A 56,789-nucleotide genomic window follows, 5' to 3' on the forward strand; every position below is an offset into this window, starting at 1 on the left:
GCATGTCGACGCTGGCTGAGCCAATCGACGACATGGCCGCGTTGTTCAACCCTAACGTGGTCAAAGTCGTGTCCGACATCAATGGCTTGGCGCTGACCTTCAGCCGCGCGCCGTTGCCGTGGGCCCGTGATGCCTTGGCCAAAGACCGCGATCATTTGCCCGAAGGCGTGCCCTATCGTCGCCACATTGGCATTTATGCCTATCGTGCCGGTTTCCTTCACGACTTCGTCAGTTGGGGGCCTTGCTGGTTGGAGAACACCGAAAGCCTGGAGCAACTGCGAGCCCTTTGGCATGGCGTGCGCATTCACGTTGCCGATGCTCTGGAAGCGCCGCCAGCCGGTGTCGACACTGCCGAGGATCTGGAACGCGTTCGGCGTTTGCTGGAGGTTTGATGCCTATCAGTCCCATCGTTCGGTCTTTCTCGGGGCGGGTCTACTCATGACCTTGTACGTGCAACCTGACGTCTCCCTCAAGCCGTTCAATACCTTTGGCGTCGATGTTCGGGCTCGCTTGTTTGCCCAAGCGCGCAGTGATGATGACGTGCGCCAAGCTCTGGCCTACTCGCAAGCGCATGGCCTGCCTTTGTTGATTGTTGGCGGTGGCAGCAACCTGCTATTGACTGGCGATATCGATGCGTTGGTGTTGCGCATGTCGAGTCGCGGCATTCGCATCGTTCACGAGGACTGCGGTCATGCGGTGGTCGAGGCCGAAGCGGGAGAACCCTGGCATCCATTCGTACAGGACATGCTGGCTCGCGGCTTGGCCGGGCTGGAAAATCTCAGTCTTATCCCGGGGACCGTCGGTGCGGCGCCGATGCAGAACATCGGTGCATACGGCGTCGAGATCAAGGATGTGTTCCACAGCCTGACTGCGATGGACCGCCAGACGGGTCAATTACGTGAGTTCTCGCTGCAGGACTGCGCGTTCGGTTACCGCGACAGCGTGTTCAAGCATGATGCCGGGCGCTGGCTGATTCTGCGTGTGAAGTTTCGCCTGAGCTACAGCGCGGACTTGCATTTGGACTACGGTCCAGTGCGCCAGCGTCTGGACGCGTTGGGCATTAAGCAACCGACGCCGATAGATGTCAGCCGTGCGATCTGTGCCATTCGCAGCGAGAAACTCCCGGACCCTACAATACTTGGCAATGCCGGTAGTTTTTTCAAAAACCCATTGGTGTCTGCCGAGTTGGCGGGCCTCATCAAGCAGACGCATCCCGGACTGGTCAGTTACCCACAACCTGAAGGTCGCGTGAAACTCGCCGCTGGCTGGCTGATCGAGCAAGCTGGCTGGAAGGGCTTTCGTGACGGTGATGCGGGTGTGCATCAATTGCAGTCGTTGGTGCTGGTCAATTACGGTGCTGCGAGTGGCGCTGAACTGCTGGGGCTGGCACGCCGGATTCAGGCCGATATTGCCGAGCGATTTGGTGTTGAGCTGGAAATGGAGCCTAACGTTTACTGAGGGAAAGGCGGTCCTCCTGGCTTGGCCTTTGCATTTCAGATGTCACACCTCGGTCAGTGGAGAGGATTGAGCATGCATGAAACCTTGTGTGCCATCGTGCTTGCCGCAGGAAAAGGTAGCCGCTATCGACACGTCGCTGGCGCTCACCGCAACAAGCTGCTGGCGCAATGTATGGGACGCGACGGCATCGAGCGGTCTGTCCTTGAGCATGTGCTGATCAATATTTGCGCTTCGGTGGACAAGTGCGTGGTCTTGACCCGTCCTGATTTTCCCGGAGTCGCCGAGTTGGGTTTGCGGCACGGCTGCGAGGTGGTAATTCTGGATTCGCCGGGCATGGGCGACAGTATTGCCGCAGCGGTTGCCGCTGAGCCCCATCACCGTGGCTGGTTGATCCTGTTGGGTGACATGCCTTTCATTCACCCTGATACCCTTGACTGCGTGATCCGGTCGCTAGAAGACGATGCGATCAGCGTGCCGGTGCATCAGGGTAAATACGGACATCCGGTTGGATTTGGCCGAGATCTTGGGCCGGCATTGATGACGCTGTCTGGGGAGATGGGCGCCAGGCGCTTGTTTCCGGGAGCGAGGATCAAGGAAGTCAGTGTCGACGATCCGGGGGTGTTATGGGACGTCGATGTGCCGTCGGCTCTGGAATTCAAACCCACATAAATCTAAAACTCAGGCGTGAAAAAGCCCGATCTGCCTACACAGATCGGGCTTTTTCATTCAGCGAGAATCAAGCGAGCGGTTTAGGCTCTTTGCTTTCTTCCAGTTCTGCAGCGTGGTGATGCACGACTTCTTCAGCGGATTGCACGTTCTCGTCGATTGACTGAGTCGGCGCGGCTTCTGCTGAGGGAGTCACGTGGGTTTCGACGGCCGGTGCTGGCTCGACGACTTCGGCAGCCTGAGGCGCGCTGACGGTTGCGGCGCGGGCTTCAACTTCCTTCTGCAGACGCTCGGCTTCCAGGCGACGACGGCGAACTTCACGTGGATCGTTCGGTGCGCGACCGCTGGCGCTTACTGGTAGCGCAGGCTTCTCTTCGGTGGCCACAGGCTGGGCCACTGTCGCTTCAGCGGTGGTCGGTGTTGCAACAGTTTCCGGAGCGGCCAGTGTGGCGGGCGCTTCGAATACTGCTGGTTGGCTGATGGCTGGTTCAGGCGCTACAGGTGCAGCGGTTGGCTCGGCAACTGTTGGTTCAGCCGCCACCGGCGTTGGAGCAGGCAGCTCCGCAGATTCGGTCACAGGCGTTTGGGCCTGCTTCGATTCCTCGGCAACCACTGGCGCCTCGACGATAGCCGGCGTTTCGAACAACTCGGCCTGAGCAGCCGCTTTAACCTGGCGTTCGAACGGTGCGAGAGTCGAGTCGAAAGGTGCGACCTCAACTTCCGGCGTAGGTATAGGCTTGGCGGAGGTTGGCGCGACAGGTGCTTCAACTGACGGTACTTCTACCGCAGAGGCTTCGGCAACTGGCTCTTGTACAGGCACTTCGACTGCTGCCGTAGCGTGTTCTGCCTGAAGATTTGCCTCGGCTTCGGCTGATGCACTGATCACGCTGCTGGCGACGGCTTCGGTGACAACCAGGCCGGCGGCGATTTCAGCAGTATCTGCTTCCGGGTTCTCTTCAGTGCCTTCGCTGCCTTCGATCACATTGCCGTTGGCATCACGCTGACGTTCACGACGGTTGCTGCGACGACGCTGGCCACGGGAGCGGCGACGAGGACGATCGCCTTCGGCGTGTTCCTGGTTGTCGTCCTGCTGCTCGTCGGTCAACAGCACTTCTTCTTCGCTCTCGGCAGCAACGGCCTGCTCGGCACGAGGCTGACGCTCCTCACGCGGCGGACGCGGTTGACGTTCCTCACGAGGCGCGCGCTCTGGGCGTTCTTCGCGTGGCACGTTGACCGCAGGGGCTGCGTCCAGCGGCTCACGCAATTCACGGACCGGACGATCTTCGCGGGACTTGCGGTCTTCGCGGGGGGCACGCGGTGCGCGCTCTTCACGGGGAGCGCGAGCCGGACGTTCTTCGCGGGGTGCAGTGGTTTCGTCACGGGCTTCACGTGGTTCACGTACAGGACGCTCTTCACGTGGGGCTCGTTCCTCACGCGGCGCACGCTCTTCGCGTGGTGCGCGTTCTTCACGGGCTTCACGAGGGGCGCGTTCTTCGCGCGGCTTGCGTTCTTCATCGCGACGGCCATTACGGATACGGCTCTGCTGACGACCATTGCGACGTTCTTCGTTACGTGCGGGACGTTCAGTTGCAGGCTTTTCGACGACAACCGGGGCTGCTGGCTCTTCTTTGGTGGCGAACAGGCTCACCAGGGATTTCACCAGGCCTTTGAACAGGCTGGGCTCATGCACAACGGGTGCGATGGCAACCGGAGCGGCTACTTCGGCCGGCACCGGTGCATTGGCGCGTGGCGGAGCAGTCTTGACCGCTGCTTCCTGACGAACCAGGGTGCGGGTGGCGGCAGCTGGCGGCGCGACCTCTTCCACTTCGGCAGCGGCAGCGGCGATTTCGTAGCTCGATTGCAGGGTGTGGGCTTCCGGGCTGTCATCACGCAGACGCTGCACTTCGAAGTGCGGGGTTTCGAGATGATCGTTCGGCAGAATCACGATGCGGGCATGGGTGCGCAGTTCGATCTTGGTGATCGAGTTGCGTTTTTCGTTAAGCAAGAACGCAGCAACCGGGATTGGCACTTGAGCGCGGACTTCGGCAGTGCGGTCTTTCAGGGCTTCTTCTTCGATCAGGCGCAGGATCGCCAGGGACAGCGATTCGACATCACGAATGATGCCGGTGCCGTTACAGCGCGGGCAAACGATGCCGCTGCTTTCGCCCAGGGATGGACGCAGACGCTGACGGGACATTTCCAGCAGGCCGAAGCGCGAGATACGGCCAACCTGAACGCGGGCGCGGTCGGCTTCCAGGCTTTCACGGACTTTTTCTTCCACGGCGCGCTGGTTCTTGGCCGGCGTCATGTCGATGAAGTCAATGACGATCAGGCCGCCGATGTCACGCAGACGCAATTGACGGGCGATTTCTTCAGCCGCTTCAAGGTTGGTCTGCAGTGCGGTTTCTTCGATGTCGCTGCCTTTGGTGGCACGCGCCGAGTTGATGTCGATGGACACCAGGGCTTCGGTGGGGTCGATGACGATGGAGCCGCCGGAAGGCAGTTCGACGACGCGCTGGAAGGCGGTCTCGATCTGGCTTTCGATCTGGAAACGGTTGAACAGAGGAACGCTGTCTTCGTACAGCTTGATTTTGCTCGCATACTGCGGCATCACCTGGCGGATGAAGGTCAGTGCTTCTTCCTGAGCTTCGACGCTGTCGATCAGCACTTCGCCGATGTCCTGGCGCAAGTAGTCACGGATGGCGCGGATGATGACGTTGCTTTCCTGGTAGATCAGGAAGGGCGCGGTGCGGTCCAGTGATGCTTCTTTGATGGCGGTCCAGAGTTGCAGCAGGTAGTCGAGGTCCCACTGCATTTCTTCACTGCTGCGACCCAGGCCGGCAGTGCGCACGATCAGGCCCATGTCGGCGGGAGCGATCAGGCCGTTAAGTGCTTCACGCAGTTCGTTGCGCTCTTCGCCTTCGATGCGGCGGGAAATACCACCGGCACGCGGGTTGTTCGGCATCAATACCAGATAGCGACCGGCCAGGCTGATGAAGGTGGTCAGGGCAGCGCCCTTGTTGCCACGTTCTTCTTTTTCGACCTGAACGATGACTTCCTGGCCTTCGCTCAGGACGTCCTTGATGTTGACGCGGCCTTCGGGGGCTTTCTTGAAGTATTCGCGGGAGATTTCTTTCAGCGGCAGGAAGCCATGGCGCTCAGAGCCGAAATCGACAAAAGCAGCCTCAAGGCTTGGTTCGATACGAGTGATCCGGCCCTTGTAGATGTTGGCCTTTTTCTGCTCGCGGGCCCCGGATTCGATGTCCAGGTCGTATAGGCGCTGGCCGTCTACCAGCGCAACACGCAACTCTTCGGGTTGAGTTGCGTTAATCAGCATTCTTTTCATGTAGTACCGTCGGTTTCCGGGCTGCCGGAAACGGCGTTCGGCACACACGACTTCTCACGGTCGGTGTCAGGGCGCGTCAAGAGTGGTTGGACACTCCAGTGTCTAGCGAGATTCGGCCAAAGGGGCCTGGCTCGCGACGACGTTTCCTGCTTGCTGTGGTGACAAATGACACCCTGTCAGCAAAAGCTTTGTCAGGAGGAGGAATCAACCATCGGCAGCGGACGATATGAAGCGTCTTGGATAAAGCCTTGCTACACAGTCCGACGGTTGTGCGTCTCCACCCCACACGTATCCCTGATAATTCGGGTGCTGCCGCGCGCTGAATCCGCAGCGGGTTTGCATTTACCGCGATCCTTCGATGGGAAGTTCGCGCGTCATGGCTCATATAAGGCATGGTTTCCGAAGCATTCGCTCGGAGGTGTCTGAAAGCGACTGCACTTTGTGAACTGGCCTTGAACATGGGCCACGATGGCGAGTGATTCACTCTGCGATCGGGCTTGTTTCAGGCCTCATGTCACCTGCGCTTGTTACGCTTGCAGACTTCCGTTGTCACCGAAAGCCCCGTAGGACGGCCTCGCGCCCTCGTGAATTGCGTTGGTCACGGCCGGTTGTCATGCCGTTGGTCCGCTGTCCAGGCCGCTTTTGGCGGCGTTCGCGACTATAGCAGCAATCATTAAGTGCTTCAAATCCATAAAAAATTGTTATGATTTGCGCCATGACGAATATCACCCCTCCAACCCCCAGCGTCCAGCTGGTTGAGGTTGCGCCGGAACTTGCCGGTCAACGCATCGATAATTTTCTGATCACGTACCTCAAGGGCGTTCCCAAAACCTTGATTTACCGCATATTGCGCAAGGGCGAAGTGCGAGTGAACAAGGGGCGGATCAAGCCCGAGTACAAGCTTCAGGCGGGCGACATCGTGCGCGTTCCGCCTGTTCGCGTGCCTGAGCGCGACGAGCCGGTGCCGGTAGCGCAGGGGTTGTTGCAGCGTCTGGAAGCGGCCATCGTTTACGAAGACAAGGCCCTGATCGTGCTCAACAAGCCTGCGGGCATCGCCGTTCACGGTGGCAGCGGTTTGAGTTTCGGTGTGATTGAAGCCTTTCGTCAGTTGCGCCCCGACGCCAAGGAACTGGAGTTGGTGCATCGGCTCGATCGGGACACTTCCGGCCTGCTGATGATTGCCAAGAAGCGCAGCATGTTGCGCCATTTGCACGAGCAATTGCGCGGTGACGGCGTCGACAAACGCTACATGGCGCTGGTCCGTGGCAACTGGGCGAGCGCAGTGAAGCAAGTCCGTGCGCCGTTGATGAAGAGCAACCTGCGTTCCGGAGAGCGGATGGTTGAGGTCAATGAAGAGGGCAAGGAGGCACTGACCCTGTTCAAGGTGTTGCGCCGTTTCGGCGATTTCGCAACTTTGGTCGAGGCGCGGCCGATTACCGGCCGTACGCATCAGATTCGTGTCCACGCGTTGCATGCTGGCCATGAAATCGCTGGCGACACCAAGTATGGCGACGAAGGCTTCAGCAAGGAGATTCGAGACTTGGGCGGTAAACGGCTGTTTTTGCACGCCTACGCATTGACCGTGCCAATGCAGGACGGTACTGCGTTGAAGGTTGAAGCGCCCGTCGATGAAATGTGGGCCAAGACCGTGGAGCGATTGAGTGCGGCCTGATTACGAGCTACTGATTTTCGACTGGGACGGCACGCTGGCCGACTCCATTGGTCGCATCGTCGATGCCATGCGCGACGCCGCTGTGTTGTCGAATCGACCGGTGCGCGACGACCTGGCCATCAAAGGCATTATTGGTCTGGGCTTGCCTGAGGCCATCCGTACCTTATACCCCGACATTTCCAGCAATGATCTGATCGATTTTCGTCAGCGCTATGCCGACAGATACATGGCGTTGGATGCTGAACCGTCGCAGCTTTTCGACGATGTTCATGCTTCTCTGGAGCATTTTCGCGCTCAGGGTTATCGGATGGCGGTGGCAACGGGTAAGGCGCGTCGAGGGTTGGATAGGGTGCTGAAAGCGCACGGCTGGCTGGATTATTTCGATATCACTCGCGCCGCTGACGAAACCGCCAGTAAGCCCGACCCGCTGATGCTGCACGAAATTCTCACGCATTGCGGCGTGAAGCCTGAGAAGGCTTTGATGATTGGTGACTCCTCGTTTGATTTGTTAATGGCGCGTAACGCTGGCATGGACTCGGTCGCAGTGGGTTACGGCGCGCAGGAGCTGGATTCGTTGCGAGCATTCGAGCCGCGCCTGGCTATCGAGCATTTTTCTGAATTGCGTACCTGGCTGGGTACGCGCAGTGCTGAATCTTCGTTGTTGGAGTGATTATTTATGTCGGACGAATGGAAAGCAGCGACGTCGCAGGACAAAGACGACGTTGTTGAAGGCAAGGCAGAGGCAAAAAGCTGGAAGCTGCTGGAAAAGACATTACTGGCCAGTGTTCAGGAGCAGCGCCGTTCACGTCGCTGGGGGATCTTCTTCAAGTCGCTGACCTTCGTTTATCTGTTCGCCGCGCTTTTGATATTTTCGCCGCTGATGGACTTCGAAAAGGGTACTTCACGCAAGTCGAGCCACACCGCGCTAATCGATATACAGGGCATGATCGCCGATAAGGAAGCCGCCAGCGCCGACAATATCGTCACGGCCTTACGTGCAGCCTTTGAAGACGAGAAGACCAAGGGCGTGATCTTGCGTATCAACAGTCCGGGCGGCAGTCCGGTGCAGTCTGGCTACATCTATGACGAGATTCGTCGTCTGCGCGGGCAAAAGCCTGACATCAAGGTATATGCAGTGATCAGCGATCTGGGCGCTTCGGGGGCTTATTACATTGCCAGCGCCGCAGATCAGATCTACGCCGACAAGGCCAGTCTGGTCGGTTCCATCGGTGTGACAGCCGCAGGCTTTGGCTTCGTGGGCACGATGGAAAAGCTGGGCGTCGATCGTCGGACCTACACCTCGGGCGAGCATAAGGCGTTTCTCGACCCCTTCCAGCCGCCAAAAGCTGATGAAACCGCATTTTGGCAAGGTGTGCTCGACACCACGCACAAGCAGTTTATTGCCAGCGTCAAAGCGGGACGGGGTGATCGCTTGAAGGATAAAGAGCATCCCGAGCTGTTTTCCGGTCTGGTCTGGACTGGCGAACAAGCCGTGGCATTGGGTCTGGTCGATGGGCTGGGCAGCTCCAGCTATGTCGCGCGTGACGTGATTGGCGAGAAAGACATTGTGGATTACACCGTCCAGGAGTCGCCGTTCGACCGTTTCTCCAAGAAGCTGGGTGCAAGTATGGCCGAGCAGATCGCAATGTGGGCTGGCTTCAATGGGCCAAGTTTGCGTTGATCGCCGATTAAGATCGAACAGGCCTAATTCCCAGGCAGCAAAAAAAATCCGGAATCTGATGAGGATTCCGGATTTTTTATGAGTGCTCCACACCAATGAGGCGTGTGGTGGTGAAGATGTCAAAGGCCAGGTTTTCAGTGAGCTGCATGGTGCTAAAGGCTGGGTTCACTGTACCGCTTGCAGGTGATATTGAATCAGCTGCCCTTGACCGTTTTGCCATTGACGTTACCGTCCTGCAGCATGATGTTGTATTCCTTACCGTCGGTTTCGACCTGCTGTAGACGAACCAGCAAGTAATCCCAGTCCTTGGCGAACCACATCACCGTGATGCGTTTGTTCTGTGTCGGATCGCGGACTCGCTCGACTTTAATGGCGTCTACCGAGCCAACCTTGGTTGAGACTTTCTCGGCACCCAGTACGCGGAAGTCATAGGTGTCGATTTCGTCACCGTCAACCACTTGGTACGTCATGCTTTTCTTGCCGGCTGCAACGTCATGTTGCAACACCAACTGATAGGTTGACTTGTCGAGAACGCCAGCGTTCAACGGCAGTTTGACTGCATCGTTGCGGTCGGTGCCGGTGATGAACTTGGTGGGCCAGTCAAACACCAGGTCCACGGTCTTGCTCTTGCCCAGGCCACCACGTTCGAAGTGGTAGGTTTGGGGCAGCAATGCGTCCTTGTCGACTTTGATCGTGCTGACTTCGGTCAGGCTGGCGATCATCATCGATGCCTTGAAGCTCAAGGTCCAAGTGCCGTTGGCGCTCTTCTCAAGGCTGCGTTCAGCAGTGCCGCCGCTCATGGGCAGCTGTTTCCAGTCGGCGGTGTAGCTGGCGGAGAAAGGTTGAAGGTCTGCCGCATTGACCGCAGGAAGTGCGAGCAGAGCGAAAGCGAAGAGCAAAGCGCGACGCATAATATCTCCCGTTTTTAAATTAAATAGCCGGAATCAAGTGGCCGTTTGGCCCCAATAGCTGACCGTCCAATAATGCACCTTGTTTGCCAAGACTCAATCGGCCTTCGGCGAACCAGCGTATGGCCAGTGGATAAATCTGGTGTTCCTGGGTATGAACCCGTTGCGCCAGGGTGGTGGGTGAGTCGCCCAACTCTACCGAAACAGTAGCTTGTACGACCAGAGGCCCCCCATCGAGTTCCTCGGTGACGAAGTGGACGCTGCAGCCGTGCTCGGCATCGCCAGCTTCCAGTACTCGCTGATGGGTGTGCAAGCCTTTATAGCGTGGAAGAAGGGAAGGGTGAATATTCAGCAGGCGACCGTGGTAGTGGCGAACGAAGCTCGCGCTCAGGATGCGCATGAACCCGGCGAGCACCACCAGTTTCGGTTTGAACGCATCGATGTGCTCGATCAGCGCGGCGTCGAAGGCCTCGCGACCTTCATAGGCGGTGTGATCGAGGGCGCGCGTTTCGATCCCCGCATTGCGCGCACGTTGCAGGCCAAAGGCATCGGCGCGGTTGGAGATCACCGCGCGGATACGTACCGGGCCAGGGTCAACCTGAAAGCTGTCGATCATGGCTTGCAGGTTACCGCCGGTGCCTGACAGCAGCACCACGACATCACATTTGTCGTGCATCGACTCCGGCATCAATGTGCCTTGAGGTTTTTCAGCTCGACTTGCGCCGCGCCTGCAACAGCAGTGTCAATCTGGCCGATGACCCAGGGTTGTTCGCCAGCATCACGTAGTGCCTTGAGGGAGGCTTCTACGTGCTCCTGCGCCACGCAGATGACCATGCCGACGCCGCAGTTCAATACACGGTGCATCTCATGCTCATCGACATTGCCCTTTTCTTGCAGCCAGTCGAACACGGCAGGACGCTTCCAGCTGGCGACGTCGACCACGGCTTGTGCGCCTTCAGGCAATACGCGAGGGATGTTGTCCAGCAGGCCGCCGCCGGTGATGTGGGCCATGGCCTTGACTGCGCCAGTGTCCTTGATCAGTTTCAGCAGTTGCTTGACGTAAATGCGGGTCGGCGCCATCAGCAGGTCGGTCAGTGGTTTGCCGTCCAGTTGAATGGTTTCAATGTCGGCGCCAGCGACTTCGATGATCTTGCGGATCAGCGAGTAGCCGTTAGAGTGTGGTCCGGAAGACGGCAGGGCGATCAGTGCGTCGCCGGCCGTGACTTTGGAGCCGTCGATGATCTCGGCTTTTTCAACGACGCCGACGCAGAAACCCGCCAGGTCGTAGTCTTCGCCTTCGTACATGCCGGGCATTTCAGCGGTTTCGCCGCCAACCAGCGAGCAGCCTGCCAGTTCGCAGCCAGCGCCAATACCGGTGACGACCTGGGCGGCGGTATCGACGTTCAGTTTGCCGGTGGCGTAGTAATCGAGGAAGAACAGCGGCTCGGCGCCGCATACAACCAGGTCATTAACGCACATGGCCACCAGATCGATGCCGATGGTGTCGTGTTTGTTCAGGTTAAGCGCCAGACGCAACTTGGTGCCGACGCCGTCAGTGCCAGAGACCAGCACGGGTTGTTTATAGCCGGCCGGAATTTCGCAGAGAGCGCCGAAGCCCCCTAAGCCGCCCATGACTTCCGGGCGCTTGGTGCGCTTGGCAACGCTCTTGATGCGTTCGACCAATGCTTCACCGGCGTCGATGTCTACACCGGCGTCTTTGTAGCTCAGGGAGGGTTGCTTGCTCATGATCCAGGCCTTTAGGGGGATTCGGGGTAACGACCGAGGTGGGTACGGCTCGTGGCCATTGTCACAGCCAGTCTGCGAAGGCGCGCGATTTTATCAGGCTTGGGCCGCAGCGGCCATCCTTGGGCCGACAGGTAGAAGCATCATGAAGAAAAATAACGACCTTTAACCAGGCTGGCCCGTTCGTCGACAGCTATATAAGCTGTAACGTCGTCGCCACGGGAGTGATTCGCACGTTAGTGCTGTCTTAACCACGCCAACCATTTTCATGCAGCTATATATACTGCTGCTTTTTGCTCTTCGGGAATTTTTCATGCGTCTATCCCCAGCCATGCGTCTGACCAGTTGCCTGTTTGCAGGCTGTCTGTCGTTCATCAGTCTGCCGACCTTCGCCGAGACAGTGAACAATCTGTATCAGGTCCGCGAACCTGTCAGCGGGCAAACCCCCGACGAAAAAACTCGCGCTACCCAGGCCGCGCTGGAAACGCTGGTAATTCGCCTGACGGGCGACGTCAAGGCCGCGCAAGGTTCGGCGCTGGCCGCTGTACGCAGCGATCCGCAACAAATCATCAGCCAATACGGCTATGAAGCTGGCCCGCCTGAATCGCTGCTGGTCGACTTCGATCCAGTGAGCACTGATCGTACGTTGCGCAGTGCCGGTTTATCGCTGTGGGGCAGTAACCGTCCGGTGATCCTCGCCTGGTGGCTGAACGACGCCACCGAGGGTTCCAATCTGGTAGGTGACGGGCAGTCTTCTGCTGAACCGCTGCGTCGCGCTGCGCAACACCGAGGCTTGCCGCTGCGTTTGCCACTGGCGGACCTTGGCGAACAAAGCATGGGCAACGCCAAGACGCTGGAAAGCAACGATGTGGGTCCACTGAAAGAGGCGTCCGAGCGTTATGGCTCTGACGCGATTCTGGCCGTACATGCCCAGGAAAACGGCGGTCAATGGCAAGGTAAATGGCACCTGTGGCTGGGCGATCAGCGTGAGCAGGGCTCCGCGACGGGCGTCAGTTCCGATGCCTTGGCCGATGCGGTATTGCTGGCGGTGAGTCAGCGTCTGGCTCCGAGGTTTGTGGTCAAGCCGGGCGCATCGTCCAGTTTGGCGCTGGAGGTTCAGGGCATGACCCTTGAGCGTTATGCGCAACTGACACGCTTGCTGGAACCCTTCGGCGGGCGTCTGAAGTCGGTGGACGGCGATCACGTGGTATTCGACGTTTCCGGCAGCCCGGACCAACTGCGCTCGCAACTGTCACTGGCCAAATTGCAGGAAGTACCAGCCGGTGAAGTGCCGCCAACGCCTGTCAATGCGGGCGAAGCGCCGGTTGCAGGCGCTGCGCCTACGATTCAACCTGTATCCGGGCCGCAACTGCACTTTCGTTGGTAGTGGCGTTCATAACAATGCGCTGGGGTCTGTTGCCGTTTGGTTGCGGTCACAACTAAGCGGTAATAGACCCTAGGCGACATTCATTTTTAGGCCACGGTATAAGTGGCGGTAGGGGCGGTAATGACAGATACGCGTCGTTGGTTCTGGGCTGGTGGGATTGTCTTGCTGTGCCTGTTTATTTTTTTGCTGCATTCGATTCTGACGCCGTTTCTGGTGGCGCTGCTGCTGGCCTACATGGGCGATCCGGTGGCTGATCGTCTTGAAAAGCTCGGGTTGTCGCGTACCCTCAGCGTGGTGGCTGTGTTCGTGGTCTTCACCCTGATTATGATGGGCTTGCTGTTGGTGTTGGTGCCGATGCTCGCCAAGCAACTGTATCGCTTGTACGAGCTGGCACCGCAAATACTTGACTGGCTGCAGCACACCGCGTTGCCGTGGACGCAGGCCAAGCTGGGGCTGGCTGACGGGTTCTGGAAGTTCGATAAGGTCAAGGCCGCGATTTCTGAACACATGGGGCAGACCGGCGATATCGTGGGCATCATTCTGGCCCAGGCTACGACCTCGACACTGGCGCTAATCGGCTGGTTGACCAATCTGGTGCTGATCCCGGTGGTCTGCTTCTATTTATTGCGCGACTGGGACGTGATGATGGGCAAGGTGCGCAGTTTGCTACCGCGTCACCGTGAGGAGAAAATCGTTGCGCTGGCCGGCGAGTGTCATGAGGTGCTTGGCGCATTCATTCGCGGGCAGTTGTTGGTGATGGTGGCGCTGGGCGTGATCTACGCGGCGGGCCTGATGCTGGTGGGTCTGGAGTTAGGGCTGTTGATCGGTGTGATCGCAGGTCTGGCCGCAATCGTGCCTTATATGGGCTTTGTGATCGGTATAGGGGCTGCGATCATCGCTGGCTTCTTCCAGTTCGGTGGCGATCTTTATCCGATGCTGGGGATTGTCGCGGTGTTCATGGTCGGTCAGGCGCTGGAGGGTATGGTGCTGACGCCGCTGTTGGTGGGTGATCGCATAGGTCTGCATCCGGTGGCGGTGATCTTCGCGATTCTGGCGGGGGGGGAGTTGTTCGGTTTCACTGGGATCTTACTGGCGCTTCCGGTGGCGGCGGTGATCATGGTCCTCGTGCGTCATGTGCGTGATCTCTATAAAGACTCGGATATCTATGGCGGCATGGAAGATCCGGATTTGTAAGCAATCGCGCTATAAAGGGCGTCTGGCGTTATTTGCGACAGACGCCTTTTTCATTGCACCTTTTCTTCCTCAAACCGAGGTCTGTCGGGCTGCCCGCGCAAGTCTTTGATTTTGCTAGCGGTCTGCCGCATTGTGCGGTCAGTCTCACGGGTATAAACTTTGCACACTTTAGACAGAGGCCCCTTGACGGTTTTTTATTAGCCGTTCAGCCAGCATGAAACCAATTCAGCTGCCCCTGAGTGTGCGTCTGCGTGACGACGCCACCTTCGTCAATTACTATCCAGGCGCCAATGCCGCAGCACTCGGCTATGTCGAGCGGCTGTGCGAAGCCGATGCCGGATGGACTGAAAGCCTGATCTATCTATGGGGCAAGCATGGGGTGGGGCGCACTCATCTGTTGCAGGCCGCTTGCCTGCGTTTCGAGCAGTTAGGTGAGGCTGCTGTCTATCTGCCGTTGGCTGAAGTGATTGACGAAGGTGTCGAATTGTTCGATCACCTTGAGCAATACGAGCTGGTATGTCTTGACGACATTCAGGTCATCGTCGGCAAGCCGGAATGGGAAGAAGCACTGTTTCACCTGTTCAATCGGCTGCGTGACAGTGGTCGTCGACTGTTGATTGCTGCTTCATGTTCGCCGCGCGAACTGCCGGTAAAGCTGGCCGATTTGAAATCCCGACTGACCATGGCGCTGGTGTTTCAGATGCGCCTGCTGTCGGACGAAGAAAAACTCCGCGCTCTGCAGTTGCGCGCTTCACGTCGCGGCCTGCACCTGACCGATGAAGTCGGGCATTTCATTCTGACCCGTGGCACCCGCAGCATGAGCGCGCTGTTCGATCTGCTCGAACAGCTCGATCAGGCGTCGCTGCAGGCTCAGCGCAAACTGACCATTCCCTTTCTTAAAGAGACCCTTGGCTGGTGACGCCCCATGGCGTGGACCCGGCGTTGGTGCTGCAGACGGCGGCAGCGTTGCGTCACGCCGATCGGATTTTGATCATTACCGGGGCCGGGTTGTCGGCTGATTCGGGATTGCCCACTTATCGTGGTGTGGGTGGCCTTTATAACGGACGCACCGACGATGGGTTGCCCATTGAAGTGGCGTTGTCCGGTCCGATGTTGCGTCGCGATCCGGCCTTGTGCTGGAAATACATTGCCCAATTAGGCAGCGCCTGCCTCAGTGGACAGCCCAATGAGGCGCATTATGCCATCGCGCAATTACAGCGGCGTAAGCCCAATTGCTGGGTGCTGACGCAGAATGTCGATGGTTATCATCGCGCGGCGGGTAGCCCGCCAGAGCGGCTTATCGAAATTCATGGGCAGCTGGCACCGCTCTACTGTCAGTCCTGCGGCACGCAGGACCCGAAGTTGAGCGAGCATCTTCAGCGCCCGTTGCCGCCTTTGTGCGCACAGTGTCACGGCGTCCTGCGACCGCCGGTGGTGCTGTTCGAGGAGATGTTGCCAGAGCTGGCACTGAAAATGCTGTATGAGGAGATGGCAAAAGGCTTCGATGCTGTTTTAAGCATTGGCACCACCGCCAGCTTTCCGTATATTCACGAGCCGATGCTGCGCACGAGGGTATCCGGAGGCTTTACTGCCGAGATAAATCCCTCGCCGACCGATCACTCAGCGCAGATCGATGCGTTCCTGATGTGTAGGGCCTTAGATGTTATGGCGGACCTTGTAAGTCACATTTGATTCGATTGAATTTGCAAATGAGGACGATAGAGGGCATAGTCTCGGCTTCTTTACACATTTGCCACGGTCGTGCTCATGCTAAATCGCTTCGCACCCCTCGTGCCTCTCGCACTTGTTTCGCTGTTGTTTGGCTGCGCGGCACAAATGCCAGCGTCGCAACAGCAGGTTCAGAACTCGCTCACGCAGCGTTCTGTGACCGCACAATCCGCTGCACACCGAGCTGATTATGCCTCCGTGCTGCAGGAAGAAATCGCCACTGAAGATGAACTCGCTGAGTTCGCCGACAATAAGCCTTACCAGTTGCCAGCCTTGGCTGACAGCATCCTGGAGCGCGGCAAGTCCCTGATTGGCACTCGCTACCGTTTCGGCGGCACCTCGACTTCCTCGGGTTTTGATTGCAGCGGCTTTATCGGTTATCTGTTTCGTGAAGAGGCGGGCATGAGCTTGCCGCGTTCTACACGCGAAATGATCAACGTCGATGCCCCTCTTGTTAAACGTCACGATCTCAAGCCGGGCGATTTGCTGTTCTTCAGCACCGCAGGCCGCGGTCGTGTTAGCCACGCCGGTATCTACCTGGGTGATGATCAGTTCATTCATTCCAGTAGCCGTCGCAGTGGTGGCGTTCGGGTAGACAGCCTGGACGATGCTTATTGGGCAAAGACTTTCATCGAAGCCAAGCGCGCGCTGGCGATGGCACCTTCCCAGGTACCTGAGACCACCACTGCGATGACTTCGACTACAATCAATCGCCAACACCGTTAATTACCGGGCGCACACCGGGGCAACCCTGATTGTGCGCAGTTCCGGCTCCCGGCGCTTCGCACGGGCCTAGGCCGCATCCCGTCAAAGGTTGTTGTTTATGTCGTTTACGGTTCGCTTGGTTGTTGTGTCATTGGCTGCATTGCTGACAGCGTGTGCCAGCAGTCCACCGCCTTCTCCTACACGGGTCGCCAGACCTGTGGTTTCTGTTCCTTCCAATTTTTCCTCACCGCTCGCCGATGATGTGCTGGTCCGTGCAATCGGGCTGGTGGGCACGCCTTATCGCTGGGGCGGTAATACGCCCGATTCTGGTTTCGATTGCAGCGGCTTGATCGGCTATGTGTACCATGACGCCGTGGGCATCAAGCTGCCGCGCTCTACTCGGGAAATGATCACCTTGCGCGGGCCGAACATTGCCCGCAACCAATTGCAGACGGGCGATCTGGTGTTCTTCGCCACGAGCGGTGGCTCGAACGTCAGTCATGCGGGGATCTACGTCGGGGAAGGGCGTTTCGTGCATGCGCCCGCCACGGGCGGCACTGTCAAGCTGGACAGCCTGGACAAACCTTATTGGCAGAAAGCCTGGCTCAATGCCAAGCGCGTGATACAGCCGTCGAATCTGGCGAGCCAGTAAACGCTGCACTGAACCCGGTTGCAGTTGGAGCGAGGCTTTACCCGCGAACAGAGTAGTCCCGCTGGCAAACGCCCCAATTGACCTACCGTCTATATCGCGAGCAAGCCTCGCTCCAACAGGTTTTGCATTACCTGTTGATCATCAAGGTTGTTCTGATGATTACGGCTTGGCCGAAGCTTGAACAGGTTTCGCCGCTGTCACCCGCCAAATCTTGTTCCCCACGTCGTCGGCGACCAGCAATCCGCCGTTGTTGTCATTGATTACACCTACCGGCCGGCCTTGAGCTTTCTCATCGGAATTCAAGAAGCCTGTCAGCAGATCGACCGGTGTGCCGCTTGGCTTACCATCCTTGAACGGGACGAACAGCACCTTGTAACCACTGTGCGGTTTGCGATTCCAGGAACCATGCTGGCCGACGAACAAACCCTCGGTAAATGGTGCTGGCAACGATTTGCCGTCAGCAAACGTCAAGCCCAGCGATGCAGTGTGCGGACCGACCGCGAAGTCAGGTGGAATCGCCTTGGCCACAAGGTCCGGATTGGGCGGTGAAACGCGCACATCCACGTGCTGTCCGTAATAACTAAACGGCCAGCCATAGAAAGCCCCGTCCTTCACTGAGGTCACGTAGTCCGGCACCAGATCGCTGCCGATTTCGTCACGCTCATTAACCGCTGTCCACAACGCGCCGGTATGCGGTTCCCAGTCCATGCCGTTAGGGTTGCGCAGGCCCGACGCGAAGATCCTGTGCGTACCCGTTGCACGGTCCACTTCCCAAATGGCGGCGCGACCTTCTTCCTTGTCCAGGCCATTCTCGCCAGCGTTGCTGTTGGAGCCCACGGTCACGTACAGCTTGGTGCCGTCCTTGCTGGCGATGACGTTCTTGGTCCAGTGGTGATTAAGCGTGCCGCCCGGTAGATCGACCACTTTGGTTGGCTGGCCGCTGATCGACGTTTGACCAGGCTGGTAATTGAAGCTGATCAGGCGATCAGTGTCAGCGACATAGAATGTGTTGCCCACCAATGCCATGCCGAACGGTGAGTTCAGGTTTTCCAGGAATACCGTGCGGGTCTCGGCGACGCCGTCGTGGTCCTTGTCGCGCAGCAGGGTGATGCGGTTTGCGCTGGGTACGCCTGCGCCTGCGCGGCCCATGACTTTCGTCATGACCCAGCCGCGAATGCCTTTGCTGTCATCAGGCTTGGGTGGCGAGTTGGTTTCGGCTACCAATACATCGCCGTTGGGCAACACATACAGCCAGCGCGGGTGATCGAGGTTTTCGGCAAAGGCTGCGACCTGAGTGCCAGGCGCTGCGGTCGGTTTGGCACCTTCTGCCCAACCTATAGCGGGCGCGATGTTCACAGTGGGGATCAGGGTCTTGTTCGGCTCCGGCAGTGTGGGAGAGGGGCCGGTGCCGTCGCTGACTTGCAGCCGGGAAGACTCACCGCAGGCTGCGAGGCCTCCAGCGACCAAAAGCAACACGGCAAACTGAGGTCTGAGCTTGAACATCGTCGATCTCCATTTCTTAGGCAGTAATCATTCTTATGTCAGTAGATAGAGGCGTGTGATCCTTCTTAGGTTCAACTGGCGGTCCAGACGCTTGCGTCGATTGACGCTCAAACCTCAACCCTCTACCCTTCGCCACTTGTTTCAGGTGCCCTTTGGATCAGTCTCCACAGGGTGAAACAGGGAAGCCGGTGGGAACGCCTCGCGCGTTCGATCCCGGGACTGCCTCCGCAACGGTAAATGAGTTAAGGCCACGCACGATGCCACTGTGTTCATTGAGCATGGGAAGGCGCGTGGCTGGAATGTTCGCTCATGAGTCCGGAGACCGGCCTGATCCAATTCAACAGCATCACGGAGGGCGATGCTCTGCGCAGCGGCCCCGCGTTCCTACGTGGGCGTCCTGCCGGTGCCTGCTCGTGCCCTCTGTCTGCGTTTACCAGGCCCCTCAAGCGGAGAGCTGAGATGAGCGAATCCACCGAACGTGACGAACGCCACTTGGCGCGCATGCTGCGCAAAAAAGCGGTGATCGATGAGCGCATTGCCAGTGCGCCCAATGAATGCGGCTTGCTGCTGGTGCTGACAGGTAACGGCAAGGGCAAGAGCAGTTCGGCATTTGGCATGCTGGCCCGAGCCATGGGCCACGGCATGCAGTGCGGTGTGGTGCAGTTCATCAAGGGCCGCAACAGCACCGGCGAAGAGCTGTTTTTCCGCCGCTTTCCCGAACAGGTGCGTTATCACGTCATGGGCGAAGGTTTCACCTGGGAAACCCAGGACCGTCAGCGTGACATCGCCGCCGCCGAGGCCGCCTGGCTTGTGACGCAAGAGATGCTCCGAGATCCGAGCATCGGCCTGGTGATTCTCGACGAGCTGAACATCGCTCTCAAGCACGGCTATCTCGATCTGGAGCAAGTGCTTAGCGACTTGCAGGCACGTCCGCCCATGCAGCACGTGGTGGTCACGGGGCGTGGCGCCAGGCAGGAATTGGTCGATCTGTCCGATACCGTCTCCGACATCGCCGTGATCAAGCACGCGTTCCAGGCCGGGATTCGAGCGCAGAAAGGCATCGAGTTGTGAGTGATCGTTCATGAGCCAGTCCCGGCAATGCCCCGCTGTATTAATTGCCGCTCCAGCATCCGGCCAAGGCAAGACCACGGTGACTGCGGCGCTGGCCCGCTTGCATCGTAATCAGGGGCGCAAGGTTCGCGTATTCAAGTGTGGGCCGGACTTTCTCGACCCGATGATCCTTGAACGCGCCAGCGGCAATCCGGTTTACCAGTTGGATATGTGGATGGTGGGTGAGGACGACAGTCGACGCCTGTTGTGGGAGGCCGCAGCCGATGCTGACCTGATACTCATCGAAGGCGTCATGGGCTTGTTCGATGGCACACCCTCCAGCGCCGATTTGGCACGACGTTTTGGTGTGCCGGTATTGGCCGTAATCGACGGCACGGCCATGGCCCAGACGTTCGGCGCGCTGGCGCTGGGGCTTGCCCGCTATCAGCCGGATTTGCCATTTGCCGGTGTGTTGGCCAACCGTGTTGGCACCGTGCGCCATGCGCAACTGCTAGAAGGCAGCCTGACCGAAGGCCTGCGCTGGTATGGCGCCTTGTCGCGCGAAACCGGTATCGAACTGCCGAGCCGTCACTTGGGCCTGGTGCAAGCCAGTGAACTGAACGATCTCGATGTACGGCTTGATGCCGCTGCCAACGCATTAGCCAGTACCTGTGAAGTCGCTTTGCCGCCCGCCGTAACTTTCGATGCACCGGATTTCACTCCCGCAGAGCGGTTGCTCGACGGTGTACGCATTGCCGTCGCCCATGACGAAGCCTTTGCCTTCACCTATGGCGCCAGCCTGGATCTGCTGCGTGACATGGGCGCCGAGTTGTCTTTCTTCTCGCCTATCCGCGACCGGCAAATCCCTGAGGCTGACAGTCTGTACCTGCCGGGTGGCTACCCTGAGTTGCACCATGTTGCGTTGGGTGAGAACACGCCGATGCTCGACGCTATCCGCCAGCACCACGCTGAAGGCAAACCGCTGTTGGCTGAATGCGGCGGCATGCTCTATCTGCTCGATGCCCTGACAGATGTCGAGGGCCGGCGCGCCGAGTTGGTGGGTTTGCTCAGCGGCGAAGGGGTGATGCAAAAGCGTTTGGCTGCGCTGGCCTTGCAGGCGGTCGAGCTGCCCGAAGGCACGTTGCGCGGTCACACTTATCATCATTCGCTGACCAGTACCCAGCGGCAGCCGATTGCCCGAGGCATCAGCCCCAATGGCGGGCGCGGCGCGGAAGCGGTATACCGCGATGGCCGCATGACCGCGTCCTACGTGCATTTTTACTTCCCATCCAACCCTCAAGCGGTGGCGGCGCTGTTTCGACCATGAATGTCATTCCAGCCAGTTCCCATTTATCGACGATGCTGCAGCCAAGTCCTATTCCCGTAGGTGCTGGCGAAGGCTGCGATTGGCCTCATGGCATGTTGAGTTTTCCGGATTTATCGCAGCCTTCGGCAGCTCCTACAGTGAGACATCGGTATGACTGACCAGGCCTTCAGCGACGACGAGCGTGCGGCGGTTTACCGGGCGATAACCGAGCGTCGTGACATGCGCCACTTCAGCGGCGGTACGGTCGCGCCCGAACTATTGGCGCGTTTGCTGGAAGCGGCGCATCACGCGCCCAGTGTGGGTTTGATGCAGCCGTGGCGGTTCATCCGCATCAGTGATCGTCAGTTGCGCGGGGGTATCCAGGCGCAGGTCGAAGAAGAGCGGATTCGCACCGCCCAGGCATTGGGTGAACGTTCTGACGACTTCATGAGGCTCAAGGTCGAAGGCATCAACGATTGCGCGGAAGTACTGGTCGCCGCGTTAATGGATGACCGCGAAAAACACATTTTCGGCCGCCGTACGTTGCCGGAAATGGACCTGGCTTCGCTGTCCTGCGCAATCCAGAACCTGTGGCTCGCCGCCCGTGCCGAAGGGCTGGGCATGGGCTGGGTGTCGTTGTTCGATCCTCCAGCGCTGGCCGAATTGCTGGGCATGCCGCCGGGCGCCAAGCCATTGGCCATCCTCTGTCTGGGGCCGGTCGCCGAATTTTATCCGCAGCCCATGCTGGTGATGGAAGGCTGGGCGCAAGCGCGTCCACTAAATGAACTGGTTTACGAGAACCGCTGGGGAGTGCATCCATGAGCGTGGCCTTGTTGAGTGTTGCGGGTGTGGCGCTGGATGCACTGCTCGGCGAGCCTAAACGAAACCATCCGCTGGTGGCGTTCGGCCGTTTCGCCGAGCGGATCGAACAGCGTTTCAATCCAGGCGGACGCGGTTGGCGCAGCCACGGTGTCACGGCCTGGTTCATTGCCGTCATCCCGCTCACCTTATTGGCAACGTTTTTGAGTTGGCTGCCTTATATAGGCTGGCTGGTGGAGATCGCAGCTTTGTATTGTGCGTTGGGCCTACGCAGCCTGGGTGAGCATGTCGAACCGGTGGCGCAGGCATTGCGCTCCGATGACCTGGACGAAGCGAGACGCCGGGTGGGCTTTTTGGTCAGTCGTCAAACCTCTGAGCTGGACAGCACTGAAGTTGCCCGGGCGGCCACTGAGTCAGTGCTGGAGAACGGCAGTGACGCGGTGTTCGCGGCGATCTTCTGGTTCGTGTTGTTCGGTGCGCCCGGCGTAGTGTTGTACCGGTTGAGCAATACCCTGGACGCGATGTGGGGGTATCGCAATGCGCGCTTCGAACGTTTCGGCTGGGCATCGGCAAAAATCGATGATCTGCTGAACTACATTCCTGCGCGGCTGGTGGCATTGACCTACGCGCTACTGGGCAAGACCCGACTTGCCTTACGCTGCTGGCGGACTCAGGCGCGGCAGTGGGACAGCCCCAATGCCGGCCCGGTCATGGCCTCTGGCGCGGGCGCCTTGGGCGTGGAGTTGGGGGGCGCGGCGATCTACCACGGCGAACTGCATCAGCGAGCACAATTGGGCGAGGGTGTCCCCGCGGATGCCAGTTCCATTGATCGCGGCTGGCAATTGGTGCAGCGTGGCGTCTGGCTATGGTTGCTGATCTTGTGCGTCGGGGCTGAATTCTATGCTTGAACATGGCGGTCGATTGCGCGGCGCGGTTGCGAAATACGGCATTGCCGAAGCCGATTGGCTCGACCTGTCCAGCGGCATTTCGCCGTGGCCTTGGCCAATCCCGCAGATTCCGCTGTCCGCCTGGGCGCGCCTGCCCGAGACCGACGATGGGCTTGAGTTGGCCGCCCGTCATTATTATGGCGCAGCACACGCCTTATCGGTGCCGGGTTCGCAAGCGGCCATCCAGGCGTTGCCGCGCATGCGTCAGGCGGGCAAGGTCGGCGTGCTCTCGCCATGTTACGCCGAGCACGCTGAAGCGTGGCGCAGCAACGGTTTTCTGGTGCGCGAGGTGCTCGAACACGAAGTCGACCGTTTCATCGACTCACTCGAAGTGTTGGTGGTGGTCAATCCAAACAACCCCACCGGTTTGACGCTGACGCCGCAGCGCCTACTGAGTTGGCACACTCGGCTCGCCGGGCGCGGGGGCTGGCTGGTGGTGGACGAAGCGTTCATGGACAACACCCCCGCGTTGAGCCTTGCCGCAAAATCCGATCGCGTTGGGCTGATCGTGCTGCGTTCGTTCGGCAAGTTCTTCGGGCTGGCGGGGGCACGCCTTGGTTTTGTGCTGGCCGAACGGCGTTTTCTCGCCTTGCTGGCCAAGCAGATCGGACCTTGGGCGGTGAATGGTCCGACGCGACTGTTAGGGCGGGTATGCCTGAACGATGTCGAAGGCCATCGCTTGCAGCGCCAGCGCACCGACCAGGCCAGTGAGCGCCTTGTAGCGCTGTTGACCGAGTACGGTTTGGCGCCGCAGGGCGGTTGCGCATTGTTTCAATGGCTGATTACGCCTCACGCCCAAGCGTTGTATGAGTTCTGTGCCCAGCGCGCCATTCTGCTGCGGCTGTTTCTCAATAATGGTCCGCATAACAGCGGCCTGCGTTTTGGCCTGCCGCGCGAAGAAGCCGACTGGACACGCCTCGAAACAGCCCTTCAAGCGTTTTTCAGGGCAGCGAAATGAGCACGACCAGCAAAACGTTAATGGTTCAGGGCACCACGTCCGACGCTGGCAAGAGCACCGTGGTGACGGCATTGTGCCGCTGGCTGACCCGTCAAGGCGTGCGTACGGTGCCGTTCAAGCCGCAGAACATGGCGCTCAACAGCGCCGTAACGGCAGACGGCGGCGAGATCGGTCGTGCCCAGGCCGTGCAGGCCCAAGCCTGTGGCCTGGAGCCGCACACCGACATGAACCCGGTGTTGCTCAAACCCAATAGCGACACTGGCTCGCAAGTCATCATTCACGGGCGTGCCGTGACCACCATGAACGCCGTGGCGTATCACGACTACAAAATCATCGCCATGCAGGCGGTGCTTGAGTCTCATCGAAGATTGAGCGATGCCTATCCTGTGGTGATCGTCGAAGGCGCGGGTTCGCCTGCCGAGATCAATCTGCGCGCTGGCGACATCGCCAACATGGGGTTTGCCGAGGCCGTAGACTGCCCGGTATTGCTGGTGGCCGATATCAACCGCGGTGGCGTGTTTGCGCACTTGGTCGGTACGCTGGAATTGCTGTCCCCCAGCGAACAGGCGCGGATCAAGGGTTTCATCATCAACCGTTTTCGCGGCGACATCGCCTTGTTGCAACCGGGCCTGGACTGGCTCGAACAACGTACTGGCAAACCGGTGGTGGGCGTATTGCCGTATGTGATGGATCTGCATCTGGAGGCTGAAGACGGTCTCGATCAGCGCCAGACCGATAAGGTCGAACGTGTGCTCAACGTCATCGTTCCAGTGCTGCCGCGCATCAGCAATCACACTGATTTCGATCCGCTGCGGTTACACCCGCAGGTCAACTTGCAGTTTATTGGCCCGGGTCAGGCGATTCCCGCAGCGGACTTGATCATTCTGCCCGGCTCAAAAAGCGTGCGCAGCGACCTGGCGTATCTGCGTAAAAACGGCTGGGACAGCGCGATCAATCGACACCTGCGCTACGGCGGCAAGCTGCTGGGGATTTGTGGCGGCTTGCAGATGCTCGGCACGCACCTGCACGACCCGCTTGGGCTGGAGGGCAGTGCTGGTTCCAGCCCAGGTTTGGAGTTGCTCGACATAAGCACCGTGCTGGAAGAAGAGAAACAACTGCGCAACGTGCGCGGACGCCTGACGCTGGAAGAAGCCGACGTCAGCGGTTATGAAATTCATGCGGGTGTGACCACAGGCGTCGCCCTTGAACTGCCTGCTGTGCAGTTCAGCGATGGCCGTTGCGATGGCGCGCACAGTGCTGACGGGCAGATTCTCGGCACCTATCTACACGGCCTGTTCGAAACACCGGCAGCGTGCAGCGCCTTGCTGCGTTGGGCGGGCCTTGCCAATGTGCAGTCGGTGGATTACCACGCGTTGCGTGAACGTGACATCGAGCGGCTGGCCGACTTGGTGGAAAACCATCTGGACTGCACGTTGTTGCGTGAGCTCTGCGGCCTGGAGGCGAACTGATGTTGCAATTGATTCTGGGTGGCGCGCGTTCTGGCAAAAGCCGTCTGGCAGAACGACTGGCCAATGAGTGCGGGCTTGATGTCATTTACATAGCCACCAGTCAGCCGCTGGACGGTGAGATGAATCAGCGCGTGACGCTTCATCGTCAACGTCGTCCTGCGCATTGGGGGTTAATAGAAGAGCCGCTCGAACTGGCCCGCGTGCTGCAAGACAGCGCCAAGCAAGGGCGCTGCTTGCTGGTCGATTGCCTGACCCTGTGGCTGACCAACCTGCTGATGCTCGAAGACCCGCTCCGCCTGGCGCAGGAGCGCGACGCTTTATTGAATGGCCTGGCCGCGTTGCCGGGCGAGATTATTTTTGTCAGCAACGAAACCGGGATGGGCGTTGTGCCCCTTGGTGAGCTGACCCGCCGTTATGTCGATGAAGCCGGTTGGCTGCATCAAGCCTTGGCTGAGCGTTGCCAGCGCGTGGTGCTGACTGTCGCCGGTTTGCCGATGACCCTTAAAGGACCCGCTTTATGAGTAATGTCTGGTGGCTCGCACCTGCCTTAGAGAGTGACCCACACAGTTTGGAACAAGCGCTGGCCTATCAACAGCAACTGACCAAGCCGGCTGGCTCGCTCGGGCAACTGGAGCGTGTCGCGGTGCAGCTTGCCGGATTGCAGCGGCGGGTCAAACCTCATGTCGATAGCGTGTGGATTGCGATTTTCGCTGGCGATCACGGCGTGGTGGCTGAAGGTATTTCGGCTTATCCCCAGGAAGTCACCGGGCAAATGCTGCACAACTTTGTGATGGGTGGCGCGGCTATCAGCGTGCTGGCTAAACAGTTGTCGGCTCAGTTGGACGTGGTCGACCTCGGCACGATTTCGCCAATGAACCTGCCGGGCGTCGTGCATTTGAACATCGGTGCAGGTACGGCGAACTTCGCTAAAGGCCCAGCGATGACCCAGGAACAGGGGCTGCTGGCGTTGCAAGGCGGGCGCGACAGTGTGTTGCGCGCCAAGGCGGCCGGGGCTGAGCTGTTTATCGGCGGCGAAATGGGCATCGGCAACACCACGGCGGCCAGTGCGATGGCCTGTGCGTTACTGAGTTGTCCGGCGACGCTGCTGGTCGGTCCGGGCACAGGCCTTGATCCGCTGGGTGTCAGTCACAAGGCTCAGGTGATCGAACGAGCGTTGGCGCTGCATGCCGATCGAGTCGGTGATCCGCTGGGCGTTCTGTTTTGCCTCGGTGGCTTCGAAGTTGCGGCGTTGGTGGGTGCGTATCTGGCGTGCGCCCAGGAAGGTATTGCGGCGTTGGTGGACGGTTTCATTTGTACGGTGGCGGCGTTGGTGGCTGTGCGGCTGAATCCTGCGTGCCGTCCGTGGTTGTTCTTCGCCCATCGCGGCGCTGAGCCAGGCCATCGGCATGTGTTGGAGGCCTTGCAGGCCGAGCCGTTGCTCGATTTGGGGCTGCGGCTGGGTGAGGGCAGTGGCGCGGCGTTGGCAGTGCCGCTGTTGCGTCTGGCCTGTGAGCTGCACAACGGCATGGCGACCTTTGCTCAAGCGGCGGTGGCGGATCGCCCCGCATGAGTTTGCGCCTGGATGTGTTGCGTCATGGCGAAACCGAACTTGGCGGCGGCCTGCGCGGCAGTCTGGATGATGCGCTGACTGATATCGGATGGCAGCAGATGCGTGCCGCAGTGGCTCAGGCCGGGCCTTGGCACCGGATTGTCAGTTCACCCTTGCAGCGCTGCGCACGATTTGCCGAAGAACTGGCCGCTCGACTGGATTTGCCGCTGCAATGGGAGCGTGATCTGCAAGAACTGCATTTCGGCGACTGGGAAGGGCACAGCGCTGCGCAGTTGATGGAAACCGAGGCTGAAGGACTCGGTTTGTTCTGGTCTGACCCCTATGGATTCACGCCGCCCAATGGTGAGCCGATGATCGAGTTTTCCGCGCGGGTGTTGGGCGCCATCGAGCGTCTGCAATTGGCCTTTGCCGGCGAGAGGGTGTTGCTGATCAGCCATGGTGGGGTCATGCGATTACTTTTGGCGCAGGCCCGTGGCTTGGCGCGTGAACAGTTGTTGCAGGTCGAGGTCGGGCATGGCGGTTTGTTCGCGCTTGAGGTGGATGCGGGCTGTCGATTGACGGAGGTTTAGCATGCTGCCGTTCTGGATCGCCTTGCAGTTTCTCTCCAGTTTTCCGATTCGCTTGCCCGGCATGCCGAGTCCGGAGCAAGTGGGACGCTCGCTGTTGTTCTATCCCCTTGTGGGCGCGCTGTTCGGTGTGCTGTTGATGGCCTTCAGCGCGCTGTTGCAGGGTGCTCCGTTGCTGCTGCATGCGGCGTTGCTATTGGCGGCGTGGGTGCTGCTCAGTGGCGGGCTGCACCTGGACGGCCTGGCAGACAGCGCAGATGCCTGGTTGGGCGGTTTCGGTGATCGCGAACGCACCCTGACGATCATGAAAGACCCGCGCAGTGGGCCGATTGCAGTGGTCACGCTGGTTGTCGTGCTGCTGCTTAAGTTCGCTGCCATTGTTGCCTTGATCGAACAACATCACAGCCTTGGCTTGCTGCTGGCACCGGTGATCGGCCGTGCCGCGATGCTCGGGTTGTTCCTGGATACGCCTTATGTGCGCAAGGGGGGGCTGGGGCAAGCGTTGGCTGATCATTTGCCAAAACGATTAAGCCAGCAGGTGTTGTGGGCGGTAGCGATTGGCTGTGTGGTATTTGCGAGCTGGTCGGGGATCGTAGCGTTACTGGCGGCGGCGGGAGGGTTTTTCTGGCTGCGCCATTTGATGGTCCGCCGTCTGGGCGGCACCACTGGCGATACGGCAGGTGCGATGCTTGAGTTGTTGGAGATGACAGTGTTGGTCGCGCTTGCCCTGGCCTGACGCAATTGCAGGAGGCTGATCAACCCGTCCCTTATACCTCCCGCTGCCATGCCCGGTTACATTTATTGACATCAGTCACAGGCAAGGCGTAGTTTCCGACAATTCTGAATTGCGGGTATATCCGCCTAAATGGCGTGTTCGGTCAACGAGCCGGGAGAATAATAATGACGTCAGTCTGGCGTACCAGTGGCTGGATACTGTTTGGCAGCGCGCTAATCCTCGCTTTATCGCTGGGGACGCGTCATGGCTTTGGCCTGTTTTTGCCGCCAATGAGCGCGCAGTTCGGCTGGGGGCGCGAGGTGTTTGCCTTCGCAATCGCGTTCCAGAATCTGATCTGGGGGCTGGCGCAACCCTTTGCTGGCGCGTTGGCTGATCGTTTCGGCGCTGCCAAAGTCGTGTTCATCGGCGGCATTCTCTATGCCACCGGGCTGATGTTGATGAGCATGGCCGATTCGCCCGCAAGCTTGTCGCTCAGCGCTGGTTTGCTGATTGGTATCGGCCTGTCGGGCACAACGTTTTCGGTGATTCTGGGTGTTGTTGGCCGCGCCTTGCCCGCTGAAAAACGCAGCATGGGGATGGGCATCGCTAGCGCGGCGGGCTCATTCGGCCAGTTTGCGATGTTGCCCGGCACCCTGGGCCTGATTGGCTGGTTGGGTTGGTCGATGGCGCTGCTGGCGTTGGGTTTACTGGTGGCGTTCATTCTGCCGCTGGTGGGCATGCTCAAGGACAAACCGTTACCAATCACTGGCGGTGAGCAAACCCTGCGCGAAGCCCTGCATGAAGCCTGCACCCATTCGGGTTTTTGGCTCTTGGCGTTCGGCTTTTTCGTCTGCGGTTTTCAGGTGGTGTTCATCGGTATCCACTTGCCGGCCTATCTGGTCGACCAACACTTGCCCGCCAAAGTGGGCACCACGGTGTTGGCGCTGATTGGTTTGTTCAATATTTTTGGTACTTACATCGCCGGCTGGCTGGGCGGCCGGATGTCCAAGCCGCGCCTGCTCACCGCGTTGTATGTGCTGCGTGCCGTGGTGATCAGCCTGTTCTTGTGGATACCCCTGAGCGAAACCACCGCGTACCTGTTCGGCGTGACGATGGGGTTGTTGTGGCTGTCCACCGTGCCCCTGACCAACGGTACGGTGGCGACGCTGTTTGGCGTACGCAATCTGTCGATGCTTGGCGGTATCGTGTTCCTGTTCCACCAGTTGGGTGCGTTTCTCGGCGGTTGGCTCGGTGGTGTTGTGTACGACCGCACTGGCAATTACGACCTGATCTGGCAGGTGTCGATTCTGCTCAGCCTGTTGGCGGCCGCAGTCAACTGGCCGGTTCGCGAGCGGCCCGTGGCGCGATTGCAGTCTCAGAGTGTGGCGCTGTGATCAGGCTGCTGCCGTGGATGGGCTGCGTGGCGATTATCGGGGCGTTGCTGGCCATTGCGTGGTGGGGCTGGCAACAGGTTGGTCTACGGGCCTTGCAACTTGGCATGGGGGCATGCTGAGTCTTGCGCGCAAGTGCGTCTGGGCATTGCTGGCCTCAAGGAGTAGCGTGTCCTCAGACAATAACCACTACGCGTGAAGCGATGGATGCTGCCATGAGAGTTCGCTGGATTGCTGTCCCTGTTCTTTTCCTTGCCATGAGTGGCGCAGCTTTGGCGGCCGATTGCCCACCGTTGTTGCAGGGCGAGTTACCCAAGTTACGCGCCAAACAGAATATCGACCTGTGCAAACAATTTGCCGGCAAGCCATTGGTGGTGGTCAATACCGCAAGCTTTTGCGGTTTCGCCCCGCAGTTCAAAGGCCTCGAAGCGTTGAACCAGCGTTTCAAAGGGCAGGGGCTGGAAGTGATTGGCGTACCGTCCGATGACTTCAAGCAAGAGTCCAACGATGCGGCTGAGACGGCCAAGGTTTGTTACGTCAATTACGGCGTGACCTTCACCATGACCGAGCCGCAGCCGGTCAGAGGCGATGACGCGACCCACTTGTTCAAAGTGTTGGCCGAGCAAAGCAATCCGCCGCGCTGGAATTTCTATAAATACGTGGTTGACCGCAAGGGTAATGTCATCGCCAGTTTCTCCAGCAAGACCACGCCGGACGATCCTGAATTGATTGCGGCGGTAGAAAAAGCGATTGCCTCCAAGCCTTGATCAAAAGCAAGGTCTGTCGTGATCCTGCGAAATGAAAAACCCCGCAACCATCGCTGGCTGCGGGGTTTTTCAGGTCTGGCGAACGGGGTTTTCAGCCCGTCCCGCCAACTGCATCAGAAGCGGTAGGTCAGGCCCAGGCCGAAACCGTTGGCGCTGTTGTCGTATTTGGCGCTGTAGGCTTGGCCCAGAGCGTTGGTACGGTTGATGCTGATTTTTTCTTCATCGAGGTAGGAGTAGGCCACGTCGACGGTGATGTCGTCGGTTGGGCTCCAGCCAGCACCGATACTGAAGATCGTGCGGTCACCCGTCGGGATGCGCGGCGAACGGTCAGTGTTGTTGGTTGGCGACTGGTCCCAGGTCAGGCCTGTGCGCAGAACCCACTGTTTGTTCAACTGGTAGGACGTACCAATGGCGTAAGCCCAGGTATCGTGCCAGTTTTGCTCTTCGGTGATGGTGCCTACGATAGGCGTTGAGATAGGCCCGGTAACACCGGAGTTCTTGACGGTAATGTCCTTCAAGCGGCTCCAGCGTGTCCAGGTACTGCCCGCATAGAGTTTCCAGTCGTCGGTCAGTTTCTGGGTCACCGAAAAGTCCACCGACTCAGGGGTATCCAGACTCAGCTTGGCATCGTAGCGCCCGCCCAATAGTGCGGGTGGGATGCCGGCGCCAGGCGTCACCTCGGTGTGGCCTTCAAGTTTGTAGGTCACTTTCGAGTGGTAAGTCAGGCCCAGGTTAGTGGTGTCAGTCGCCTGCACCATCAGGCCGATATTGTAGCCGTAGCCGACGTCATCCCCTTTTACCTGGACACGGCCGTCGCCGGAACCAGGGATCTGGGGTACGTTCAACGTCGATTCCAGCACACCGGAAATACGGTTGATGGTCGGGCCGAAACCAATCGAGACTTTATCGTTGAACGCATAGCTGACAGTCGGTTGGAAGGTGATGACCTTGACCTGGCTCTTGCTGCCGAAGTTACGGCCCTGGAAGCTGTCTTCGTAGTCGGTAATCAGGCCGAACGGCGCATATACACCCAGACCGAATGCCCAATGTTCATCCACCGGGTTGACGTAAAAGCCCATGGGTACGGCAGTGAAAGGCACCATGTCGCCATCGTTGGTCCCTGTGCGACGACCGCGAGCGTCGGAGATATCGGTTTTTGCATCAATGGCTGCAATACCAGCGGTGACTTGTTGACGCTTGAGGCGCGCCATGCCCGCAGGGTTACTGTAGACAATGCTGGCATCATCGACGGAAGAGGAACGACCTGCAAAACCGGTCCCCATGCCGCTGATGCTTTGTTCGTTGAGGGCGAAGCCAGAAGCGAAGAGTTGAGTGGAAGCAAGTGTAACGGCAAGACTTAGGCTGGTTTTGATCATTATTTTTTTCATTGTTAGAACTCCTTGTTGATCACCGCGCGAAAACTACCAACATTTTCCATAACGCGCTATAGGCCGGATCAACCGATTTAGAGCTGTTTTTGTAGGACAATCCTGGAAACGTGTCGCCATCTCCAGCGAAACTGTTAGGTCACAAAATGGCTGATGCGACTTGATACAGCGGGCTGACCGAGGTTTGCCAGGCCGTCGTGAAGTCCTTCAGATGACCATGTGGCTGAAATATTTGGCGCCATATTCGGGCCATTCCCAGCAAGTCATGGTCGGCGGGCAGCGGGATCTGACTGGCTTCGACCATCAACCAGGCAATTGCAGTGGAGTAACGCAGGTTGACGGTCAGTTCGAGATCTGGGCCGGTCAGGAACGCGTGCTGGCTGGCCAATCCTCTCACCAGGCTGGCCAGGTCGGGATCTTTGGCCAGGTAGTCGTCCCATAATCGCCAGTGCAGGGTGCCGGTGATGCTGTACAGCCCATGACCGCGTTGGCTGTCGAGTTCGTCCCCCAACGCAGACTGGCTGGCGGCAACTGCGACCAGAAACAGCTCGGCACTGGGGTTGTGGCGTCCAAGATAGATCAGCGTGGGACGGATCACATGTTGGCAAAGCTCACTCGCAGCAATTCCCATAACACCCTCGGGAAGTTGGTGATGCGACGAGTCCGGGCGCTTGGCAGCGGTGGATCGGATGGGCTCGCCGCAAGCGGCTCAACGCCGCCTGAGTTGAAGTGTAGTGTCAAATTTATGGTGTAAAGGGCTGTTTTTAAAATATTTCCTAATGATGCGCGACCTCTATATAGCCGGGCTTTCTGACGCTGAACAAAATTTCATAAGAAAAACAGGCACAAAAAAGCCCCGCCGTTCACGGGCGAGGCCTGGATGTAAACCGTACGTTATGCGACGGACGGTCTCAGGCGGTGAGTGCCTGACGGGTCCGCTCGATCACGGCCTGCAGCGGTTCGGCGCTGGAGTACTGATCGGGGTAAAGGCGTTCGCTGTGACGCGCAATGCCGTGTTCGTTGACGAGGGTAAAGCTGAAGCAGCCTTTGCGAGCAGCCATGATCAGGCAGTTCATTGGTGCGAAGGCGTTAGTGAGGGTGCGGATAGCATCCTGAGTGTGAATATGAGTAGTCATGGTTATGGTATTTCCTAAAGCGACACGGACAGAGAACCGTGCAAAATTAAAACGTTCCAGAAAACGCGGGCCATTGCTCGAATGCGAGTCAGGGGCAGGGCGAAGAACCTGTCTGGAACAAAAGCAGCCAGTTAAAGCGCGGTTATCATGTGGCGCTGGGCTGACCGGTAGGTACTTAGGAGGGCAGGCATCACAACGGGAGCTAAGGTTCGAGGCTCCAGGTGAAGATCCTGATCAATTTGCAGGCTGGTTTTGGCAGGCCATGAATCTCAGAAACATCCTTCCTGTTTGTAGGGAAGGCCATGTCAGTGAGTAATGTCTGGAAACCATCGAGGTGGTCGATCCCTTTTTTCAGCCCGCTATCGTTGGATGAGCCTTGGCTGGGGGATTTGTTCGACCAGAATTGACTTTCAGCTTGGTACTAACGCCGAAGATGCTAACTCAATTGCAACGATGGGGGAAGAGGCAATATCGAATTAATGTACGTTCAGCTCAGGTTAAGCGGGTGAGGCGCAGTGTCAGCCTAGGCATTTTATACCTGCAAAACCCCGTAATTGGCGGCCTGTAACGTTGAGCCTGTCGCCTCTAATGTTCCCGCGCGGCAGGCATATAGCGATTGGGAATTGACTTGTACACATTAGTCGCTGTACTTGCCATCTCACTGTCACATAAGCCTCTAACAGCTTGATTTAACGTGCTGATTTATTAAGTCAATGAAAAACATCACTTTTTTTTACTGGTGAAAAAATCGTCAGTTTGAACGCAGGCCCCATTCTACGTGCGTTTGCGAAGGTTAAAGGGGCGTTGTCCACTGAGTTATCCACAGGTTCTGTGGATTGTCCCAAGCGCTTGCTCTAGTCCGCGGCTCCAGTCTTGACGTCAGGAGCTGTCAGTCTCAGACAGGGCGAAGATCAATCGGAATCTGACGTTTTGGTTCGTTCTGCGCATAATGCCGCCAGCATCAATCGGTACGTGGGGAAAATGTATGGCTTTGGACCTGACCAGCCTGTTGCTGGGGCTTGGGGCGGCGGCATTACCGTTGTTGGCGCTGATCTGGCAATCACAACGCAAGCTGGCTAGGCGTGAGGCCGATGCCGCGTTGCTCGATGAGCGTTTGAGCAATGCACAGATGGCCCAAGACGGGCTCAACGCACAGCTCGATGCCAGTCGCGACGAAATCAGCGATCTGTCCCAGGCCAACGCGGTTAAACAGGCGGATTTGGCGGCCTTGCGAAGAGAAGTCGAACTGCTGCGCCAGCAGCACGACGGCGCACGGCAAGCACTGGAGCAGCTGCATCAGGAGCGCGCGGACAAAGAAGCAGAACTCAGACGGCTGGATTCGCAATGTGCCTCGCTAAACGCTGAGTTACGCGAGCAGCAGGGCAGCCATCAACAACGTCTGAATGATCTGCAAGGCTCGCGGGACGAATTGCGCGCACAGTTTGCAGAGCTCGCGGGCAAGATCTTCGACGAGCGTGAGCAACGGTTTGCCGAGACCAGTCAGCAGCAACTCGGGCAGTTGCTCAACCCGCTGAAAGAGCGGATTCAATCCTTCGAAAAACGTGTGGAAGAAAGCTACCAGCAGGAGTCTCGCGAACGGTTTTCGCTGGGCAAGGAGCTGGAGCGTTTGCAGCAACTCAATCAGCGCCTGAGCGACGAAGCCACGAACCTTACTCGTGCGCTCAAGGGCCAGAAGACGCAAGGTAACTGGGGCGAGTTGATTCTGGAGCGAGTGCTGGAGCACGCCGGACTGGAAAAAGGCCGCGAATACCAGACTCAAGTCAGCTTAAAGGGACCGGACGGCGAGCGTTTCCAGCCGGATGTGTTGATCATGTTGCCCGGTGACAAGCAGGTGGTAGTCGATGCGAAAGTCAGTCTGACCGCCTATCAGCAGTACACGTCAGCAGATGACGATGTCATTGCACAGTTGGCGCTGAAGCAGCACGTTCTGTCGCTGCGTAACCATGTGAAGGGCTTGTCGGGCAAGGATTACAAGCGCCTTGAAGGGCTGCACAGTCTGGATTTCGTTTTGCTGTTCGTGCCCATTGAAGCGGCGTTTTCAGCGGCGTTGCAGGCTGAGCCGAACATGTTCCAAGAGGCCTTTGATCGCAATATCGTGATCGTCAGCCCGACGACCTTACTGGCTACTTTGCGGGTGATTGACAGCCTGTGGAAACAGGAACGACAAAGCCAGAATGCAAGGGAAATAGCCGAGCGAGCGGGTTGGCTGTACGACAAGTTCGTGCTGTTCATTCAAGACCTGGACGAAGTTGGCAACCGGCTACAGCAACTGGATAAAGCCTATGGCGCAGCCCGTAACAAGTTGACAGAAGGGCGCGGCAACCTGATTAGCCGCAGTGAGCAACTGAAATTGCTCGGTGCTCGTGCGAGTAAATCCCTGCCAGCCGATTTGCTTGAGCGTGCATTGACTGACGAGGATGGCTTGGCAACGTTGTCGGATTAGCTGCAACCAAAGCTGAACTGAGGCCTGAGGCCATCGAAGGCCACGATCAAGTGTCAGGTAAGCGCGTCGCGTGGTCACCGGATGTTTCCTGGGCAAGGCTGTTCGTTTTCCTGCCTACGCACCGTGAGGGCGCGGCTCTGAAGCTTTCGATCAGGGGCTGATAGCGGCGCCGTTGGTCGCCTGATGGCGCCGAAATACTGTTCAAGAGGTCAGATTGTTCGCTACGAGAAAAAATTTCTGCCGCGACACTCGGTAGCAGGCGTAAAGTGCGAACAGGCACTATGATCTGCCTTAAGCGGCCCAGAGGTTGGCTGCCGAGAATTTCCCTGAAGGGGGCGTAAACATGAACAGCAAATTGCAAGAATGGCTTCACGATGTGGGTGTCGCGCTGGGTTTGATCGAACGGCCAAAGCTGCAACCCATTCCCGTGCGCAGCAACGATGACAACAAACGCCGTCAACCGCGTCGCTGAATTCGGTCCCCGAGATCAGAGCAAAAAGCAGCGGCGCTATCGTCTGATAGCCCGCACACTCTTTACCTAAGGCTACGCTGGATTTCTGACAGCGTGCCTTCGTTCAACCTCCACTCAATCGGTAATCGAACGCATCAGCGTTTGTGCTGCTTCTTGTCTTTCATTTGCCCGGCAATCACATCCACTAGTCCCTCAAGCGTCAACTCCCGGTAGATAGAGTTGTCCGGCAAGTCTGACAATTCGTTTTTGAGACGCGGTGGTATCACGATGCCGAAATCTGCCTGAAGATCGCTGAAAAACTGCTCAAAGTCCTGTTTGTCCAGAATCAGGTCGGCGATCAATGCGTCGTCTCGAATAGGATCTTTGTCGATGAGTATCTTTCCGAGGGCATCGATAACGTGTTGATAGATTTTGGGACGGTCCATGAGGGGGCCTCTGCTGTAACGTGGTAGAGCATGACCCCAACTTCGATACACAGAGGGTTCTGCGCAGCAGCCTAGGCAATCAGGGTTTCCTGAAAATTGCCCATCAACATTTTCTTCAGCCGCTGTACTGTCAAGGCTAGCTTATGTTTTGCGCTTAAGGTTGGCCCTTCAGCGCAAGTCGTTCAGGCCGCGCCGATTTTTATCGATGCACCACACCCGGCAGCACACAGAGCATTTCGTACAGCAGGTTGGCACCTAGCAGTGAGGTGTTACCGGTAGTGTCATAAGGTGGCGAAACTTCAACCAGATCACAACCGACCAGGTCCAGGCCCTGGCAGCCGCGAATGATTTCGATGCCCTGAATCGTCGTCAGTCCACCGATTTCCGGCGTGCCGGTGCCCGGTGCCCAGGCCGGATCGATGCCGTCGATGTCAAAGCTCAGGTACACCGGGCCACCGCCGACTTTCTCCCGCACTTGCTCCATCAGTGGCGCCAGCGATTTGTGCCAGCATTCTTCGGCCTGAACCACGCGGAAACCCTGTTTTCGGCTCCAGTTGAAGTCTTCGGCGGTGTAGCCCTGCGCACGCAGACCGATCTGCACCACGCGATCACAATCGAGCAGACCTTCTTCCACTGCGCGGCGGAAGGTCGTGCCATGGGCGATCTTCTCACCAAACATGTGATCGTTGACGTCGGCGTGGGCGTCGATATGCACCAGCCCGACCTTGCCGTGTTTCTTGTGAATGGCACGCAGGATCGGCAGGGTGATGGTGTGGTCGCCGCCGAGGGTCAGAGGGATGATGCCGTGCTCAAGGTAGCCGTCGTAGGCCTCTTCGATGATGCGCACGGCGTCCAGCAAGTTGAAGGTGTTGATTGCTACGTCGCCGATGTCAGCAACCGATAGCGAATCAAACGGTGCCGCGCCGGTGGCCATGTTGTAGGGGCGAATCATCACCGATTCAGCACGGATTTCCCGTGGACCGAAGCGGGTGCCTGCACGCAGCGATGTGCCGATATCCAGCGGGATGCCGATAAACGCGGCATCCAGGCCCGCAGCTGTTTGCAAGTGGGGCAGGCGCATCATGGTGGCGATGCCGGCGAAGCGCGGCATTTCGTTGCCGCCCAGTGGTTGGTGGAGAATCTTGTCCACGCGATTGCCTCATCGGTTGGTTGAGTGGTGGTAAAGCCTGAAGCGGATTCTGCGAAGAGGGGACCTGTCGAACAATCGCTGGGGCAAAATACTTAGTTCAGAGATTTCTGAAGTATCGGGTAAGCTTCGTGCAAATGTGCAAGAGCACCCGTCGTCCAGACGAGGTTCTTTCGCGTAGCAAACACGATTCACTGTAGCAAGTGAAGGTGTTCGCGAGACGATCAATCGGATTCACTCTCTTTGAAACCGTCTCGCCAACACGTTGGCTCCTACAGTTCATCCGAGTCCCAGACATTGCCGGTACCCCGATGGCCAACGCATTACCCGACCTCAAATTGTTGCGCATTTTTGTCTGCGTGGTGCGCCATCAAGGTTTTGCCAGCGCGCAGCAGGAATTGAATCTGTCGACTTCGGCGATCAGTACCTACATGAGCCAACTGGAGGCTGCGTTGGGCATCGTGCTGTGCCATCGTGGGCGCGGTGGGTTCAGTCTGACCAGCAAAGGCGAATTGTTTCATCAGGAAACGTTGCGTCTGCTCGGTGAGCTCGAAGGCTTCGAGTTGTACGCTGCGGCGCTCAAGGGCGAGCTGCGCGGCACGTTGAACCTGGGCGTGCTCGACTCCACTGTCAGTGATCGTGCATTACCGTTTGCAGAAGTGATTGGCGCCTACAGCGAAGAATACCCCGCCGTGCATTTGCATCTGTCGGTGATGAGTCCTTACGAACTGCAGCTGGGCGTGCTGGACAACCGCTTGGATCTGGCCATTGGGTCGTTTTCCACGCGCATGAACGGTCTGCTGTATCAACCGCTGTATCGCGAACAACACTGGCTGTATTGCAGCAGTCGTCATTCGTTGTTTAACGAGCGGCGTATTCCGGCGCCGGTCATCACTCAGCAGCGCATGGTTGGCCGGGGTTACTGGAGTCAGGCCGAACTGGCGCGTCACGGTTTCAAACACAGCGCAGCGACGGTCGAAAGTATGGAAGCGCAACTGATTCTGGTGTTGTCCGGCGCCTACATTGGCTATTTGCCAGAGCATTACGCGCAGTCCTGGGTCGACTCCGGTCAGCTGCGTGTGCTGCTGCCCGCGACGTTCGGCTACCAGGCGCCGTTTTCGATGATCGTGCGTAGAGGCCGTAGTCGCGAGCCGTTGATCCAGACGTTCCGCGACCTGCTCAAGGCTCAGCTCAACCCGCTGTAGTGGCGCCTCAGAAGGAATAAATCCATGGCCCGCGCCCGTTGCGAACGTTGCCTGAGACCTGAAAACCATTGCCTGTGCGCGCTGATCCCGCAGCTCGACAGCCAAACGCGGATCCTTATTTTGCAACACCCGAGTGAGGTCAATCATGCGTTGAACACGGCGCGATTGGCAGCGCTGGGCCTGACCAATGCACAGTTGGTGGTGGGTGAAGTATTCGAGAACCTGCCGGAGCTGTTGAATGTGCCGGGTTATCAGCCACGGTTGCTGTTTCCGGGGGAGGGCGCGCAGCCGCTGAGGGCTACGCATCGGGCGTCATTGCCGACCTTGCTGGTGGTGCCTGATGGCACTTGGCGCAAGGCCCGCAAACTGCTGCACCTCAATCCGCTGCTGGCGGCGCTGCCAAGGGTGACGCTGGCGGATGCCCCGGTTTCAAGCTATCGCTTGCGCAAGGCGCCAGGTCCAGATGCACTGTCGACGCTGGAGGCTATCGTTCATGCGTTGCACATGCTGGAACCGCACACATCGTTCGAGGCGTTATTGAAACCCTTTGACGCGTTGATCGATGGGCAGATTGCAGCGATGGGCGAGGAGACGTTTCGTCGCAATCATCTCTGACCTGAAATAGCATGCTTTCGGTTGTGTAAGGGTTCAGCCGTTGAGCGCCGATGTTTGCGCGTGATGATTGCCTTGCATGCGTCGGATGTAAGCCTCGGTTTCTTTCACTGCCTCGTCTCGTGTGGGAAACGGGCCTTCCAGGGTGTTTTCGCGCGTGCTGAAAAAATACATGCCGTTGACGCGAGAGACGCGGTCGGCGCGGAAATGCACCGTGGCGTGGGGGTCTTGTTCGCGCTTACCTAACATAATCTTCCCCCGAGAATGGAGTGTTGTGGTGTATCCACACAGGACGGCTGAACCTGTGGTCCTGGCAATCGAATTGTATGCCGATGAACACTTTACTCCCCTTTGTGCGGTGAACTGTAGCTGTGTCCATCGCTGATCAACGCCTAGAATGGGCGGCTTGTCTTTTTCTATCAGGAGTCTTCATGCACATCTCGTCTGGCCGCTGGTTGTACGGCCTGTCACTGGCGCTGCTGACCGCGCTGCTCTGGGGCATCCTGCCCGTCAAGCTCAAACAAGTGCTACTAGTGATGGACCCGGTGACCGTGACGTGGTTCAGGCTTTTGGTGTCCGGCGCACTGCTGTTTATCTGGCTTGCTTCGGTCGGCAAGCTGCCAAGTTTCAAAGTGCTGGGGCGCAAGGGCAAAGTACTGGTGGCGATGGCGGTATTGGGCCTGGTGGGGAATTACGTGCTGTACCTCATCGGCCTGCGGATGCTGAGCCCCGGAACCACGCAGTTGATGATTCAGATGGGGCCGATTTTGCTGTTGATCAGCAGTATCTTTGTGTTCAAGGAGCGTTTCGGGTTGGGCCAGTTGCTCGGCCTGATCGTATTGTTGATTGGTTTTACGCTGTTCTTCAATCAGCGTCTGGTGGAATTGTTCACTTCGTTGAGCGACTACACGGCCGGGGTGCTGACGGTGTTTCTCGCCGCGGCGGTCTGGACGTTTTATGGCTTAAGCCAGAAACAACTGCTGACGGTGTGGAATTCGTTGCAGGTGATGATGGTGATTTACCTGTTCTGCGCGTTATTGGTTTCGCCATGGGCACATCCTGCGCAGGCATTGCAACTCAGCCCGCTCCAGGGCTGGTTACTGCTGGCCTGCTGTCTGAATACCCTGGTGGCGTATGGGGCGTTCGCTGAAGCGCTGGCCCATTGGGAGGCGTCGCGAGTGAGTGCCACCCTGGCACTGACGCCACTGGTGACCTTTGCCACAGTCGCTGTTGCGGCCTGGTTATGGCCGGATTACGTGAGCGTCGAAGAAATCAACGCGCTGGGATATGGCGGGGCGGTGCTGGTGGTGCTGGGGTCGGCCTTGACCGCGCTGGGGCCGTCACTGATTGCCGGGTTGCGGGCGAGGAAGGCACGGTTGACGGCCAGGGTTTGAATCTGGTGTCCGTCATCGCGAGCAAAAGATAGGTCATTGATTTAACAGGCGGTAAGTAACCTGTTGGAGCGAGGCTTACCCGCCAATGAGGTCGGTACATTAAGCCTGCTCTCAACCAGGTTCACTGCCTTCGCGGGCAATCGAACACGGCCCAGTGTTTGCTGCGCGACATCACTTCTTGCCCAGGCCCTCTGCCTTCCGAATCCACTGTTGGCGCTGCTCTTCAGTCGAAGTGCGCACCTGTGCGAATTCGGTCAGGCGTTTGGTCTTGATCCCGCAAAACTCAAGGATGGTGCGTGTCATCTGCCGATGCGCTGGAGCGCCATATATCCAGCGGAAATAGCGCGACGGCGTGTCCAGGGTTACCAATAGCTCGGCGGTACGGCCGCGCAGCAGCTCGTTCGACGGGTGCTTGCGACCATGGGTCTTGAAGGCGAAACCGGGCATCAACACCCGGTCGAAGAAACCGCTGAGCAGGCTGGGCAGCCCACCCCACCAGACCGGATAAACGAACACCAAGTGCTCGGCCCAGTGGATTTCGCGCTGGGCTTCAAGCAGGTCGTGTTCCAGGATCTGGCTTGATTCATACCCGCCATGCAGCACCGGATCGAACTCCATTTCCTCAAGCTTGAGCATACGCACCACATGGCCTTGGCTGCGTGCGCCCTGGGCGTACGCTTCGCCCAGAGCGTGGCAGAGGCTGATGCTCTTGGGCGTACCGAAGATCATCAAAATGCGTTTGCCGTACCCTTCCAGGGGAGTGGCGCCGCTGATCGGATCAACCATTGCTTCCTGCCTCTAGCATTTTTTCGGGACGGACCCATTTGTCGAACTCCTCATCGGTGAGGAAACCCAACGCCAGTGCGGCCTCACGCAAGGTCAGCCCCTCGCTGTAGGCCTTCTTGGCGATCTGCGCCGACTTGTCGTAGCCGATGTGCGGGTTCAGCGCCGTCACCAGCATCAAGCCGCGTTCCAGATGCTCGGCCATCTTGGCCGCGTCCGGTTCCATGCCCGCGATGCAATGCTCGTTGAAGTTGCGGCAGCCATCGCCCAGCAGTCGTATCGACTGCAAGATGTTGTGAATAATCACCGGCTTGTACACGTTCAACTGCAAATGACCCTGGCTGGCGGCGAAACCAATGGTGACGTCGTTGCCCATGACCTGACAGGCCAGCATCGACAAGGCTTCGCACTGCGTCGGATTGACCTTGCCAGGCATGATAGAGCTGCCCGGTTCGTTGGCGGGCAGCTTGACCTCAGCCAAACCTGCACGTGGGCCAGAGCCTAGCAGACGCAGGTCGTTGGCGATTTTCATCAGGGTCACGGCGAGGGTTTTCAGCGCGCCAGACAGTGCAGTCAGCGCCTCATGGCCAGCCAGCGCCGCGAACTTGTTGGGCGCCGTGACAAATGGCAACCCGGACAGGGCCGCCAGTTCAGCGGCCACGGCTTCGGCAAAACCATGAGGTGCATTCAAACCGGTGCCAACGGCGGTACCGCCCTGCGCCAGTTCATAGACGGCCGGTAAAGCGGCACGGATTGCCTTCTCGGCGTAATCGAGTTGCGCGACATACGCGGACAGTTCCTGGCCGAAGGTAATCGGCGTCGCGTCCATCATGTGCGTGCGGCCGGTTTTCACCAGTTTCATGTGGCGCGAAGACTGTTCGGCAATACCGGCCGAGAGCTCGGTAATGGCAGGCAGCAGCTGTTCCTTGACTGCTTGTGCGGCCGCGATGTGCATCGCCGTGGGGAAGCAATCGTTGGAGCTTTGCGAGCGGTTGACATGATCGTTAGGGTGGACCGGGCTTTTGCCTCCGCGGCTTTTGCCAGACAGTTCGTTGGCCCGGCCGGCGATCACTTCGTTGACATTCATATTGCTTTGCGTGCCGCTGCCGGTCTGCCAGACCACCAGCGGGAACTGGTCGTCGAGCTTGCCACCCAACACTTCGTCGGCTGCTTGTTCGATGAGGCGGGCAATATCGGCAGGCAGGTCGCCATTGCGGTCGTTGACCCGGGCCGCGGCCTTCTTGATCAATGCCAATGCGTGCAGCACCGGCAACGGCATGTGTTCCTGACCAATCGCGAAATTGATCAGCGAACGTTGAGTTTGTGCTCCCCAGTAAGCGTCTTCGGGGACTTCTATCGGACCTATGCTATCGGTTTCGGTACGGCTCACTGGACTCTCTCCTCAAGGTCGATGGCGCAGTTTAGGCCCTGAGAACCCGGCCGGGTTCCCCACCTGACTACGTGAAAAGAACGCGAGCCGACATAGTGCTTCAAAACGCCCCCTCAGGTCGTGTGAAACCGTTCTCGGATCAGGGCGTGATTTAACCGCTCGTAGGGTCGGGGGTTGAGCGCAACGCAAAAAGGGGCGCAGAATGACCGGCCTGGGGTAATGCCTCGCCTGCTATAAAGGAAACTCGATGACCCGTCTTCGTGCCATCTGTGCTGCGGTCGCTCTGGTATGTGCCAGCGGCCAGGTTCTCGCCGATACCGCCAGCCATGACGCCAGTGCCGTAACGTTCCTCAAACTGGCTCACGCCGATAAGTTGGGTACGCCGGTTTACATGCAAGTGCAGCAAATGTTCGCTCAACGCTTCGCCGAAACCAAGGCGCCAGCGACCAAGCAAGCTACTCTGGAAACCTATCAGGCCAAGGCCAATGCCGCGCTGGACCAAGCCATCGGCTGGGACAAGCTGCAACCTGACATGGTCAAGCTCTACACTGCCAACTTCACTGAAAAAGAGCTGAAGGATCTGGTGGCATTCTATGAGTCGCCACTGGGTAAAAAAGTGCTGACCAAAATGCCTGACCTGACACAGCAATCCGCTCAGCTGACCCAGAGCAAACTGGAAAGCGCAGTGCCTGTGGTCAACAAACTGCTGGCCGACATGACCAATGAACTGGCTCCAGCAGGCAAACCTGCCGCCGCTCCAGCCCCCGCCAAAAAGCCCTGATCAGCGAAGCCTCCCATGAGTATGCAACAGCGAATCGAATCCGCGCTGTCGGTCTTTCAACCGACGCACCTTGAGGTGCTGAACGAAAGCCACATGCACAGCCGCGGAGACGAAACTCACTACAAGGCGATCCTGGTCAGCGAGCAGTTCGCCGGGCTCAATGCAGTCAAGCGGCACCAGAAGGTCTATGGCCTTCTGGGTGGCTTGATGGGTGAGTTCCACGCCCTGGCGTTGCACACCTATACCCCACAGGAATGGTCGAAGCTTGGCGCCGTGCCAGCTTCGCCGACTTGCGCGGGTGGGCATGATTGACTTCGAGGGAATGTGAGTTGAGGGGGCTGATTTGTTTTTCGTGCTTTTTGAAAAAATAATCTGTCCTCCAAGCGCAAGCGGGAGACAGATTAATTTTCGATGAAGCGCTGAAAGTAAATCAGTCCCCTAGCCCTACTGTCCCCTAGCCCTAACTTGCCCGCGAAGGCTTTTGTTCCGCAGATATGTGTTGATCGGGACAACGGTTCGCGGGCAAGCGCCGCTACAACAGGACTTTCATACCGCTGTTGACCCACATCAATTCTCCATCGACCAGCCACCCTGTCTGAACCCTCCCGATTCTTGCTAGAATCCGCGCCGCGTTGCCAAGTCGGCACGCTCTTATCTGAATCACTTATCCGGTAGGCCCTTTGCGAGGGTCACCACCTGGAGACGCAACATGACCCAAACCGCCCCTATCGTTGTCGCGGCGCTGTATAAATTCGTCACCCTTTACGATTACGTCGAACTGCGCGCGCCGCTGCTCAAGGCGATGGTCGATAACGGTATCAAAGGCACGCTGCTGATCGCCGAAGAAGGCATCAATGGCACCGTTTCAGGCAGCCGTGAAGGCATTGATGGCCTGATGGCCTGGCTGAAAAACGACCCGCGCATGGACGATATCGATCACAAGGAATCGTACTGCGACGAGCAACCCTTCTATCGCACCAAGGTCAAGCTCAAGAAAGAGATCGTGACCTTGGGTATCGAGGGTGTAGACCCTAATAAAAAGGTCGGCACTTATATTGATCCCAAAGACTGGAACGCACTAATCGCTGATCCAGAGGTGTTGTTGATCGACACCCGCAACGACTACGAGGTGTCCATTGGCACTTTCGAAGGTGCCATTGATCCCCAGACCACCAGCTTCCGTGAGTTTCCTGACTACATCAAAGCCCACTTCGATCCATCGAAGCACAAGAAGGTAGCGATGTTCTGCACGGGCGGCATTCGTTGCGAAAAAGCGTCCAGCTATATGCTCGGCGAGGGCTTTGAAGAGGTGTACCACCTCAAGGGCGGCATCCTCAAATACCTGGAAGAAGTCCCGCAGGAAGAAACCCGGTGGCACGGCGACTGTTTCGTTTTCGATAATCGCGTGACCGTGCGCCATGACCTGAGCGAAGGCGACTACGATCAATGTCATGCCTGTCGTACGCCGATCAGCGCCGAAGACCGCGCCAGTGAGCACTACACGCCAGGCATCAGTTGCCCGCATTGTTGGGACAAACTAAGCGAGAAAACCCGCCGCAGTGCCATCGACCGGCAGAAGCAGATCGAACTGGCGAAAGCGCGCAACCAGCCGCATCCTATTGGTCGCAACTATCGCTTGGCGGGCACTGAGTCCAAAAATGAAGCCACGCCCTATGACACCCTGCTAAACGAGGCCTGACCCATGCCTGCCCGCCTGCTCTATGTGATGGACCCAATGTGCTCCTGGTGTTGGGGTTTTGCGCCAGTGGCCCAGGCATTGGTCGAGCAGGCAAGGGCAGCAGGTCTGCCGCTGCATCTGGTGATGGGTGGTTTGCGCACTGGCAGCGGCGCGGCGTTGGAGCCGACCACCAAGCGCTATATTCTCAAGCACTGGCAGGCGGTCAAAGACACCACGGGTCAATCATTTCGTTTTGAAGACGCGCTCCCCGACGGTTTTGTCTACGACACCGAGCCTGCGTGTAGGGCAGTGGTCGCGGCGCGTAGTCTCGATCCTGACGTGGCGTGGCAGTTGGTGAAGCAGATTCAGCAAGCGTTCTATCTTGAAGGCCGTGATGTCACCAAAGCATCGGTGTTGACGGAGTTGGCAGAGCGCGCCGGTTTACCAAAAATCGAATTCGCCGAAGCGTTCGACAGCGCTGAACAGCACGCTGCTACCGCTGCGGATTTCACGTGGGTTCAAGATCTGGGCATTGCCGGGTTTCCGACCCTGCTCGCCGAACGCAAAGGGCAGTTGGCGCTGTTGACCAATGGCTATCAACCGCTGGACGAATTGGCGCCTTTGCTCAGCCGTTGGCTGGAGCGCGCGGCCAGTGCCTGATCCCCGGAAAACGCCCCCATCCGTCGAGTTGCAGTCTCCACGACGCGTTGATCGCCTGAGTTGGGCTGAGATCCGTCGACTCGCCTTGCAGCATAGAAAATCTCTGTGGATCGCTAACGGCGTTGCTGTTTTGGCGGTGCTGTGTTCGGTGCCTATTCCGTTGCTGCTACCCCTGTTGGTGGACGAAGTGCTGTTGGGGCACGGCGATAGCGCGCTGAAGTTCATGAATCAGCTATTGCCAGACAGCCTGCAAAAAGCAGTCGGCTACATTGGCCTGATGTTGTTGGTGACCTTGACCCTGCGCCTGGGTGCATTGGTGTTCAACGTGTTGCAGGCGCGGCTGTTCGCGCGGCTCGCCAAGGATATCGTCTACCGCATCCGGATTCGTTTGATCGAGCGTCTCAAGCGCATCTCCCTCGGCGAATACGAAAGCCTGGGCAGTGGCACCGTGACTGCGCATCTGGTGACCGATCTCGACACGGTGGACAAATTCGTCGGGGAAACCCTGAGTAAATTCCTCGTTGCCATGCTGACGTTGATCGGCACGGCGGCGATTTTGCTGTGGATGCATTGGCAGTTAGCCGTGCTGATCCTGCTGTTCAATCCGCTGGTGATCTTCACCACCGTGCAATTGGGCAAGCGCGTCAAGCAACTCAAAAAGCTCGAAAACGACAGTACGTCGCGCTTCACTCAGGCGCTGACGGAAACGCTGGATGCGATACAGGAAGTACGCGCCGGCAACCGCCAGGGTTACTTTCTTGGGCGTTTAGGCGTGCGGGCGCAGGAGGTGCGTGATTTCGCGGTAGCGTCTCAGTGGAAAAGCGATGCCTCAAATCGCGCCAGTGGCCTGCTGTTCCAGTTCGGGATCGATATCTTTCGTGCGGCGGCGATGCTCACCGTGCTGTTCTCCGATTTGTCCATCGGCCACATGCTCGCGGTGTTTAGTTATCTGTGGTTCATGATCGGGCCGGTGGAGCAACTGCTCAATCTGCAATACGCGTTCTATGCCGCAGGCGGCGCATTGACTCGCATCAACGAACTGCTGTCGCGTGCTGACGAGCCTCAGTATCCCGGTGGTGTCGATCCTTTCCTCGGTCAGCAAACCGTAGGCATTGAGGTGCGTGAGCTGCGTTTCGGTTATGGCGACGAACCGGTGCTCGATCAACTGAACCTGTCGATTGCGCCCGGCGAGAAGGTCGCGATTGTCGGCGCCAGTGGCGGTGGTAAAAGCACACTGGTGCAGTTGCTGCTGGGTTTATATACCGCGCAGGCGGGGAGTATTCGTTACGGCGGGGCCACGCTGCAGGAGATCGGGCTGGAAACGGTTCGGGAAAACGTCGCCGTGGTTTTGCAGCATCCGGCGCTGTTCAACGACACCGTGCGCGCCAATCTGACGATGGGCCGCGAGCGCAGCGACGAAGCCTGTTGGCAGGCGCTGGAAATCGCCCAACTGGACGCGACCATTCGCATGTTGCCCCAAGGGTTGGACAGTGTGGTTGGCCGTTCGGGGGTGCGCTTGTCCGGTGGTCAGCGTCAGCGCCTGGCGATAGCGCGCATGGTCCTGTCCGAGCCGAAAGTGGTGATTCTCGACGAAGCCACCTCGGCGTTGGATGCCGCCACCGAGTACAGCCTGCACCAGGCGCTGGCGCGGTTTCTCAGCGGGCGCACCACGCTCATCATTGCGCATCGATTATCAGCGGTGAAACAGGCTGATCGGGTGCTGGTCTTCGACGGTGGCAGCATCGCTGAAGACGGCGATCACCAACAATTAATCGCCGATGGCGGTCTTTACGCGCGTCTTTATGGCCATTTACAGCAAGTTTGATGCTGTTTGTCGGTTATTCCTATCTCTTCCACTAAATGGCGTATCGCCAGTGGAACACGTCAATTCTTGAACTATGCTTGGTCTTCGGCGTTTAGCGCAGAGCCTAAAGCGTCATATTTACGTCTTCGCGATCCGGTGGTAGCGGACGCTTGTGTGTTTCACCTTTGAGAAGTCGATCGCTGCATCGTGGAAATTAGCCGAGTCCCATCAGGCTCAGAAGGGAGTGCCTGAAGCGGGAGTGAGTATCTGGCAGTGCTGATGAAAGGGACCCCATGAAGCAAAATCGGATTCTCGAGAAGCCTCGTCTTCTCGGTATCGTGTGGCCATTTATCGCCGTGGTACTGCTGCAAGCATTACTGGGTGGCGTGAGCCTTTACATGATGTCTGCTGTGCGCAGTTATGTGGGCGGGGAGAGCCTTTGGTCCAAGGGCCAAAAGGATGCGATTTATTACCTCAACCTCTATGCGAACAGTCGTGACGAGATCAATTACCTGAAATACCAGCAAGCCATCGCCATCCCTCAGGGTGGACATGCTCTGCGGGTGGCACTGGATCTGCCCGTCCCCGACATCGCAGGGGCCAATGCAGGCATTTTGCAGGGCGGTAACCACCCTGACGATGCCGCGAGCATCATCTGGCTCTACCTCAACTTCCGTCATTTCAGCTATCTGGAAAAGGCCATCGACCTGTGGAAGGTTGGTGACAGTTACCTGTTGCAACTGGATGACGTCGCTCGCGCGATTCATCAGCGTGTCGTGGATGGCAGCGTAACCAACAGCGATGTGCTGAGCTGGCGCTCTCAGATCAGTGCGATCAACGAAGGCGTCACGCCTGCGGCCATGGCATTTAGCGACGCGCTTGGGGAGGGCTCGCGAGTCATCCTGCGCATCCTGTTGGCGACCAACCTGGCGACCGCCCTGTGCCTGATTATTCTGGCGTTGTTGCGCACCCATAAATTGCTCGAACAGCGGCATGCATTCGCCAGTGCCTTGCAGAGGGAGAAGGAGCGGGCGCAGATCACCCTCGAATCCATTGGCGACGGCGTTATCACCACGGATGTTGAGGGTTCGATTACCTACATGAATCCAGCCGCTGAGCAGTTGACCCACTGGAAGAGTGAAAAGGCCGCTGGCCTGCCGTTGGCAGCGCTGTTCAACCTGCTCGACGAAAACGATCAAAAAGACAGTTCGACCCTGATCGAACGCATCCTTTGCGGCAAGCTGATCGGCGGGAGCGAGCATTCGAAACTGATTCAACGGTTGGATGGCAGTACCGTTTCGGTGGCCCTGACCGGCTCGCCCATTCAGACCGAAGGGCAGGTCAGCGGTGCGGTGCTGGTGCTGCATGACAGGACTCAGGAGCGTCAGTACATCGCCAATCTATCCTGGCAAGCGACTCACGATGCGCTGACGGGGCTGGCTAACCGGCGTGAGTTCGAATATCGCCTGGAACAAGCGCTTGCCAGCCTGTCGCACCATCCCGGCAATCACGTACTGATGCTTCTCGATCTGGACCAATTCAAACTGGTCAATGACACCAACGGTCATGCGGCAGGGGACGAACTGCTGCGCCACATCTGCGCGCTGCTGCAGCAAGGCATACGCGACGGCGATACGCTGGCTCGGCTTGGCGGTGATGAGTTCGGCATTTTGCTGGAGCATTGTTCGGCTGAGGTGGCGGAAAAAATCGCCGAAGGCCTGCGCCAAACGGTTGAAAGCCTACATTTTGTGTGGAAGGGGCGTCCGTTCGTGACCACTGTCAGTCTTGGGCTGGTGCATATCTCCAATGCTCCGGCCAATCTGGAAGCTTCGTTGCGCGCAGCGGACATGGCATGTTACATGGCCAAGGAAAAAGGCCGGAACCGGGTTCAGGTTTACCATGACGACGACTCGGAGTTGTCTACCCGCTTTGATGAAATGGCCTGGGTTCAGCGCTTGCACATGGCCTTGGAAGACAACCGTTTCTGTCTGTATTCCCAGGAGATTGCAGCGTTGGGGCGGGTGTCGGACAACAGCAGTGGGCATGTGGAGATTCTTCTGCGCTTGCGCGACGAATCCGGTCGGATGATCTTGCCCGACAATTTCATTCCCGCCGCTGAGCGCTACGGAATAATGACCACGCTGGACCGCTGGGTGGTGCAGAACGTATTCAAGATCATTGCCGATTGCCTGGGTGACAAACATCGACAAGGGCCGCTGGCGGTCTGCGCGATCAATCTGTCTGGAACCAGCATCGGCGATGACGCTTTTCTCGAATATTTGCGACAGCAGTTCCAGATTTACGCAATACCCCCCGAACTTATCTGTTTCGAGATCACCGAAACCAGTGCGATCGCTAATTTGGGTAGCGCTATTCGGTTCATTAACGAGCTCAAAAGTCTGGGCTGCAGATTTTCTCTGGATGACTTCTGTGCAGGCATGTCGTCATTCGCTTACTTGAAACATTTGCCTGTGGATTTCTTGAAGATTGATGGCAGTTTTGTAAAGGACATGCTCGACGACCCGATCAATCGGGCAATGGTGGAAGTGATAAATCATATCGGTCACGTCATGGGTAAACGAACGATCGCTGAGTTCGTCGAAAGCCCTCAGATAGAGCAGGCGTTATTGGAAATCGGTGTGGACTACGCTCAGGGGTATGTTATCGAGCGACCGCAATTATTCACCTGTGAATGTCTGCACGCACGGCCCGCGAGGCAGACACCCATGTTATTCAGCGCCCCCGGGACCTTTCGCTGAATGATACCGACGCAACACACTTCATAAGGAGCGACACAGTGATCGATATGTTCATTAGAACCGGTCCGCTGATGGATGCCAGTAGTTACCCCGCTTGGGCGCAGCAATTGATTGAAGATTGCAGCGACGCCAAGTCAAAGGTGGTAGGGCACGAGCTTTATCAACGTATGCGAGATGGAACACTGAGCTCCAAAACCATGCGCCAATATTTGATTGGTGGGTGGCCGGTGGTGGAACAGTTCGCGGTCTATATGGCCCACAACTTGACCAAGACCCGTTTTGCCCGGCATCCGGGGGAAGACATGGCGCGTCGCTGGCTGATGCGCAATATTCGGGTCGAACTCAATCATGCCGATTACTGGGTAAATTGGAGCGCCGCCCATGGGGTCAATCTCCAAGACCTGCAGGCACAACGGGTCCCGTCGCAACTTCACGCCTTGAGTCATTGGTGCTGGCACAGTTGCTCATCGGATTCGTTGGTGGTGGCGATGGCCGCGACCAACTACGCCATTGAGGGCGCGACGGGGGAGTGGTCGGCGGTGGTTTGTTCGCAAGAGACCTACGCTGACATGTTCGCGCCTGATTTGCGAAAGCGTGCGATGAAATGGCTGAAAATACATGCGCAGTACGACGACTCTCATCCTTGGGAAGCGCTGGAAATCATTTGCACATTGGCTGGCAACAACCCGAGCGTGCAATTGCAGTCGGACCTGCGGGTGGCAATCTGCAAAAGCTATGAGTACATGTACCTGTTTCTGGAGTGCTGTATGGCCCAGGAGCGACCGCAACAGGACGGCATTGCGTCATTGCGCGATAGTCGCTTCGCGCTCGTCGAGTAGCTGTTTAACTCGCCACTCCAGGCGATTGCCCTGTATCGTTTAGCCGAGTCCAGCACCGTATCGGCCAGGCGCGTATTTACAGGGCATTTACTTCTGCGCGTCAAACGCCTGCCCATTGATGCCAGTGCTGTCAGGCCCCATCAGGTACAGATAAACCGGCATGATTTCTTCGGGTGTCGGGTTGTTCAGTGGGTTTTCTGCGGGATACGCCTGAGCGCGCATGTTGGTGCGTGTTGCGCCTGGATTGATGCTGTTGGCGCGAACAGGTACGACACCATCGAGTTCGTCGGCCAAGGTTTGCATCAAGCCTTCGGTGGCGAACTTGGACACGCCGTAGGCACCCCAATACGCCCGTCCCTTGCGCCCAACGCTGCTGGAAGTGAACACCACCGACGCATCGCTGGAGAGTTTGAGCAGTGGCAGCAGGGTTGAGGTCAGCATGAACATTGCGTTGACGTTGATGTGCATCACCCGCATGAAGTGCTCGCCAGACAATTGTTCGATTGGCGTGCGCGGGCCGATGATCGAGGCGTTATGCAGCAGGCCATCGAGATGGCCGAATTCGCGCTCGATCATGGCGGCCAGTTCATCGTATTGATGGGGCAGGGCGGTTTCCAGATTGAATGGAATGACCACGGCCTGAGGGTGGCCGGCCTCTTCGATTTCGTCGTAGACCTGACTCAGGTTAGCTTCGGTCTTGCCCAGCAACAGCACTGTTGCGCCATGCGCTGCATAGGTCTTTGCCGCCGCAGCACCAATGCCACGGCCTGCACCTGTGACCAGAATGACTCGGTCCTTGAGCAGATCGGGGCGGGCGGAGTAGTTGAACATGGGAATACCTCATCAGTTCTGTCAATGCTGACTGCTGTGGAATCCGTCCCGCCACCTAGGCGTCGCGCTGTCGCGCAGTGGAGCGAGGCTTGGTCTGGGACGTATCCTGACGAAGGCAGTGACCCTGGTTCAGAGCAGGCTTAATGTACTGACCTCATTCGCGAACACGCTTCGCTCCCACGGCCTTCGGCCAGGATCAGGGTAGCCTCAACACCCACACAACGCATTATCCAAAACCTTGCGTAACTCCAGTGGGTGGTCCACCACTACGTCGGCGCCCCAATGATCGGGGTTGTCGTGAGGGTGAATGTAGCCGTAGCGCACCGCTGCGGTTTTGGTGCCAGCGTCCCGACCGGATTCGATATCGCGCAGGTCGTCGCCGACGAACAACACGCTGGCCGGGTCCAGATCGAGCATTTTGCAGGCCAGGATCAATGGCTCTGGATCGGGCTTGCTTTTGCTCACATGGTCCGGGCAGATCAACACCGCTGAACGCTGCGACAACCCCAACTGCTCCATGATCGGTTGCGCGAAACGTACCGGCTTGTTGGTCACCACGCCCCAGATCAATCTGGCGCTCTCGATGTCGGCCAGAAGCTCTGCCATGCCGTCGAACAGCTTGCTGTGAACCGCGCAGTCTTTTTGATAGCGCTCCAGAAACTCCAGGCGCAACGCTTCGAATTCCGGGGCTGCAGGAGAGAGCGCAAAGGCAGCCGCGACCATGGCCCGAGCGCCCCCGGAAATCTCGTCACGAATCAGCTTATCGGCAACCGGCGGGAAACCGCGCTCGGCGAGCATCGCCTGACAGATCGCGATGAAGTCCGGCGCAGTATCGAGCAGGGTGCCGTCCATGTCGAAAAGTACTGCACGCAGGCGCATGAATCAGGCCTCCCGCAGCGTCTGGATCATGTAGTTGACGTCAACGTCAGAGGCCAGCTTGTAGTGCTTGGTCAGCGGGTTGTACGTCAGGCCGATGATGTCCTTGACGTTAAGCCCGGCGCTGCGGCTCCAGGCACCCAACTCGGACGGGCGAATGAATTTCTTGAAGTCATGCGTACCGCGCGGCAGCAGATTCATGATGTATTCGGCGCCAATGATGGCGAACAGGTACGCCTTCGGATTGCGGTTGATGGTGGAGAAAAATACCTGGCCACCTGGCTTGACCATCCGGTAGCAGGCGCGGATCACCGACGAGGGGTCAGGTACGTGCTCCAGCATCTCCAGGCACGTCACCACGTCGAACTGCTCTGGCATTTCTTCGGCCAGGTCTTCAGCGGTGATTTGCCGATACTCCACGCTCACCCCCGATTCCAGCTGATGCAGTTGCGCCACGGCCAGGGGCGCTTCGCCCATGTCGATGCCCATCACTGTCGCGCCGCGCACAGCCATCGCTTCACTCAGAATCCCGCCGCCACAACCCACGTCCAGCACCTTTTTGCCGGCCAGATTGACCCGCTCGTCAATCCAGTTGACGCGCAGCGGGTTGATGTCATGCAGCGGTTTGAACTCGCTGTTGCGATCCCACCAACGATGGGCCAAGGCTTCGAATTTAGCGATTTCCGCGTGGTCGACGTTACTCATGAGTGATCCCTCTAAAATCTTGAAAGGCGGTTGTCCTGTTCCGGCGTGCTGGCCGAAACGGTACTAATTGAGTTCAGGCTGGCCGGCAATGCGTCGGCCCCAGGCCTTGGCGGTTTCGATCAATGCTTGTTCGTCCATGCGGGTCAGGCGTTTGTCGTCAAGCAGTTGCTTGCCTGCGACCCACACATGGCTCACGCAATCGCGGCCAGTGGCGTATATAAGTTGCGAAACCGGATCGTAAATCGGCTGTTGAGCCAACCCAGACAGATCGAAGGCAACGATGTCGGCAGCCTTGCCGATCTCCAGCGAGCCGGTTGTCTCTTCGATCCCCATCGCCCGCGCGCCGTTCAATGTCGCCATGCGCAGGGCGCGATGAGCGTCCAGCGCGGTCGCAGAACCGGCGACAGCCTTGGCCAGCAACGCAGCCGTTCGGGTTTCGCCCAGTAAGTCCAGATCATTGTTGCTGGCCGCGCCGTCGGTGCCGATAGCCACGTTGACCCCGGCTTGCCATAACCGCTCGACCGGGCAGAAGCCGCTGGCCAGTTTCAGGTTCGATTCCGGGCAATGGATGACACTGGAGTTGCTTTCTACCAGCAGTGCCAGGTCGTCATCGCTGATCTGCGTCATATGTACCGCCTGAAAGCGCGGCCCCAGCAGCCCCAGACGATTCAGACGGGCCAATGGCCGCTCCTGAGTTTGTTCGACCGCCTGATGCACTTCGAACGCGGTTTCATGTAGGTGCATGTGAATCATCGCGTCCAGCTCGTCGGCGACCACGCGAATCTTCACCAGGTTCTCGTCGCTGACGGTGTACGGTGCGTGGGGGCCAATGGCGACCTTGATCCGAGGATGGTGGGCGAGGTCATTGAACAGCTCGACACCGATATGCAGCGCTTCGTCGGCATTGCGCGCACCGGGTATCGGGAAGTCCAGCACCGGCACGGTGATCTGCGCGCGAATGCCGCTGTTGTGTACGCGCTCGCATGCGACCTTTGGGAAGAAGTACATGTCAGAGAAACAGGTGATGCCGCCCTTGAGTTGTTCGGCGATTGCCAGGTCGGTGCCATCGCTGACAAATGCCTCATCGACCCACTTTACTTCAGCAGGCCAGATGTGGTTCTCAAGCCAGGTCATTAGCGGCAGATCGTCCGCCAGCCCGCGAAACAGGGTCATGGCAGCATGCCCGTGAGCGTTGATCAGGCCGGGGCTGAGCAGCATGCCGGGCAACTCGCGGATCTCCCTGGCGTTTTGCTTCAACGCTTCGGATCTGGGCCCAATCCAGGCAATCACGCCATCACGGATGCCCAATGCATGTTCCTGAAGGACAACGCCAGCGGGTTCGACAGGGACCAGCCACGTGGGCAGGAGCAAGAGGTCGAGCGGGGCAGCGCAATCCAGCATGACGGGGCATCCAATGGCTTAATACGATGACGGCGAAGTATACCCGAGCGTCTTCGCGGTCGGCTCGCTATAATCGGCGGCTTTTTTAGCTGCTGGCTATTTGCTTTCTGGTAGCGGCGTTTGACGTTCTGTTTTCAAATCATCAGGTGGGGTGTGCAATGCGCGATCGGCTATTGGCTGCGGAAAAGGTGAAAGCCATCGATTGGCGGGACGGCACGTTGTATCTGCTGGATCAGCGGATTCTACCCTTCGAAGAAACTTGGCTGGCTTACACAACGGCTGCAGGTGTGGCCGAGGCGATTCGTTCGATGGTTGTGCGTGGTGCCCCGGCCATCGGTATCAGCGCAGCGTATGGCATTGCACTTGCGGTGGTTGACCGTTTTGCCGCTGGCGGCGACTGGCGTGCGGCCCTGGAGCAGGATTTCACGGTGTTGGCCAACTCGCGCCCCACAGCCGTCAACCTGTTCTGGGCGCTGAATCGCATGCGCGAACGCCTTCAACGTTTGAAGGATCATGAAGATCCGCGTGCGGCCATGGAAGCCGAGGCTGTCGCCATCCACCTCAGCGACCGCGAAGCCAATCTGACCATGGCCCAATTGGGTGCCGAGTTGATCCGCAAGCATCAGGGCAACCTGCAAACCGTGCTCACTCACTGCAACACCGGGGCGCTGGCGACCGGCGGTTTTGGCACTGCGTTGGGTGTGATCCGCGCAGCCTATATAGAGGGCATGATCGAGCGCGTTTATGCGGACGAAACCCGGCCTTGGTTACAAGGCTCGCGATTGACTGCCTGGGAATTGGTCAATGAAGGTATTCCGGTCACGCTGAACGCGGACTCCGCCGCCGCGCACCTGATGAAAACCAAAGGCATTACCTGGGTCATCGTCGGCGCCGATCGCATCACCGCCAACGGCGACGTGGCGAACAAGATTGGCACCTATCAGCTAGCTGTGGCAGCCATGCACCATGGCGTGCGCTTCATGGTGGTTGCACCGAGCTCCACCATCGATATGGCCCTGGCCAGCGGCGAAGACATCCCCATCGAAGAACGTGACGGTCGCGAATTGTTGGAGGTCGGCGGTCATCGCGTGGGCGCCGAGGTCGATGCGTACAACCCGGTCTTCGACGTCACGCCTGCCGACTTGATCGATGCCATCGTCACCGAGAAGGGGATCGTCGAACGTCCAGACACCGCAAAAATGACCCAGTTGATGTGCAGAAAACGCTTGCATTGACCACTTCGTCGCCCGGCTTGCCGTTCGTCATGCAGGTGCTATTGGGCCCTGTAAGCGTCTCTCAGGCGTCTGATGGCGAAATGGCCCATATTCAGCGCTTTCAAAGGCTTCGTGCCTGACGGCGATTGTGGTAACATCCGGCGGTTTCCAAGAGGGCTCGATGCAGCTCTCTTTACTGCGCAAATCCATGGCATAACTCGCTGATTTGTCGTAAGTCGCTGTCAGGCAAAAGTCGGCCGCGACGAGCTTCGTTCGTCTCGCATGAGATGTGACGAAGTTTCACCAGAAAAAGGAATCAGGCTTCATGGGCGAACTGGCCAAAGAAATCCTCCCGGTCAATATCGAAGACGAGCTGAAGCAGTCCTACCTCGACTACGCGATGAGCGTCATCGTCGGACGCGCTCTGCCGGATGCACGTGATGGCTTGAAGCCCGTGCATCGGCGTGTACTGTTCGCTATGAGCGAACTGAGTAACGACTGGAACAAGCCGTACAAGAAATCCGCTCGTGTGGTTGGTGACGTGATCGGTAAGTATCACCCGCACGGCGACACGGCTGTCTACGACACCATCGTACGGATGGCGCAACCTTTCTCGCTGCGCTA

General features: G+C 58.2%; 55 protein-coding genes and 1 riboswitch (2 of these 56 cut by a window edge). Of the genes, 38 read left to right on the forward strand and 17 right to left on the reverse strand.

The annotated features are described in order from the left end of the window. From kdsB to VGC62_RS18630, 3 genes are all read left to right on the forward strand, one after another. On the forward strand, positions 1-392 hold the 3' portion of the coding sequence (gene kdsB, locus VGC62_RS18620; RefSeq protein WP_331188552.1) for a 3-deoxy-manno-octulosonate cytidylyltransferase. Its footprint begins 373 nt before the window's first position; 392 of the gene's 765 nt are visible here — the last part of the coding sequence; the start codon falls outside the window, past its left edge; the stop codon is at positions 390-392. A gap of 46 nt (positions 393-438) precedes the next feature. After that, positions 439-1,458, forward strand: coding sequence for a UDP-N-acetylmuramate dehydrogenase (gene murB / locus VGC62_RS18625; RefSeq protein WP_331188553.1), 1,020 nt, complete (start codon positions 439-441; stop codon positions 1,456-1,458). A gap of 72 nt (positions 1,459-1,530) precedes the next feature. After that, the gene (locus VGC62_RS18630) at positions 1,531-2,127 is read left to right on the forward strand and encodes a nucleotidyltransferase family protein (RefSeq protein ID WP_331188554.1); all 597 of its coding nucleotides are present in this window, start codon (positions 1,531-1,533) and stop codon (positions 2,125-2,127) included. A gap of 67 nt (positions 2,128-2,194) precedes the next feature. Here the strand turns inward: VGC62_RS18630 and rne are convergent, their stop codons facing one another. Further along, positions 2,195-5,470 (reverse strand): ribonuclease E, encoded by a 3,276-nt coding sequence (gene rne / locus VGC62_RS18635; RefSeq protein WP_331188555.1) that lies wholly within the window; start codon positions 5,468-5,470, stop codon positions 2,195-2,197. Positions 5,471-6,185: 715 nt separating this feature from the next. Here rne and rluC point away from each other — a divergent pair. The 3 genes from rluC to VGC62_RS18650 are packed head-to-tail and all read left to right on the forward strand — an operon-like array spanning position 6,186 to position 8,823. After that, entirely contained in the window at positions 6,186-7,142 is a 957-nt protein-coding gene (rluC, locus tag VGC62_RS18640; protein WP_331188556.1) for a 23S rRNA pseudouridine(955/2504/2580) synthase RluC, read from the forward strand. After that, positions 7,132-7,812: an HAD-IA family hydrolase gene (locus VGC62_RS18645; RefSeq protein ID WP_331188557.1), complete on the forward strand. Its 681-nt coding sequence runs from the start codon at positions 7,132-7,134 to the stop codon at positions 7,810-7,812. Before rluC ends, VGC62_RS18645 begins: the two co-directional genes overlap by 11 nt. A 6-nt stretch (positions 7,813-7,818) precedes the next feature. Continuing rightward, the gene (locus VGC62_RS18650) at positions 7,819-8,823 is read left to right on the forward strand and encodes a S49 family peptidase (RefSeq protein WP_331188558.1); all 1,005 of its coding nucleotides are present in this window, start codon (positions 7,819-7,821) and stop codon (positions 8,821-8,823) included. A 194-nt stretch (positions 8,824-9,017) separates the two neighbouring features. On the opposite strand, the gene VGC62_RS18655 is transcribed toward VGC62_RS18650, so the two are convergent. The 3 genes from VGC62_RS18655 to purM are packed head-to-tail and all read right to left on the reverse strand — an operon-like array spanning position 9,018 to position 11,477. Beyond that, on the reverse strand, positions 9,018-9,734 hold the full coding sequence (locus VGC62_RS18655; RefSeq protein WP_331188559.1) for a DUF3108 domain-containing protein: 717 nt from the start codon (positions 9,732-9,734) through the stop codon (positions 9,018-9,020). A gap of 19 nt (positions 9,735-9,753) precedes the next feature. Next, on the reverse strand, positions 9,754-10,407 hold the full coding sequence (gene purN, locus VGC62_RS18660) for a phosphoribosylglycinamide formyltransferase (protein WP_331188560.1): 654 nt from the start codon (positions 10,405-10,407) through the stop codon (positions 9,754-9,756). Positions 10,408-10,418: 11 nt separating this feature from the next. Next, a complete protein-coding gene (gene purM, locus VGC62_RS18665) occupies positions 10,419-11,477 on the reverse strand; it encodes a phosphoribosylformylglycinamidine cyclo-ligase (RefSeq protein ID WP_331188561.1) in 1,059 nt (352 codons plus the stop codon). A 328-nt stretch (positions 11,478-11,805) separates the two neighbouring features. Here purM and VGC62_RS18670 point away from each other — a divergent pair, with 328 nt between their 5' ends. From VGC62_RS18670 to VGC62_RS18695, 6 genes are all read left to right on the forward strand, one after another. Further along, a complete protein-coding gene (locus tag VGC62_RS18670; RefSeq protein ID WP_331188620.1) occupies positions 11,806-12,861 on the forward strand; it encodes a DUF2066 domain-containing protein in 1,056 nt (351 codons plus the stop codon). 120 nt (positions 12,862-12,981) lie between these two features. Then, positions 12,982-14,055: an AI-2E family transporter gene (locus VGC62_RS18675; RefSeq protein ID WP_331188562.1), complete on the forward strand. Its 1,074-nt coding sequence runs from the start codon at positions 12,982-12,984 to the stop codon at positions 14,053-14,055. Positions 14,056-14,269: 214 nt separating this feature from the next. After that, positions 14,270-14,974 (forward strand): DnaA regulatory inactivator Hda, encoded by a 705-nt coding sequence (hda, locus tag VGC62_RS18680; RefSeq protein ID WP_331188563.1) that lies wholly within the window; start codon positions 14,270-14,272, stop codon positions 14,972-14,974. Then, positions 14,971-15,747 (forward strand): NAD-dependent deacylase, encoded by a 777-nt coding sequence (locus VGC62_RS18685; protein ID WP_331188564.1) that lies wholly within the window; start codon positions 14,971-14,973, stop codon positions 15,745-15,747. Before hda ends, VGC62_RS18685 begins: the two co-directional genes overlap by 4 nt. A gap of 75 nt (positions 15,748-15,822) precedes the next feature. Then, positions 15,823-16,509 carry a C40 family peptidase gene (locus VGC62_RS18690; RefSeq protein WP_331188565.1) on the forward strand — a complete coding sequence of 229 codons (687 nt, stop codon included), beginning with the start codon at positions 15,823-15,825 and terminating at the stop codon, positions 16,507-16,509. A 97-nt stretch (positions 16,510-16,606) separates the two neighbouring features. Further along, positions 16,607-17,140, forward strand: a complete 534-nt coding sequence (locus tag VGC62_RS18695; protein ID WP_331188566.1) for a C40 family peptidase — start codon at positions 16,607-16,609, stop codon at positions 17,138-17,140. Positions 17,141-17,299: 159 nt separating this feature from the next. Here the strand turns inward: VGC62_RS18695 and VGC62_RS18700 are convergent, their stop codons facing one another. Beyond that, on the reverse strand, positions 17,300-18,643 hold the full coding sequence (locus tag VGC62_RS18700; RefSeq protein ID WP_331188567.1) for a sorbosone dehydrogenase family protein: 1,344 nt from the start codon (positions 18,641-18,643) through the stop codon (positions 17,300-17,302). 126 nt (positions 18,644-18,769) lie between these two features. Continuing rightward, positions 18,770-18,988: riboswitch (cobalamin riboswitch) on the forward strand. A 114-nt stretch (positions 18,989-19,102) separates the two neighbouring features. On the opposite strand from VGC62_RS18700, the gene cobO reads away from it, so the two are divergent. From cobO to VGC62_RS18760, 12 genes are all read left to right on the forward strand, one after another. Further along, entirely contained in the window at positions 19,103-19,714 is a 612-nt protein-coding gene (gene cobO / locus VGC62_RS18705) for a cob(I)yrinic acid a,c-diamide adenosyltransferase (RefSeq protein WP_331188568.1), read from the forward strand. 10 nt (positions 19,715-19,724) lie between these two features. Further along, positions 19,725-21,020 carry a cobyrinate a,c-diamide synthase gene (locus tag VGC62_RS18710; RefSeq protein WP_331188569.1) on the forward strand — a complete coding sequence of 432 codons (1,296 nt, stop codon included), beginning with the start codon at positions 19,725-19,727 and terminating at the stop codon, positions 21,018-21,020. 150 nt (positions 21,021-21,170) lie between these two features. Beyond that, positions 21,171-21,821: a 5,6-dimethylbenzimidazole synthase gene (bluB, locus tag VGC62_RS18715; protein WP_331188570.1), complete on the forward strand. Its 651-nt coding sequence runs from the start codon at positions 21,171-21,173 to the stop codon at positions 21,819-21,821. Continuing rightward, entirely contained in the window at positions 21,818-22,726 is a 909-nt protein-coding gene (gene cbiB, locus VGC62_RS18720; RefSeq protein ID WP_331188571.1) for an adenosylcobinamide-phosphate synthase CbiB, read from the forward strand. Before bluB ends, cbiB begins: the two co-directional genes overlap by 4 nt. Next, positions 22,719-23,723: a threonine-phosphate decarboxylase CobD gene (gene cobD / locus VGC62_RS18725; RefSeq protein ID WP_331188572.1), complete on the forward strand. Its 1,005-nt coding sequence runs from the start codon at positions 22,719-22,721 to the stop codon at positions 23,721-23,723. The genes cbiB and cobD overlap by 8 nt, the downstream gene beginning before the upstream one ends. Further along, the gene (locus VGC62_RS18730) at positions 23,720-25,192 is read left to right on the forward strand and encodes a cobyric acid synthase (RefSeq protein ID WP_331188573.1); all 1,473 of its coding nucleotides are present in this window, start codon (positions 23,720-23,722) and stop codon (positions 25,190-25,192) included. Before cobD ends, VGC62_RS18730 begins: the two co-directional genes overlap by 4 nt. Further along, on the forward strand, positions 25,192-25,713 hold the full coding sequence (cobU, locus tag VGC62_RS18735) for a bifunctional adenosylcobinamide kinase/adenosylcobinamide-phosphate guanylyltransferase (protein ID WP_331188574.1): 522 nt from the start codon (positions 25,192-25,194) through the stop codon (positions 25,711-25,713). The genes VGC62_RS18730 and cobU overlap by 1 nt, the downstream gene beginning before the upstream one ends. After that, on the forward strand, positions 25,710-26,762 hold the full coding sequence (cobT, locus tag VGC62_RS18740) for a nicotinate-nucleotide--dimethylbenzimidazole phosphoribosyltransferase (protein ID WP_331188575.1): 1,053 nt from the start codon (positions 25,710-25,712) through the stop codon (positions 26,760-26,762). Before cobU ends, cobT begins: the two co-directional genes overlap by 4 nt. After that, positions 26,759-27,331, forward strand: coding sequence for an alpha-ribazole phosphatase family protein (cobC, locus tag VGC62_RS18745; protein ID WP_331188576.1), 573 nt, complete (start codon positions 26,759-26,761; stop codon positions 27,329-27,331). Before cobT ends, cobC begins: the two co-directional genes overlap by 4 nt. Before the next feature lies 1 nt (position 27,332). Further along, the gene (locus VGC62_RS18750) at positions 27,333-28,064 is read left to right on the forward strand and encodes an adenosylcobinamide-GDP ribazoletransferase (protein WP_331188577.1); all 732 of its coding nucleotides are present in this window, start codon (positions 27,333-27,335) and stop codon (positions 28,062-28,064) included. Between the two features lie 164 nt (positions 28,065-28,228). Beyond that, positions 28,229-29,437: an MFS transporter gene (locus VGC62_RS18755; protein ID WP_331188578.1), complete on the forward strand. Its 1,209-nt coding sequence runs from the start codon at positions 28,229-28,231 to the stop codon at positions 29,435-29,437. Positions 29,438-29,649: 212 nt separating this feature from the next. Beyond that, positions 29,650-30,201, forward strand: a complete 552-nt coding sequence (locus VGC62_RS18760; protein ID WP_331188579.1) for a glutathione peroxidase — start codon at positions 29,650-29,652, stop codon at positions 30,199-30,201. A gap of 113 nt (positions 30,202-30,314) precedes the next feature. Here VGC62_RS18760 and VGC62_RS18765 read toward each other — a convergent pair whose 3' ends face one another. The 3 genes from VGC62_RS18765 to VGC62_RS18775 form a co-directional block, all read right to left on the reverse strand. Continuing rightward, positions 30,315-31,589 (reverse strand): OmpP1/FadL family transporter, encoded by a 1,275-nt coding sequence (locus VGC62_RS18765; RefSeq protein ID WP_331188580.1) that lies wholly within the window; start codon positions 31,587-31,589, stop codon positions 30,315-30,317. A 139-nt stretch (positions 31,590-31,728) separates the two neighbouring features. Further along, the gene (locus VGC62_RS18770; protein WP_331188581.1) at positions 31,729-32,220 is read right to left on the reverse strand and encodes a hypothetical protein; all 492 of its coding nucleotides are present in this window, start codon (positions 32,218-32,220) and stop codon (positions 31,729-31,731) included. 280 nt (positions 32,221-32,500) lie between these two features. Beyond that, positions 32,501-32,725, reverse strand: coding sequence for a hypothetical protein (locus tag VGC62_RS18775; protein ID WP_331188582.1), 225 nt, complete (start codon positions 32,723-32,725; stop codon positions 32,501-32,503). Positions 32,726-33,824: 1,099 nt separating this feature from the next. Between VGC62_RS18775 and rmuC the strand changes: the two genes are divergently transcribed. Together rmuC and VGC62_RS18785 are read left to right on the forward strand one after the other, a co-directional pair. Further along, the gene (gene rmuC, locus VGC62_RS18780) at positions 33,825-35,189 is read left to right on the forward strand and encodes a DNA recombination protein RmuC (RefSeq protein WP_331188621.1); all 1,365 of its coding nucleotides are present in this window, start codon (positions 33,825-33,827) and stop codon (positions 35,187-35,189) included. A 343-nt stretch (positions 35,190-35,532) separates the two neighbouring features. Beyond that, complete coding sequence (locus VGC62_RS18785) at positions 35,533-35,661, forward strand: PA1414 family protein (protein ID WP_331188583.1); 129 nt, start codon at positions 35,533-35,535, stop codon at positions 35,659-35,661. Between the two features lie 134 nt (positions 35,662-35,795). Here VGC62_RS18785 and VGC62_RS18790 read toward each other — a convergent pair whose 3' ends face one another. After that, positions 35,796-36,086, reverse strand: coding sequence for a hypothetical protein (locus tag VGC62_RS18790; RefSeq protein ID WP_331188584.1), 291 nt, complete (start codon positions 36,084-36,086; stop codon positions 35,796-35,798). Positions 36,087-36,285: 199 nt separating this feature from the next. Continuing rightward, positions 36,286-37,236 (reverse strand): agmatinase, encoded by a 951-nt coding sequence (speB, locus tag VGC62_RS18795; protein WP_331188585.1) that lies wholly within the window; start codon positions 37,234-37,236, stop codon positions 36,286-36,288. Positions 37,237-37,544: 308 nt separating this feature from the next. Between speB and VGC62_RS18800 the strand changes: the two genes are divergently transcribed. After that, entirely contained in the window at positions 37,545-38,438 is an 894-nt protein-coding gene (locus tag VGC62_RS18800) for a LysR family transcriptional regulator (protein WP_331188586.1), read from the forward strand. A 24-nt stretch (positions 38,439-38,462) separates the two neighbouring features. After that, on the forward strand, positions 38,463-39,053 hold the full coding sequence (locus VGC62_RS18805) for a tRNA-uridine aminocarboxypropyltransferase (RefSeq protein ID WP_331188587.1): 591 nt from the start codon (positions 38,463-38,465) through the stop codon (positions 39,051-39,053). 33 nt (positions 39,054-39,086) lie between these two features. On the opposite strand, the gene VGC62_RS18810 is transcribed toward VGC62_RS18805, so the two are convergent. Next, positions 39,087-39,299, reverse strand: a complete 213-nt coding sequence (locus VGC62_RS18810) for a DUF6316 family protein (protein WP_331188588.1) — start codon at positions 39,297-39,299, stop codon at positions 39,087-39,089. 182 nt (positions 39,300-39,481) lie between these two features. On the opposite strand from VGC62_RS18810, the gene VGC62_RS18815 reads away from it, so the two are divergent. After that, a complete protein-coding gene (locus VGC62_RS18815) occupies positions 39,482-40,444 on the forward strand; it encodes a DMT family transporter (RefSeq protein ID WP_331188589.1) in 963 nt (320 codons plus the stop codon). 171 nt (positions 40,445-40,615) lie between these two features. Here the strand turns inward: VGC62_RS18815 and VGC62_RS18820 are convergent, their stop codons facing one another. Together VGC62_RS18820 and VGC62_RS18825 are read right to left on the reverse strand one after the other, a co-directional pair. After that, the gene (locus VGC62_RS18820) at positions 40,616-41,230 is read right to left on the reverse strand and encodes an NAD(P)H-dependent oxidoreductase (protein WP_331188590.1); all 615 of its coding nucleotides are present in this window, start codon (positions 41,228-41,230) and stop codon (positions 40,616-40,618) included. Next, on the reverse strand, positions 41,223-42,617 hold the full coding sequence (locus VGC62_RS18825; RefSeq protein WP_331188591.1) for a class II fumarate hydratase: 1,395 nt from the start codon (positions 42,615-42,617) through the stop codon (positions 41,223-41,225). Before VGC62_RS18825 ends, VGC62_RS18820 begins: the two co-directional genes overlap by 8 nt. Before the next feature lie 247 nt (positions 42,618-42,864). On the opposite strand from VGC62_RS18825, the gene VGC62_RS18830 reads away from it, so the two are divergent. The 7 genes from VGC62_RS18830 (at position 42,865) to VGC62_RS18860 (ending at position 51,138) form a co-directional block, all read left to right on the forward strand. Then, positions 42,865-43,398, forward strand: coding sequence for a DUF2059 domain-containing protein (locus VGC62_RS18830; protein WP_331188592.1), 534 nt, complete (start codon positions 42,865-42,867; stop codon positions 43,396-43,398). 15 nt (positions 43,399-43,413) lie between these two features. Then, positions 43,414-43,710, forward strand: a complete 297-nt coding sequence (locus VGC62_RS18835; protein ID WP_331188593.1) for a BolA family protein — start codon at positions 43,414-43,416, stop codon at positions 43,708-43,710. A 397-nt stretch (positions 43,711-44,107) separates the two neighbouring features. Beyond that, positions 44,108-45,097, forward strand: a complete 990-nt coding sequence (locus VGC62_RS18840) for a rhodanese-related sulfurtransferase (protein ID WP_331188594.1) — start codon at positions 44,108-44,110, stop codon at positions 45,095-45,097. Positions 45,098-45,133: 36 nt separating this feature from the next. Beyond that, positions 45,134-45,736 carry a DsbA family protein gene (locus tag VGC62_RS18845; RefSeq protein WP_331188622.1) on the forward strand — a complete coding sequence of 201 codons (603 nt, stop codon included), beginning with the start codon at positions 45,134-45,136 and terminating at the stop codon, positions 45,734-45,736. After that, positions 45,729-47,561 (forward strand): ABC transporter ATP-binding protein, encoded by a 1,833-nt coding sequence (locus VGC62_RS18850; RefSeq protein ID WP_414705822.1) that lies wholly within the window; start codon positions 45,729-45,731, stop codon positions 47,559-47,561. The genes VGC62_RS18845 and VGC62_RS18850 overlap by 8 nt, the downstream gene beginning before the upstream one ends. Before the next feature lie 272 nt (positions 47,562-47,833). Further along, entirely contained in the window at positions 47,834-50,299 is a 2,466-nt protein-coding gene (locus VGC62_RS18855) for an EAL domain-containing protein (RefSeq protein WP_331188595.1), read from the forward strand. A 38-nt stretch (positions 50,300-50,337) separates the two neighbouring features. Next, positions 50,338-51,138 carry a TenA family transcriptional regulator gene (locus tag VGC62_RS18860; protein WP_331188596.1) on the forward strand — a complete coding sequence of 267 codons (801 nt, stop codon included), beginning with the start codon at positions 50,338-50,340 and terminating at the stop codon, positions 51,136-51,138. An 87-nt stretch (positions 51,139-51,225) separates the two neighbouring features. On the opposite strand, the gene VGC62_RS18865 is transcribed toward VGC62_RS18860, so the two are convergent. The 4 genes from VGC62_RS18865 to VGC62_RS18880 form a co-directional block, all read right to left on the reverse strand. Then, entirely contained in the window at positions 51,226-51,969 is a 744-nt protein-coding gene (locus tag VGC62_RS18865) for a YciK family oxidoreductase (protein ID WP_331188597.1), read from the reverse strand. 207 nt (positions 51,970-52,176) lie between these two features. Next, the gene (gene mupP / locus VGC62_RS18870) at positions 52,177-52,848 is read right to left on the reverse strand and encodes an N-acetylmuramic acid 6-phosphate phosphatase MupP (protein ID WP_331188598.1); all 672 of its coding nucleotides are present in this window, start codon (positions 52,846-52,848) and stop codon (positions 52,177-52,179) included. 3 nt (positions 52,849-52,851) lie between these two features. After that, entirely contained in the window at positions 52,852-53,550 is a 699-nt protein-coding gene (gene ubiG, locus VGC62_RS18875) for a bifunctional 2-polyprenyl-6-hydroxyphenol methylase/3-demethylubiquinol 3-O-methyltransferase UbiG (protein WP_331188599.1), read from the reverse strand. A 63-nt stretch (positions 53,551-53,613) separates the two neighbouring features. Beyond that, complete coding sequence (locus VGC62_RS18880; protein WP_331188600.1) at positions 53,614-54,951, reverse strand: TRZ/ATZ family hydrolase; 1,338 nt, start codon at positions 54,949-54,951, stop codon at positions 53,614-53,616. 158 nt (positions 54,952-55,109) lie between these two features. Between VGC62_RS18880 and mtnA the strand changes: the two genes are divergently transcribed. Both mtnA and gyrA read left to right on the forward strand, forming a co-directional pair. After that, entirely contained in the window at positions 55,110-56,186 is a 1,077-nt protein-coding gene (gene mtnA, locus VGC62_RS18885) for an S-methyl-5-thioribose-1-phosphate isomerase (protein ID WP_331188601.1), read from the forward strand. 304 nt (positions 56,187-56,490) lie between these two features. Beyond that, on the forward strand, positions 56,491-56,789 hold the 5' portion of the coding sequence (gene gyrA, locus VGC62_RS18890; protein ID WP_331188602.1) for a DNA gyrase subunit A. Its footprint extends 2,491 nt past the window's final position; the window shows 299 of its 2,790 coding nt (coding positions 1-299); it begins with the start codon at positions 56,491-56,493; the stop codon falls past the right edge of the window.

The organism is Pseudomonas sp., from assembly GCF_036404235.1.
Lineage (GTDB): Bacteria > Pseudomonadota > Gammaproteobacteria > Pseudomonadales > Pseudomonadaceae > Aquipseudomonas.

Bases quoted from the DNA above. Each gene is read 5' to 3' on its own strand.
- murB (WP_331188553.1), top strand. From the start codon at position 439: ATGACCTTGTACGTGCAACCTGACGTCTCCCTCAAGCCGTTCAATACC.
- VGC62_RS18630 (WP_331188554.1), top strand. From the start codon at position 1,531: ATGCATGAAACCTTGTGTGCCATCGTGCTTGCCGCAGGAAAAGGTAGC.
- rne (WP_331188555.1), bottom strand. From the start codon at position 5,470: ATGAAAAGAATGCTGATTAACGCAACTCAACCCGAAGAGTTGCGTGTT.
- rluC (WP_331188556.1), top strand. From the start codon at position 6,186: ATGACGAATATCACCCCTCCAACCCCCAGCGTCCAGCTGGTTGAGGTT.
- VGC62_RS18650 (WP_331188558.1), top strand. From the start codon at position 7,819: ATGTCGGACGAATGGAAAGCAGCGACGTCGCAGGACAAAGACGACGTT.
- VGC62_RS18655 (WP_331188559.1), bottom strand. From the start codon at position 9,734: ATGCGTCGCGCTTTGCTCTTCGCTTTCGCTCTGCTCGCACTTCCTGCG.
- purN (WP_331188560.1), bottom strand. From the start codon at position 10,407: ATGCACGACAAATGTGATGTCGTGGTGCTGCTGTCAGGCACCGGCGGT.
- purM (WP_331188561.1), bottom strand. From the start codon at position 11,477: ATGAGCAAGCAACCCTCCCTGAGCTACAAAGACGCCGGTGTAGACATC.
- VGC62_RS18670 (WP_331188620.1), top strand. From the start codon at position 11,806: ATGCGTCTGACCAGTTGCCTGTTTGCAGGCTGTCTGTCGTTCATCAGT.
- VGC62_RS18675 (WP_331188562.1), top strand. From the start codon at position 12,982: ATGACAGATACGCGTCGTTGGTTCTGGGCTGGTGGGATTGTCTTGCTG.
- hda (WP_331188563.1), top strand. From the start codon at position 14,270: ATGAAACCAATTCAGCTGCCCCTGAGTGTGCGTCTGCGTGACGACGCC.
- VGC62_RS18690 (WP_331188565.1), top strand. From the start codon at position 15,823: ATGCTAAATCGCTTCGCACCCCTCGTGCCTCTCGCACTTGTTTCGCTG.
- VGC62_RS18695 (WP_331188566.1), top strand. From the start codon at position 16,607: ATGTCGTTTACGGTTCGCTTGGTTGTTGTGTCATTGGCTGCATTGCTG.
- VGC62_RS18700 (WP_331188567.1), bottom strand. From the start codon at position 18,643: ATGTTCAAGCTCAGACCTCAGTTTGCCGTGTTGCTTTTGGTCGCTGGA.
- cobO (WP_331188568.1), top strand. From the start codon at position 19,103: ATGAGCGAATCCACCGAACGTGACGAACGCCACTTGGCGCGCATGCTG.
- VGC62_RS18710 (WP_331188569.1), top strand. From the start codon at position 19,725: ATGAGCCAGTCCCGGCAATGCCCCGCTGTATTAATTGCCGCTCCAGCA.
- bluB (WP_331188570.1), top strand. From the start codon at position 21,171: ATGACTGACCAGGCCTTCAGCGACGACGAGCGTGCGGCGGTTTACCGG.
- cbiB (WP_331188571.1), top strand. From the start codon at position 21,818: ATGAGCGTGGCCTTGTTGAGTGTTGCGGGTGTGGCGCTGGATGCACTG.
- cobD (WP_331188572.1), top strand. From the start codon at position 22,719: ATGCTTGAACATGGCGGTCGATTGCGCGGCGCGGTTGCGAAATACGGC.
- VGC62_RS18730 (WP_331188573.1), top strand. From the start codon at position 23,720: ATGAGCACGACCAGCAAAACGTTAATGGTTCAGGGCACCACGTCCGAC.
- cobU (WP_331188574.1), top strand. From the start codon at position 25,192: ATGTTGCAATTGATTCTGGGTGGCGCGCGTTCTGGCAAAAGCCGTCTG.
- cobT (WP_331188575.1), top strand. From the start codon at position 25,710: ATGAGTAATGTCTGGTGGCTCGCACCTGCCTTAGAGAGTGACCCACAC.
- cobC (WP_331188576.1), top strand. From the start codon at position 26,759: ATGAGTTTGCGCCTGGATGTGTTGCGTCATGGCGAAACCGAACTTGGC.
- VGC62_RS18750 (WP_331188577.1), top strand. From the start codon at position 27,333: ATGCTGCCGTTCTGGATCGCCTTGCAGTTTCTCTCCAGTTTTCCGATT.
- VGC62_RS18755 (WP_331188578.1), top strand. From the start codon at position 28,229: ATGACGTCAGTCTGGCGTACCAGTGGCTGGATACTGTTTGGCAGCGCG.
- VGC62_RS18760 (WP_331188579.1), top strand. From the start codon at position 29,650: ATGAGAGTTCGCTGGATTGCTGTCCCTGTTCTTTTCCTTGCCATGAGT.
- VGC62_RS18765 (WP_331188580.1), bottom strand. From the start codon at position 31,589: ATGAAAAAAATAATGATCAAAACCAGCCTAAGTCTTGCCGTTACACTT.
- VGC62_RS18770 (WP_331188581.1), bottom strand. From the start codon at position 32,220: ATGGGAATTGCTGCGAGTGAGCTTTGCCAACATGTGATCCGTCCCACG.
- VGC62_RS18775 (WP_331188582.1), bottom strand. From the start codon at position 32,725: ATGACTACTCATATTCACACTCAGGATGCTATCCGCACCCTCACTAAC.
- VGC62_RS18785 (WP_331188583.1), top strand. From the start codon at position 35,533: ATGAACAGCAAATTGCAAGAATGGCTTCACGATGTGGGTGTCGCGCTG.
- VGC62_RS18790 (WP_331188584.1), bottom strand. From the start codon at position 36,086: ATGGACCGTCCCAAAATCTATCAACACGTTATCGATGCCCTCGGAAAG.
- VGC62_RS18800 (WP_331188586.1), top strand. From the start codon at position 37,545: ATGGCCAACGCATTACCCGACCTCAAATTGTTGCGCATTTTTGTCTGC.
- VGC62_RS18805 (WP_331188587.1), top strand. From the start codon at position 38,463: ATGGCCCGCGCCCGTTGCGAACGTTGCCTGAGACCTGAAAACCATTGC.
- VGC62_RS18810 (WP_331188588.1), bottom strand. From the start codon at position 39,299: ATGTTAGGTAAGCGCGAACAAGACCCCCACGCCACGGTGCATTTCCGC.
- VGC62_RS18815 (WP_331188589.1), top strand. From the start codon at position 39,482: ATGCACATCTCGTCTGGCCGCTGGTTGTACGGCCTGTCACTGGCGCTG.
- VGC62_RS18820 (WP_331188590.1), bottom strand. From the start codon at position 41,230: ATGGTTGATCCGATCAGCGGCGCCACTCCCCTGGAAGGGTACGGCAAA.
- VGC62_RS18830 (WP_331188592.1), top strand. From the start codon at position 42,865: ATGACCCGTCTTCGTGCCATCTGTGCTGCGGTCGCTCTGGTATGTGCC.
- VGC62_RS18835 (WP_331188593.1), top strand. From the start codon at position 43,414: ATGAGTATGCAACAGCGAATCGAATCCGCGCTGTCGGTCTTTCAACCG.
- VGC62_RS18840 (WP_331188594.1), top strand. From the start codon at position 44,108: ATGACCCAAACCGCCCCTATCGTTGTCGCGGCGCTGTATAAATTCGTC.
- VGC62_RS18845 (WP_331188622.1), top strand. From the start codon at position 45,134: ATGTGCTCCTGGTGTTGGGGTTTTGCGCCAGTGGCCCAGGCATTGGTC.
- VGC62_RS18855 (WP_331188595.1), top strand. From the start codon at position 47,834: ATGAAGCAAAATCGGATTCTCGAGAAGCCTCGTCTTCTCGGTATCGTG.
- VGC62_RS18865 (WP_331188597.1), bottom strand. From the start codon at position 51,969: ATGTTCAACTACTCCGCCCGCCCCGATCTGCTCAAGGACCGAGTCATT.
- mupP (WP_331188598.1), bottom strand. From the start codon at position 52,848: ATGCGCCTGCGTGCAGTACTTTTCGACATGGACGGCACCCTGCTCGAT.
- ubiG (WP_331188599.1), bottom strand. From the start codon at position 53,550: ATGAGTAACGTCGACCACGCGGAAATCGCTAAATTCGAAGCCTTGGCC.
- VGC62_RS18880 (WP_331188600.1), bottom strand. From the start codon at position 54,951: ATGCTGGATTGCGCTGCCCCGCTCGACCTCTTGCTCCTGCCCACGTGG.
- mtnA (WP_331188601.1), top strand. From the start codon at position 55,110: ATGCGCGATCGGCTATTGGCTGCGGAAAAGGTGAAAGCCATCGATTGG.